The 54841-nt window shown below is 61.9% G+C and carries 55 protein-coding genes (2 of these 55 running past the window's edge); 28 read left to right on the top strand and 27 right to left on the bottom strand.

From position 1 onward, the window contains the following. Positions 1-1128 carry the 5' portion of an NAD(P)/FAD-dependent oxidoreductase gene (locus CCOS864_RS17530; protein ID WP_115087605.1) on the bottom strand. It extends 63 nt beyond the left edge of the window, so the window shows 1128 of its 1191 coding nt (coding positions 1-1128); the start codon lies at positions 1126-1128; its stop codon lies off the left edge, out of view. A gap of 270 nt (positions 1129-1398) precedes the next feature. Here CCOS864_RS17530 and CCOS864_RS17525 point away from each other — a divergent pair, with 270 nt between their 5' ends. Further along, entirely contained in the window at positions 1399-1818 is a 420-nt protein-coding gene (locus tag CCOS864_RS17525; protein WP_115087604.1) for an RDD family protein, read from the top strand. 1 nt (position 1819) lies between these two features. Here the strand turns inward: CCOS864_RS17525 and CCOS864_RS17520 are convergent, their stop codons facing one another. Beyond that, positions 1820-2215 carry a hypothetical protein gene (locus tag CCOS864_RS17520; protein ID WP_115087603.1) on the bottom strand — a complete coding sequence of 132 codons (396 nt, stop codon included), beginning with the start codon at positions 2213-2215 and terminating at the stop codon, positions 1820-1822. A 138-nt stretch (positions 2216-2353) separates the two neighbouring features. On the opposite strand from CCOS864_RS17520, the gene CCOS864_RS17515 reads away from it, so the two are divergent. Then, positions 2354-4183 carry an SLC13 family permease gene (locus CCOS864_RS17515; RefSeq protein WP_115087602.1) on the top strand — a complete coding sequence of 610 codons (1830 nt, stop codon included), beginning with the start codon at positions 2354-2356 and terminating at the stop codon, positions 4181-4183. Here the strand turns inward: CCOS864_RS17515 and CCOS864_RS17510 are convergent. Continuing rightward, positions 4155-4862, bottom strand: coding sequence for a DUF3313 domain-containing protein (locus CCOS864_RS17510; protein WP_115087601.1), 708 nt, complete (start codon positions 4860-4862; stop codon positions 4155-4157). The two genes, CCOS864_RS17515 and CCOS864_RS17510, sit on opposite strands and share 29 nt — an antisense overlap. Before the next feature lie 2 nt (positions 4863-4864). Beyond that, the gene (locus CCOS864_RS17505; RefSeq protein WP_115087600.1) at positions 4865-5176 is read right to left on the bottom strand and encodes a hypothetical protein; all 312 of its coding nucleotides are present in this window, start codon (positions 5174-5176) and stop codon (positions 4865-4867) included. A gap of 122 nt (positions 5177-5298) precedes the next feature. Between CCOS864_RS17505 and CCOS864_RS17500 the strand changes: the two genes are divergently transcribed. The 3 genes from CCOS864_RS17500 to CCOS864_RS17490 are packed head-to-tail and all read left to right on the top strand — an operon-like array spanning position 5299 to position 7801. Next, positions 5299-6051 (top strand): response regulator, encoded by a 753-nt coding sequence (locus CCOS864_RS17500; RefSeq protein WP_115087599.1) that lies wholly within the window; start codon positions 5299-5301, stop codon positions 6049-6051. After that, complete coding sequence (locus tag CCOS864_RS17495; protein WP_115087598.1) at positions 6048-7379, top strand: sensor histidine kinase; 1332 nt, start codon at positions 6048-6050, stop codon at positions 7377-7379. The genes CCOS864_RS17500 and CCOS864_RS17495 overlap by 4 nt, the downstream gene beginning before the upstream one ends. Further along, positions 7376-7801 carry a hypothetical protein gene (locus CCOS864_RS17490; RefSeq protein WP_115087597.1) on the top strand — a complete coding sequence of 142 codons (426 nt, stop codon included), beginning with the start codon at positions 7376-7378 and terminating at the stop codon, positions 7799-7801. Before CCOS864_RS17495 ends, CCOS864_RS17490 begins: the two co-directional genes overlap by 4 nt. 729 nt (positions 7802-8530) lie before the next feature. Here the strand turns inward: CCOS864_RS17490 and CCOS864_RS17485 are convergent. From CCOS864_RS17485 to CCOS864_RS17475, 3 genes are all read right to left on the bottom strand, one after another. Next, on the bottom strand, positions 8531-9796 hold the full coding sequence (locus tag CCOS864_RS17485; protein ID WP_115087596.1) for a DUF4303 domain-containing protein: 1266 nt from the start codon (positions 9794-9796) through the stop codon (positions 8531-8533). A 3-nt stretch (positions 9797-9799) separates the two neighbouring features. Then, entirely contained in the window at positions 9800-9985 is a 186-nt protein-coding gene (locus CCOS864_RS17480) for a hypothetical protein (RefSeq protein ID WP_134062860.1), read from the bottom strand. 84 nt (positions 9986-10069) lie between these two features. After that, positions 10070-11239 carry a PAS domain-containing sensor histidine kinase gene (locus CCOS864_RS17475; protein ID WP_115087594.1) on the bottom strand — a complete coding sequence of 390 codons (1170 nt, stop codon included), beginning with the start codon at positions 11237-11239 and terminating at the stop codon, positions 10070-10072. A gap of 250 nt (positions 11240-11489) precedes the next feature. Between CCOS864_RS17475 and CCOS864_RS17470 the strand changes: the two genes are divergently transcribed. Together CCOS864_RS17470 and CCOS864_RS17465 are read left to right on the top strand one after the other, a co-directional pair. After that, positions 11490-11735, top strand: coding sequence for a hypothetical protein (locus CCOS864_RS17470; protein ID WP_115087593.1), 246 nt, complete (start codon positions 11490-11492; stop codon positions 11733-11735). Between the two features lie 47 nt (positions 11736-11782). Beyond that, positions 11783-12199: a glycine zipper domain-containing protein gene (locus CCOS864_RS17465; RefSeq protein ID WP_115087592.1), complete on the top strand. Its 417-nt coding sequence runs from the start codon at positions 11783-11785 to the stop codon at positions 12197-12199. 126 nt (positions 12200-12325) lie between these two features. Here the strand turns inward: CCOS864_RS17465 and CCOS864_RS17460 are convergent, their stop codons facing one another. Continuing rightward, positions 12326-13054 (bottom strand): aspartate/glutamate racemase family protein, encoded by a 729-nt coding sequence (locus CCOS864_RS17460; RefSeq protein ID WP_115087591.1) that lies wholly within the window; start codon positions 13052-13054, stop codon positions 12326-12328. Positions 13055-13076: 22 nt separating this feature from the next. Beyond that, a complete protein-coding gene (locus CCOS864_RS17455) occupies positions 13077-14594 on the bottom strand; it encodes an NCS1 family nucleobase:cation symporter-1 (protein WP_115087590.1) in 1518 nt (505 codons plus the stop codon). 583 nt (positions 14595-15177) lie between these two features. On the opposite strand from CCOS864_RS17455, the gene CCOS864_RS17450 reads away from it, so the two are divergent. From CCOS864_RS17450 to CCOS864_RS17440, 3 genes are all read left to right on the top strand, one after another. Further along, positions 15178-15864, top strand: a complete 687-nt coding sequence (locus CCOS864_RS17450) for a GntR family transcriptional regulator (RefSeq protein ID WP_115087589.1) — start codon at positions 15178-15180, stop codon at positions 15862-15864. Between the two features lie 120 nt (positions 15865-15984). Further along, positions 15985-17184, top strand: coding sequence for an amidohydrolase family protein (locus tag CCOS864_RS17445; protein WP_115087588.1), 1200 nt, complete (start codon positions 15985-15987; stop codon positions 17182-17184). Between the two features lie 107 nt (positions 17185-17291). After that, entirely contained in the window at positions 17292-18128 is an 837-nt protein-coding gene (locus CCOS864_RS17440) for a bifunctional allantoicase/(S)-ureidoglycine aminohydrolase (RefSeq protein WP_010225345.1), read from the top strand. 71 nt (positions 18129-18199) lie between these two features. On the opposite strand, the gene CCOS864_RS17435 is transcribed toward CCOS864_RS17440, so the two are convergent. From CCOS864_RS17435 to CCOS864_RS17420, 4 genes are all read right to left on the bottom strand, one after another. Next, the gene (locus CCOS864_RS17435; protein ID WP_115087587.1) at positions 18200-19033 is read right to left on the bottom strand and encodes a 5'-nucleotidase, lipoprotein e(P4) family; all 834 of its coding nucleotides are present in this window, start codon (positions 19031-19033) and stop codon (positions 18200-18202) included. Between the two features lie 132 nt (positions 19034-19165). Continuing rightward, positions 19166-20218: an extracellular solute-binding protein gene (locus tag CCOS864_RS17430; RefSeq protein WP_244211937.1), complete on the bottom strand. Its 1053-nt coding sequence runs from the start codon at positions 20216-20218 to the stop codon at positions 19166-19168. A 41-nt stretch (positions 20219-20259) separates the two neighbouring features. Continuing rightward, positions 20260-21372, bottom strand: a complete 1113-nt coding sequence (aguA, locus tag CCOS864_RS17425) for an agmatine deiminase (RefSeq protein ID WP_115087585.1) — start codon at positions 21370-21372, stop codon at positions 20260-20262. A gap of 93 nt (positions 21373-21465) precedes the next feature. Further along, complete coding sequence (locus CCOS864_RS17420; protein ID WP_115087584.1) at positions 21466-22353, bottom strand: LysR substrate-binding domain-containing protein; 888 nt, start codon at positions 22351-22353, stop codon at positions 21466-21468. Between the two features lie 155 nt (positions 22354-22508). Between CCOS864_RS17420 and CCOS864_RS17415 the strand changes: the two genes are divergently transcribed. Then, positions 22509-23702: a GGDEF domain-containing protein gene (locus CCOS864_RS17415; protein ID WP_115087583.1), complete on the top strand. Its 1194-nt coding sequence runs from the start codon at positions 22509-22511 to the stop codon at positions 23700-23702. A 33-nt stretch (positions 23703-23735) separates the two neighbouring features. Here the strand turns inward: CCOS864_RS17415 and CCOS864_RS17410 are convergent, their stop codons facing one another. Then, positions 23736-24611: a LysR substrate-binding domain-containing protein gene (locus CCOS864_RS17410; RefSeq protein WP_115087582.1), complete on the bottom strand. Its 876-nt coding sequence runs from the start codon at positions 24609-24611 to the stop codon at positions 23736-23738. 83 nt (positions 24612-24694) lie between these two features. Between CCOS864_RS17410 and CCOS864_RS17405 the strand changes: the two genes are divergently transcribed. Beyond that, positions 24695-25372, top strand: coding sequence for an ankyrin repeat domain-containing protein (locus tag CCOS864_RS17405; protein ID WP_115087581.1), 678 nt, complete (start codon positions 24695-24697; stop codon positions 25370-25372). On the opposite strand, the gene CCOS864_RS17400 is transcribed toward CCOS864_RS17405, so the two are convergent. After that, entirely contained in the window at positions 25369-26229 is an 861-nt protein-coding gene (locus CCOS864_RS17400) for a LysR family transcriptional regulator (RefSeq protein ID WP_115087580.1), read from the bottom strand. The genes CCOS864_RS17405 and CCOS864_RS17400 overlap by 4 nt on opposite strands. A 328-nt stretch (positions 26230-26557) precedes the next feature. Here CCOS864_RS17400 and CCOS864_RS17395 point away from each other — a divergent pair, with 328 nt between their 5' ends. Further along, positions 26558-26848 (top strand): hypothetical protein, encoded by a 291-nt coding sequence (locus CCOS864_RS17395; protein WP_115087579.1) that lies wholly within the window; start codon positions 26558-26560, stop codon positions 26846-26848. A 615-nt stretch (positions 26849-27463) separates the two neighbouring features. Here CCOS864_RS17395 and CCOS864_RS17390 read toward each other — a convergent pair. Together CCOS864_RS17390 and CCOS864_RS17385 are read right to left on the bottom strand one after the other, a co-directional pair. Further along, the gene (locus tag CCOS864_RS17390; RefSeq protein ID WP_115087578.1) at positions 27464-28609 is read right to left on the bottom strand and encodes a serine hydrolase domain-containing protein; all 1146 of its coding nucleotides are present in this window, start codon (positions 28607-28609) and stop codon (positions 27464-27466) included. 141 nt (positions 28610-28750) lie between these two features. Next, positions 28751-29818 (bottom strand): fatty acid desaturase, encoded by a 1068-nt coding sequence (locus CCOS864_RS17385; protein WP_115087577.1) that lies wholly within the window; start codon positions 29816-29818, stop codon positions 28751-28753. A 318-nt stretch (positions 29819-30136) separates the two neighbouring features. Here CCOS864_RS17385 and CCOS864_RS17380 point away from each other — a divergent pair, with 318 nt between their 5' ends. The 4 genes from CCOS864_RS17380 to CCOS864_RS17360 all read left to right on the top strand — a co-directional run bounded on the left by CCOS864_RS17380 (position 30137) and on the right by CCOS864_RS17360 (position 33170). After that, on the top strand, positions 30137-30700 hold the full coding sequence (locus tag CCOS864_RS17380; RefSeq protein WP_115087576.1) for a recombinase family protein: 564 nt from the start codon (positions 30137-30139) through the stop codon (positions 30698-30700). A gap of 155 nt (positions 30701-30855) precedes the next feature. Continuing rightward, a complete protein-coding gene (locus CCOS864_RS17375; protein WP_115087575.1) occupies positions 30856-31731 on the top strand; it encodes a universal stress protein in 876 nt (291 codons plus the stop codon). Between the two features lie 246 nt (positions 31732-31977). Further along, positions 31978-32691 (top strand): tetratricopeptide repeat protein, encoded by a 714-nt coding sequence (locus CCOS864_RS17365; protein ID WP_115087574.1) that lies wholly within the window; start codon positions 31978-31980, stop codon positions 32689-32691. 65 nt (positions 32692-32756) lie between these two features. Then, positions 32757-33170, top strand: a complete 414-nt coding sequence (locus CCOS864_RS17360) for a GrpB family protein (RefSeq protein WP_208644386.1) — start codon at positions 32757-32759, stop codon at positions 33168-33170. Between the two features lie 188 nt (positions 33171-33358). Here CCOS864_RS17360 and CCOS864_RS17355 read toward each other — a convergent pair whose 3' ends face one another. From CCOS864_RS17355 to CCOS864_RS17345, 3 genes are all read right to left on the bottom strand, one after another. Continuing rightward, entirely contained in the window at positions 33359-34492 is a 1134-nt protein-coding gene (locus tag CCOS864_RS17355) for an aminotransferase class V-fold PLP-dependent enzyme (RefSeq protein WP_115087572.1), read from the bottom strand. Positions 34493-34754: 262 nt separating this feature from the next. Beyond that, a complete protein-coding gene (locus tag CCOS864_RS17350; RefSeq protein WP_115087571.1) occupies positions 34755-35933 on the bottom strand; it encodes a trans-sulfuration enzyme family protein in 1179 nt (392 codons plus the stop codon). After that, positions 35930-37312 carry a pyridoxal-phosphate dependent enzyme gene (locus CCOS864_RS17345; RefSeq protein WP_115087570.1) on the bottom strand — a complete coding sequence of 461 codons (1383 nt, stop codon included), beginning with the start codon at positions 37310-37312 and terminating at the stop codon, positions 35930-35932. Before CCOS864_RS17345 ends, CCOS864_RS17350 begins: the two co-directional genes overlap by 4 nt. 205 nt (positions 37313-37517) lie before the next feature. Between CCOS864_RS17345 and CCOS864_RS17340 the strand changes: the two genes are divergently transcribed. Next, the gene (locus tag CCOS864_RS17340) at positions 37518-39377 is read left to right on the top strand and encodes an ABC transporter ATP-binding protein (protein WP_115087569.1); all 1860 of its coding nucleotides are present in this window, start codon (positions 37518-37520) and stop codon (positions 39375-39377) included. Here CCOS864_RS17340 and CCOS864_RS17335 read toward each other — a convergent pair. After that, positions 39368-39847, bottom strand: coding sequence for a GNAT family N-acetyltransferase (locus CCOS864_RS17335; protein WP_115087568.1), 480 nt, complete (start codon positions 39845-39847; stop codon positions 39368-39370). The genes CCOS864_RS17340 and CCOS864_RS17335 overlap by 10 nt on opposite strands. 889 nt (positions 39848-40736) lie before the next feature. Between CCOS864_RS17335 and CCOS864_RS17330 the strand changes: the two genes are divergently transcribed. Together CCOS864_RS17330 and CCOS864_RS17325 are read left to right on the top strand one after the other, a co-directional pair. Next, entirely contained in the window at positions 40737-41075 is a 339-nt protein-coding gene (locus CCOS864_RS17330) for an FAD-dependent oxidoreductase (protein ID WP_115087567.1), read from the top strand. Between the two features lie 19 nt (positions 41076-41094). Next, positions 41095-42126, top strand: coding sequence for a flavin monoamine oxidase family protein (locus CCOS864_RS17325; protein WP_115087566.1), 1032 nt, complete (start codon positions 41095-41097; stop codon positions 42124-42126). 228 nt (positions 42127-42354) lie between these two features. On the opposite strand, the gene CCOS864_RS17320 is transcribed toward CCOS864_RS17325, so the two are convergent. Beyond that, positions 42355-43218 (bottom strand): OST-HTH/LOTUS domain-containing protein, encoded by an 864-nt coding sequence (locus CCOS864_RS17320; RefSeq protein ID WP_115087674.1) that lies wholly within the window; start codon positions 43216-43218, stop codon positions 42355-42357. Positions 43219-43469: 251 nt separating this feature from the next. On the opposite strand from CCOS864_RS17320, the gene CCOS864_RS17315 reads away from it, so the two are divergent. Next, positions 43470-44084, top strand: coding sequence for a DJ-1/PfpI family protein (locus tag CCOS864_RS17315; protein ID WP_115087565.1), 615 nt, complete (start codon positions 43470-43472; stop codon positions 44082-44084). On the opposite strand, the gene CCOS864_RS17310 is transcribed toward CCOS864_RS17315, so the two are convergent. Together CCOS864_RS17310 and CCOS864_RS17305 are read right to left on the bottom strand one after the other, a co-directional pair. Continuing rightward, positions 44008-44649 (bottom strand): hypothetical protein, encoded by a 642-nt coding sequence (locus CCOS864_RS17310; protein ID WP_115087564.1) that lies wholly within the window; start codon positions 44647-44649, stop codon positions 44008-44010. The two genes, CCOS864_RS17315 and CCOS864_RS17310, sit on opposite strands and share 77 nt — an antisense overlap. 120 nt (positions 44650-44769) lie before the next feature. Then, entirely contained in the window at positions 44770-45228 is a 459-nt protein-coding gene (locus tag CCOS864_RS17305; protein ID WP_115087563.1) for a hypothetical protein, read from the bottom strand. 251 nt (positions 45229-45479) lie between these two features. Here CCOS864_RS17305 and CCOS864_RS17295 point away from each other — a divergent pair, with 251 nt between their 5' ends. The 7 genes from CCOS864_RS17295 to CCOS864_RS17265 all read left to right on the top strand — a co-directional run bounded on the left by CCOS864_RS17295 (position 45480) and on the right by CCOS864_RS17265 (position 50956). Then, complete coding sequence (locus CCOS864_RS17295) at positions 45480-45908, top strand: MarR family winged helix-turn-helix transcriptional regulator (RefSeq protein WP_115087562.1); 429 nt, start codon at positions 45480-45482, stop codon at positions 45906-45908. Between the two features lie 103 nt (positions 45909-46011). Continuing rightward, positions 46012-46479, top strand: a complete 468-nt coding sequence (locus tag CCOS864_RS17290) for a multidrug/biocide efflux PACE transporter (protein WP_166675695.1) — start codon at positions 46012-46014, stop codon at positions 46477-46479. 51 nt (positions 46480-46530) lie between these two features. Continuing rightward, positions 46531-47214 carry a S24 family peptidase gene (locus tag CCOS864_RS17285; RefSeq protein ID WP_115087561.1) on the top strand — a complete coding sequence of 228 codons (684 nt, stop codon included), beginning with the start codon at positions 46531-46533 and terminating at the stop codon, positions 47212-47214. A gap of 113 nt (positions 47215-47327) precedes the next feature. Further along, the gene (locus CCOS864_RS17280; RefSeq protein ID WP_115087560.1) at positions 47328-47621 is read left to right on the top strand and encodes a helix-turn-helix domain-containing protein; all 294 of its coding nucleotides are present in this window, start codon (positions 47328-47330) and stop codon (positions 47619-47621) included. Positions 47622-47720: 99 nt separating this feature from the next. Beyond that, entirely contained in the window at positions 47721-49010 is a 1290-nt protein-coding gene (locus CCOS864_RS17275) for an NAD(P)/FAD-dependent oxidoreductase (protein ID WP_115087559.1), read from the top strand. Between the two features lie 12 nt (positions 49011-49022). Then, complete coding sequence (locus CCOS864_RS17270; RefSeq protein WP_115087558.1) at positions 49023-49580, top strand: helix-turn-helix domain-containing protein; 558 nt, start codon at positions 49023-49025, stop codon at positions 49578-49580. Between the two features lie 23 nt (positions 49581-49603). Further along, a complete protein-coding gene (locus CCOS864_RS17265; protein WP_115087557.1) occupies positions 49604-50956 on the top strand; it encodes a glutamine synthetase family protein in 1353 nt (450 codons plus the stop codon). 99 nt (positions 50957-51055) lie between these two features. Here CCOS864_RS17265 and CCOS864_RS17260 read toward each other — a convergent pair whose 3' ends face one another. The 3 genes from CCOS864_RS17260 to CCOS864_RS17250 form a co-directional block, all read right to left on the bottom strand. After that, on the bottom strand, positions 51056-52408 hold the full coding sequence (locus CCOS864_RS17260) for an MFS transporter (protein WP_244211936.1): 1353 nt from the start codon (positions 52406-52408) through the stop codon (positions 51056-51058). Between the two features lie 61 nt (positions 52409-52469). Beyond that, positions 52470-53678, bottom strand: a complete 1209-nt coding sequence (locus CCOS864_RS17255; protein ID WP_115087555.1) for an acyl-CoA dehydrogenase family protein — start codon at positions 53676-53678, stop codon at positions 52470-52472. Positions 53679-53704: 26 nt separating this feature from the next. Beyond that, on the bottom strand, positions 53705-54841 hold the 3' portion of the coding sequence (locus CCOS864_RS17250) for a dipeptide ABC transporter ATP-binding protein (protein WP_115087554.1). It continues 525 nt past the right edge of the window; only the last 1137 of its 1662 coding nucleotides appear in the window; the start codon falls outside the window, past its right edge; it ends in the stop codon at positions 53705-53707.

The following is a 54841-nucleotide window of genomic DNA, read 5'->3' as shown; positions in this document are numbered from 1 at the left end:
GCCCAGCTTGGTCGGCGGCGTCGGCAAGACGTCGTGACGGTAGTCGTAGCACAGCGGCATGCCCGCCCCCAGGCCCATCTGCGCCGCAGCCTGGACCTTGCCGTCGTACACCGCGCAGGTGCTGCCCAGGCGGATTTCGCCGGCGATATTGTTGGCGATCACCGGTGCCTGGTTGTGGCAGGCACCGCCGGCCTTGCTGATCGGCAGGTCGACGGTGTCGCCGATCACGTAGACGCCTTCCAGGCCGTAAACCTGCAGGGTTTCGTGGTTGGTCGGCAGCCAGCCTTCGTTGTTCGGCGCGCGGGAGGCCCCGCTTTGCAGCACGGCGTCCACCGCACGGATCGGCGGTGTGGCCATGAGAATGTCGAACGGCTGCGCGTCGCCTTCTTCGGAGTAGGCGATGCGTTGCTCGGGGTCGACCTTGCTCAGGGTGAAGCCGCGCTGAAAGCGGATGTTCTTTTGCTCGAAGATGCTCGGCAGGATCTCGCCGGTGGGCCGCTGCAGGAACAAGCAGTTGCGCAACAGCTGAGCGGTGGTCGGGTAGGTGTAGATGATCTCGACCTTGTCGCGCACCCCGCGCTGGCGCAGGTAGTCATCGAGCATCAGGGTGGTTTCCACCGGGGCGATGCCGCACTGGTGCGGCACGTTGGGGGTTTGCGGAAAGGACACGGTGATGAAGATCCGCCCCTTGTCGATGCTCGCCAGGCGCCGTGCCAGTTGCCGCGCCGCTTCGTACTGGTAGAAGTGATCGCCCGCCTGTTGCAGGCCCTCGATGCGCTCGGGGGCAGGCACGCAGCCGGTGGCGATTACCAGGAAGTCATAGCCGTAGCACCGGCCCGAGCGGGTGTGCAGGGCCTGTCCGGTAAAGTCGAAGCGGGTGACTTCCTGCACCTGGAAGTCGATTTCCGGGCGCAGCAATGACCGCTGCGGGCGCTTCAGCTCTTCCTGGAAGAACTGATTGAAGGCCACGTACATGAACGCGGGTTTGTAGTAGTGATCGGGGGAATTGGACAGCAGGGTAATGCGCACCTGCTCGCGGAGCACTTCCGGGTAGAGTTTGCTCACCAGTTGATTGGCCAGCATCGTACCGCCGACGCCGCCGCCCACAATGACAATATGCCTGGCCATTGAGTCGCATCCTTGCTGTGGAGCCAATGCCCATGGTTCAAGCACTGGCGACAATAAGCAAATACTCCTTGGCTATAAGTATTAATCCGTTGGCCCAAGAAGTGTGAGCGCATCAGGGGCTGCTCTGCAGCCCATCGCCGGCAACGCCGGCTCCCACAATGGGTTGGCATACATAGATCCCGTGGGAGCTGGCCTTGCCAATCCAGACCGTGCTTTACAGCGGCAAGAATGCGACCATCGCCCCACCTCGCAAGGATCAGCGCAACCACCATGCACGTCTCCCGCACCACCCTGATCATCCGCCGCATCGGCGCCTGGCTGCTCGATACCCTGCTCGCCCTCGGCGCCTGGTTCGCGCTGGCCGTGGTGGGCTATGGCCGCGGCGAAGACGGCATGCTGCTGATGCAGTTACTGTACTTCCCGCTGTTCGAGTACCTGATGCGCGGGCAAACACCGGGCAAGGTGGTGTTCCGGCTCACCGTGATCAACCGCGCCGGCCAGCCGCCGTGCCTGCTGCAGGCGCTGGTGCGCGGCATCTCCCGGCCGTTCGAGGCCGCCTTTGGCCTGATCGTCATCTGGCTGTGCGCCGAGTCGCGCCATTGCCAGCGGCCCGGCGACTGGCTGGCGCGCACCTATGTGATCGACAGCCGCGACCTCAAGGTGCTGCGCCAGCAATTGAACGAGGCCTGAGCTACAGCTCCTCGTCGGCCTCTGCAGCGTCCATCGCGCGCTTGTTGCCAAAGCCGATGGCCAGGCCGATAGCGCCGGCCAGGTACAGCCCGGCCAGGCACAGGATCACCGAGGGCTCGACGCCGAAGATCATCTGCGAGATACCCGCTATCACCAACACCAGCAGGCCGCCGAATACATTGGTGTCGATGTTGTGGTGATTGAGCAGGAACGTGCCCAGCAACGCCAGGGCCACCAGGCTGAAGCAGATGGCGATGTAGGAGTAGGCCTTGAAATCCCAGATCAGAAAGACATTGATCTTCGAGGTGTAGTCGATGATGTAGCCGATCAGCGTGATGCAGCCGATCAAACCGAATGCCAGGGCGGTGCCCTTCCAGTTGCTGGTGTTCGGGTCCAAAACATTCTTCCTTGATTGATCAAAAACGGCGGCAACTCTACCACCGATCAGCACTGATGCCGCACCCGCTGCAGCACATCAACAAACGCGCGACGAATTTCTGCCAGACTTGCAGTCTTCACCGATCAGGATGACTGCATGAATCACGAACTGCTCTGGGTACTCGGTCTGCTGTTCACCGCCGTGGCCCTGTTCATCGCCAACCGGCCACGCATGGACGTGGTCGCCCTGCTGGTGATCGTCGCCCTGCCGCTGCTGGGCATCATCAGTGTGCAGGAAGCCCTGGCCGGTTTCAGCGACCCCAACGTGGTGCTGATCGCCGCCCTGTTCGTGATCGGCGAAGGCCTGGTGCGCACCGGCATCGCCTACCGGATTGGCGAGTGGATGGCCGACCGCGCCGGCAACAGTGAAGCGCGGCTGATCGTGTTGCTGATGGTCTGCGTGGCCGGGCTGGGTTCGGTGATGAGTTCCACCGGGGTGGTGGCGATCTTCATTCCGGTGGTGCTGAGCATTGCCGCACGGATGAAGGTCTCGCCCAGCCGCCTGATGATGCCGCTGGCCTTCGCCGGGCTGATCAGCGGCATGCTCAGCCTGGTGGCAACGCCGCCCAACGTGGTGGTGCACAGCGAGCTGGTGCGTCATGGCGAAAGCGGTTTCAGCTTCTTCAGCTTTACCCCGTTCGGCCTGGTGGTGCTGTTGCTTGGCGTAGGCTACATGCTGCTGACCCGCCACTGGCTCGGCGGCGAGGTGCGCAAGGACGGCAGCGCGCAAACCCGGCGTACCCTGCTCGACCTGATCATCGACTACAAGCTCGCCGGCCGCGAACGGCGCCTGCGCGCCCGCCCGGGCTCGCCGTTGATCGGCCATAGCCTCAGCGAGCTGAAACTGCGCACCGAACACGGCGCCAGCGTGGTCGGCATCGAGCGCCAGCACAAGTTCACCACCCGCGTACTCAGCCCCGATTCGAGCACGACGGTGCACGAAGGCGATGTGCTGCTGCTTGACCTGTTCGCGCCCAAGGACGACCTGCGCAGCCTGTGCCAGAACATGCAGCTGGAGCCATTGCACTTCAAGGCCGCCTACTTCATCGACCAGTCACAGGAAGTGGGCATGGCCGAAGTGGCGGTGCCGCCTGGCTCGCAGCTGATCGGCAAGACCCTGCTGGAGCTGACCTTCCGCAGCCGCTGGGGTCTCAACGTGGTCGGCCTGCGCCGCGACCAGAACGCCATCGAAGAGCAATTGGTGGAAGAAAAACTCAAGCTCGGCGACACCTTGCTGGTGATCGGCACCTGGAAAGCCATTCGCCAGTTGCAGACCCAGCCACGGGACTTCCTGGTATTGAGCCTGCCGGCAGAAATCGACAATGTCGCCCCAGCGGGCAATCGCGCGCCCTACGCGCTGATCAGCCTGGCGGTGATGGTCGGCTTGATGGTCAGCGGCGTGGTACCCAACGTGATTGCCGCGCTGATCGGCTGCCTGCTGATGGGCGCCGGGCGCTGCATCGACATGAACAGCGCCTACCGGGCCATCCACTGGCAAAGCCTGGTGCTGATTGTCGGCATGCTGCCCTTCGCCCTGGCCCTGCAGAAAACCGGCGGCATCGCCCTGGCCGTGCACGGCCTGGTGCAGATGCTTGGCAGTGCCGGGCCCTATGTGATTCTCGCCAGCCTGTTCGCGATCACCGCGATCATCGGCCTGTTCATTTCCAACACGGCCACCGCGGTGCTGATGGCGCCGGTGGCAGTGACCACCGCCGAGCAGCTGGGTGCCTCGCCCTACCCCTTTGCGATGATCGTCGCCCTGGCGGCTTCGGCGGCGTTCATGACCCCGGTGTCGTCGCCGGTCAACACCCTGGTACTCGGCCCCGGCCAGTATCGCTTCGGCGATTTCGTCAAGGTCGGGGTGCCGTTCACCCTGCTGGTAATGGTGGTCAGCGTGGTCATGGTGCCGTGGTTTTTTGCCCTGTGACGGCGCTGCGTTTTTGCTCCTGGAGCGTCTCGGCGGCCACGCGCCAGTCCCGCGCCCAGGCATCGAGCACCACCTTGAGGTTGTCGGCGCTCATCACCTGATTGTCGTTCTCCAGCGGCAGGCCGGTACCCTTGCGCACCACCTCGGCGACCACCGCGCGGCTGCCGCCATCGAGGAACGCCGCCTCGGTGGCGATCACGCTGTCGAGGTCGCGGATCCCGACGGCACTGCTGACCCCGGCGGCCACCAAGGTCACCGGCAGGTATTCATAGAAGTGCAGCGCCTGGGTATGGGCGCCCACCGAGGTGATCGCCGGGCGCACGATCAAGGTGTGCGGGCCGGGCTGTTCGACCAGGTTGAGGACCTTGCCCAGTTCACGCTTGAGGGCCGTATCGTAATAGGTGGTCACCGCTTTGAGGGTGGTCTCGGGGATTCGCGTGCTGGCCTTGGGCATCGGGTAGAACTGGCTGGGGGCGATGTACACCTGGCTGTAGCGTTCCATGCGCAGCTTGGGGCTGACCCAGCGCAGCACGGTGTCGCCGGAGGCGGTCTTGTGTTCGCTCAACTGGTCATAATTGCGCAGAAAGCCCGAGTACTCCTTGGGGTTGACCTTGTTCTGGCTGCAACCGGCCAGCAGCAGCGAGGCACTCAAAAGCGGTACGATCAATTGCTTGCGCATGCTCAGCCTCCAAAGCCGTCGTTGGCCGGGCTTGGCGTGCTGGTGGAACGGTCCACGTGCAGCTCGCCCTGACTCATGATCCAGTGCACCAGTTCGCCCAGGGGGATCTTGTAGCTGTACTCCATCCACTGGTTGCTGGTGGGGCTGTAACGCTCGAAATAGTGGCTGAGGATCATGTGCCTGCCGTCGCTGGACAAGCCCAGGCGCGAGTCCTGGTAACTGAGCAGCGCATTGCGCCAGAGTTCCTGGGTACGCAGGTCGAGGGTCAGCGACTGGCTGCTGTCGAAGCCGTTGGTCGGGTGTGTGGCCGGCATCTGGAAAACTCCCTTGAGTGAACTGGCCATAGCGTGCCCCAGGGCTTTTGCTGGCTGATGTCCGCTTTGTGTCGGCGCTGCAGGAATGTTGCGAGATTGAAATAAATGACCAGCAGCGCAGAATGGTTTTAGATACGCACTTTTCACGGCCCGTGGACCACAACGTGAGCAGACTGCTGATCGTCGATGACGACATGGAAATTTGTGCCCTGCTGAAGAAGTTCTTTGTCCGCCACGGCTATGAAGTCGACCTGGCCGGCAACGGCGAGGCCATGTGGGCGGCCATCGAACAGCAGCGCCCGGACATCATCATCCTCGACCTGATGCTGCCCGGCGAAGGCGGCCTGAGCCTGTGCCAGAAGCTGCGGGCCAACACCGGTATCCCGATCATCATGCTCACCGCCATGGACGAGCTCAGCGACCGCATCGTCGGCCTGGAGCTGGGCGCCGACGACTACCTGGGCAAGCCCTTCGATGCCCGCGAACTGCTCGCCCGCCTGCGTGCGGTACAGCGCCGGGCCGGTGAGCAGCTGCGGCCGAGCCAGGAAGAAACCCGCCCGCTGATTCACTTCGACCACTGGCAACTGGACGTCACCCGGCGCGAACTGCGCACCCCCGAAGGGGTGATGGTGCCGCTGTCGGCCGGTGAGTTCGACCTGCTGCTGGTGTTCCTCGAACACCCGCAGCGCATCCTCACCCGCGAGCAACTGATTGACCTGGCCCGCGGCCAGGGCCACGAAGCCTTCGACCGCAGCATCGACGTGCAGGTCAGCCGCCTGCGGCGCAAGATCGAGCCCGACAGCAAGCGCCCGGAGCTGATCCGCACGGTGCGCAATGGCGGTTACCTGTTCAGCGCCAAGGTCAGCCGCTCGTGATCCGCCTCGACCTGCGCCGCGACAGCATCAGCCGGCGCATTGCCCTGACCATCATCGCGGCGATGCTGACCTCGGTAGCGCTCAATGTGCTGTTCGTGCAGATGGCCGGGGTCTGGGCGCGCCCGCCGTTGACCCAGACCGGCCTGCTCGAACAGATCGCCGTGACCACCCGTACCCTCGAAGCCGCGCCGCCCGAGCTGCGCCCGACGCTGGCACGGGCAGCCAGCAACCCGTTGCTGGAGGTGCAGTGGAGCCGCCAGCGCGCCGACCTGCAACTGCCCGGGCCAGGGGCACGGATTACCCTGGAGGAAGCCCCGCCGTTGCAGCGCCTGCTGGCCGACAGCCCGCGACAGCTGGAGGGCTTCCAGCCCAGCGACTGGCCGGCGGACAGCCCCGATGCCCATTACAAACTGGTCATGCAGATCAACGACGGCAGCTGGCTGGCTTTCACCCCGCCGTACCGCAGCTGGGGCCTGAGTTCGGCCATGCGCTTTACCATCATCGGCGTGCTGGCGCTGGTTGCCGCGCTGCTGGTGGCCTGGGTCGGCACCCGTCAGCTGGCTGGCCCGCTGCAGCGCTTCGCTCGTGCGGCGCGGCGCTTTGGCAGTGATTTTCGTGCGCCGCCCATTGGCCTTGAAGGCCCGCATGAATGGCGCCAGGCGATCACTGCCTTCAACACCATGCAGGCGCAGATCCAGCATTTTGTGGCCGAGCGCACGCAGATGCTCGCGGCCATTTCCCACGATTTGCGCGCCCCCTTGACGCGCATGCGCCTGCGCGGCGAGTTCATCGACGACCCGGAGCAACAACGCAAGCTGTTCCGTGACGTCGATGAAATGCAGAGCATGATCACCGCCGCACTGGGCTTCTTCCGTGACGAAACCCGGCTGGAGGAAACCACCCCGTTCGACCTTGCCGAACTGCTGCAAACCCTGGTCGACGACTATCGCGATCAGCAGATCAATGTAGCCTTCGAAGGACCGGCCAACCTGGTCTTCAACGGTCGGCCCCTGGGATTGAAACGCGCCGTGACCAACCTGCTGGAGAATGCCCTGAAGTATGCACGCGAGCCTGAGGTACAGTTGAGCAGCAGCGCCCACAACATCGTTATCGAAATCAGTGACCGCGGCCCGGGAATTCCCGAAGCGTCGCTGGACCAGGTGTTCATGCCGTTCTTTCGCCTGGAGTCCTCGCGCAACCGCGATACCGGTGGTGTTGGCCTGGGGCTGTCGTCGGCGCGCTCGGCGGTTCGCGAACAGGGGGGTGAGCTGCTGCTGAGCAACCGCCAGGGCGGCGGCCTGGTGGCGCGTATCGAGTTGCCACGGTGATCAAATGGCGCCCGCGACGGCTTGAGCCACGAGACCTGGGGCTGGCCCTCTACCTGCTCAGCCTGGTGCTACCCGCAGTGCACAGCGAGGAGCACAACTGGCTGCACGAGGTCTACAGCCAAACCACCAACTCCGGCTTTCTGGCCTCCATTCTGGGCTTGCCGGTCATGCTGTTCGGCTACTTCGCCTGGCTGGCGAACCCATTGTTCCTGGCGGCGTACCGGACCCGCAGCGCCAGACGCAGGCTGATCTATGCCCTGCTGGCCTTGCTGGCCGGGTTGTCGGTGCAGTGGCAATTGGTGAGTTTGTATGACGAGGACGGTCAGTTCACCGTTACCGGATACACCTATGGGTATTACGTCTGGTTGCTGTCCTTTGTATGGTTGGGTATTTGCGGCGCCAGGCGAGCAGGCGCCAGCTGATGAGTCGACTGGGCGGGCCTCATCGCTGGCAAGCCAGCTCCCACAGTGATCTGTGTACGCCGGACTTGTGGGAGCTGGCCTTGCCAGGGATCGTAATCCAGACGTCAGCTGATGTGCTGGCTGTATCGGCCTCATCGCTGGCAAAGCCAGCTCCCACAATAGATCTGCATGCACCGAACCTGTGGGAGCTGGACTTGCCAGCGATCGAGCGCGAAGCGGTCGTAAACCAGACACCACCTTATGTGCCAGCTGCACTGGCCTCATCGCTGGCAAAGCCAGCTCCCACAATAGATCTGCATGCACCGAACTTGTGGGAGCTGGACTTGCCAGCGATCAAGCGCGAAGCGGTCGCAACCCAGACACCACCTTATGTGCCGGCTGCACTGGCCTCATCGCTGGCAAAGCCAGCTCCCACAATAGATCTGCATGCACCGAACCTGTGGGAGCTGGACTTGCCAGCGATCGAGCGCGAAGCGGTCGTAAACCAGACACCACCTTATGTGCCGGCTGCACTGGCCTCATCGCTGGCAAAGCCAGCTCCCACAATAGATCTGCATGCACCGAACCTGTGGGAGCTGGACTTGCCAGCGATCGAGCGCGAAGCGGTCGCAACCCAGACACCACCTTGTGTGCCGCCTGCACTGGCCTCATCGCTGGCAAAGCCAGCTCCCACAGTGGAGCTGTGTCCGCTGGACCAGTGGCTGCCAAGACAAAGGCAGGTTGCTCGCCTCAGCGTTGCAGCGACTCAAGGGTCAAGCCAGCCAGGTAGGCCACCTTCGGGTCAGCATCATTGAGGCATTCGCGTAGCGCGGCCAGGGCCTGTGCCAGTTTGCGCTTGCCCAGCCGACGGTTGTCGAGCACGCAGGCGGCATGGCGGCGAATGGCGACATGCTCAGACGCCAGGCCGCGCACTGCTTCCTCGATGTCGCCGTTGCTGAGGGTGCAAAAACTGGAGCCCGGTTTGATCGTCTCCTCGGCGTCCGCTGCGCACTGCGGATAACGCTGCAACAGGGTTTCAAGCGGACGGTAATCCAGTACCCCTGGCTGCGCACCCTGATCGCGAAACGCCCTGAGACTGGCGCAGCAGCCAACCACCGAAAAGCCCGCCAGCTGGGTATCTGCCGCCTGCGCCAGCAACCAGTCAAAATCGCCCAGATAACCCAACGCGTTGGCACTCCACCTGCGCGTGCTCGGCTCTGTGCCGTTGACCACTTGCAGACGCAACGCTTCGATTGCCGCCGCCTCGGCCACCCCGGCAAGGCCCAGGATCATCGCCGCCCGCCAGCGCTCCGGGCCCTTCTGCAGCAGGTGCACCAACGCAGCCGTTGCACTGGCGCCACGGGCAATCAGCCAGCGGCTGGCCTCCTCGCCGTCAATAGGCTGAGGACGCGAGAGGCAGCTCAGGTAGTAGTTCACCTGCTGGTCGTCTGCCAGCGCGGCAACGCGCCGGCGCTCCTGCTCGGTGGCATCCTGCTCGGGGAAATGGTGCAGGAACTGACGTGGCGACAGGCTTCTGGCCGCCAGCTCCGGCCCGCCGTATTCATCATGGAAAAACACAATGAAGTCCTTGGCCACCCGTGGATCTTTAGCGTAAATGCGGTTCAGGGCCTTGGCGGCGCGCGCCACCGTCCTCAGAAAGCGCTGCTCGGTCGCCGCCCAGGCATCCGGCCCGGCACGATTGGCATAAGCTTGCAGCGGCGCCTCCAGGGCACTGAGGGCAGCGTTGGCGTAATCGTCCAGCAACCAGTCCCAACGCCAGTCCGCCGGGTTCCACTGCACGCCCCAGAAGCCTTCCTGCTTGCGCCGGGGATGATCCTCATCCAGCGCCGCCAGGCTGTTGGCCGCAAACGACGGCAGGTCGATGACCCGTTCCTCTTCACGGTAGCTGGCATGAAAGGCCGCGCCATACAGCGGCCCGACACCGTCGTCGAGCAGCGCCTCAAGGGTGGCCCGTGCCGAGTCGACCAGGCTGTTTTCCAGGGTTTTCCAGTCCATGCTTCAGCGCACCACCCGCGCCGCTCGTTGCGGGCGCAGAAAATAGCCCATGAAAAACGCGATCATCACCAGCATCGCGCCCAGGTCGGTGTTGCCGCCAGGCCCGACGAACTGGAACAGCCCGGTGCCCATGACAATGCCAGAGGTGATGCACAGGACAAACCACACGGCTTTCTTGAGAAACTTCACGATCGACATCCCTGCCCGAAAAAACAAAAGCCCGACCGAGGTCAGGCTTGAAGGCGGCCAACTTGGCCCAGATGCGGGCGCCTGTCAACTTCGCGGAAACGTCACGGTAAAGGTGGTGCCCGCCTGCGCGGATGAACTGACCACCACCTCGCCACCATGGGCACGGACGATCTCGCGCACGATGAACAGCCCCAGGCCGACGCTGCGCAGCTCGGCATTGTCATGGCTGCCGCGGATCATCGGCTCGAACAGGTTATCCAGCAGCTCCGGCGGAATCGGCGTGCCGTGGTTGTGCACCGACAGCACCACCCGGTCGTCCTCGAAGCTCGAACTGACACTGACCTCGCTGCCCGGCGCGCCGTAGGCCATGGCGTTGGCCACCAGGTTGCCGACCAACTGGTAGAGCCGATCACTGTCGGCGATGAACTCGCCGTCACCCAGCGCCTGATGAATCAGCCGATGGCCGGGAAACACCAGGCGTAGTTCTTCCAGGCACTGGCCGATCAGCGCGTGCAGGCGCACGGGCTGCACGCTCACGGCGATACCGCGCCCGACCTGCACCAGGGTGAAATCGAGCAAATCAGCCACCAACCGTTGCGCCCGGTCCGCCGAATGGGTGATATGGCCCAGCACCTGGGTCTGCTTGGCATCCAGCAGGCCACGCCCGAGCAGGTCTGCTGCCATCTTGATCGCCGCCAGGGGGTTGCGCAGGTCGTGGCTGACGATGCCGACCATTTGCTCGGCAAACAACGCGCGGTTCTCGGTCGCGGCATGAATGACGCGCAACTTGCCCTGGGCGATGTCCAGGGCACGCCGGGTTTTCAGGTGTTTGGCCAGGTGCTGTTCGGCAAGCATGCGCGCGTTGAGCAGCGCCCGCTCGTAGCGCGGGCGGCCTTCGGCCCTGAACAGCGCCAGTTCATGAAAGACGCCACTGTCGTGCTCGCAACTGATGGCGCTGAGCATCATCGGCAAGGTGTAGCCATCATGGTGCATCAGGTCGAATTTGACATCGACCACCGAGCCCTGGATTTGCAGCAGCGGCAGCCAGTAGGCCTGGTGAAAGGTGCGCGCATCCAGGCTCATCAGGCTTTGAATGGGGCGGCCCAGCAGTTCGTCGCGGTGATAGCCGATCCAGCGGCAGAAGGTCAGGTTGACCCGCTCGATCTGACCGTTTTCGGCGGTCAGCAATAAACCGCAATCAGCATCGTCGAAGAGGATCTGCGACGCAGGAAGCGGCTCATTCTCTGCAGGCATGGCGGCACCGACCCGGGGCAGGATGTGGTAGGCAAGACGGGTAAATCGAAAAAATTATAGACCCTGCCCGCCCTTAACGACGGCTTAACCGGCCAGGTTTTATCCTGAGCGTCCTCCCTTCAGAACGTTTGGCCCACTCCGGTGGGCCTTTTTTGTTGCCGCAAATTACAACGCCCATCCGGAAACAAAATCCCGGAAACACAGTCTGAGCTAATACCTTCCCTACCGCTCTGCGGATCAAGGACCCTCAGTGCTGAAACAGCTGACGCAAATCGCCGTGATCGCCAGCGTACTGGCCGCCTCTGGCTGCTACTACCACGATTACGACCGCGACGATTACCGCCGTGGCGACCGTGACCATCGTTACTCCCGCGACTGGGATGACCGCGACGATCACGACCATCGCAAGTACAAGCGCTACCGCGATGACGACCGCTACCGCAACTACGACCACGACCGCCGTCGCGACCGTGACGACGATGATGATGACGATTGATTTACCCTGCTGCTCCCCTAACCCCCGTATTTCTTGAGGCTAACAACATGCGTATCTCATTACCTGCATTGACGCTGGGTATCCTGCTCTCCCAGGGCGCCATGGCTGCCGGGGATGGTACTGCCGCCATTGGCGGTGGCCTCGGCGGGGCGTTGGGTAACGTGGTCGGTCAGCAGATCGGCGGCAGCACTGGTGCAGCCATTGGCGCGGGTGTTGGCGGCGCAGCTGGCAGCGCCGTCGGTGCGCGCAAGGGCAACCGTACCGAGGCCGCGATTGGCGGCGGCCTGGGGTCGGCGGGTGGCTCGGTGATCGGCAACCAGCTCGGCGGTCGTACCGGCTCGACCATCGGCGCCGGCCTGGGTGGCGCGGCCGGTGGTGCCCTGGGCAACAACATCGCCGACGATAACCGTCACGATTCCGGTGGGCATAAACACAAGCACAAGCGTAAGCACAAACACCGCTGAATGAAAAAGCCGACCGCTGCGCGGTCGATCGCTGGCAAGGCCAGCTCCCACAGAGTCCCCATGACGCCAGCCTCTGTGGGAGCCGGCCTTGCCGGCGATAAGGCCGCCGCGGACGGCAAAGTCAATTCACCCCAACAACGCCCGAGGCCACCCCAGAATCTGCTTCTGCCGCGGCGGCGCATAAGTGCGCACCTTCGACGTACTCAACTTCAAGCGCACCAACGACTCCGCCAACGCCACCGCCGCCGTCACCCCGTCCACCACCGGCACCCCGGTGCGCGCCTGGATCCGTTCCTCCAGCCCGACCATGCCGCCACAGCCCAGGCAAATGACCTCGGCCTTGTCGAACTGCACGGCCTCCTCGGCTTCACGCACCACTGACTCGATGGCCCGCTCCGGGTCTTCTTCCAGCTCCAGCACCGCCAGGCCACTGGCACGCACCGAAGCGCAACGGCTGTCCAGCCCGGCCAGTTTCAGGCGGTCTTCGATCAGCGGCACGGTGCGATCCAGGGTGGTCACCACCGAATAGCGATGGCCCAGCAACATGGCGAGGCTGGCCGCCGCCTCGGTGATGTCCACCACCGGCACATTGAGCAACTCCTGCAAGCCTTCGCGCCCGTGCTCGCCGTACCCGGCCTGGATCACCGCATCGAACGGCTGGTCATAACTGAGCACCCGCTCCATCACCGCCACTGCCGCCAGGTAACTCTCGAAATTACCCTCCACCGATTCTGCGCCAAAGCGCGGGGTCAGGCCGACGATCTCGGTGCCTGGCGAAGCCACGCTGCGCGCCTGGCGGGCGATGGCGTCGGTGATCGACACCGTGGTGTTGACGTTTACGACCAAAATTCTCATTGCGGTATTCCTTGTGCAGAGCTCAGTGCTGGGCGCTGTCGACGGCAAAGTGCTCGCCGGAACAGTCCACGTAGTGTTTGTTGCGATCGGAGATCAGGTAGTACACGCCGCCGGCAATGGCGGCGCCGAAGAACCAGGAGAACGGCGTCAGGGCGCTGAAGGCCGGCACCAGCGACAGCACCACGGCGGCAATGGCCGAGGGCACCAGGGCGGCCACCGCCTTGTAGTTGACCCCGCGGGTGTAGTGGTAGGTGCCGCTGGCCGCTTCGCTGTAGAGGTCGGGCACATGCACCTGGGCTTTGCGGATCAACCAGTAGTCGACCATGATGATCCCGTACAGCGGCCCCAGCAGCGCGCCCAGGCCGGAGAGGAAGTAAACGATCACCAGCGGGCTGTTGTAGAGGTTCCAGGGCAGGATCAGCACCGCCAGGGTGGCGCTGATCAATCCTGCGCGGCGAAAGTTCAGGCGGCTCGGCGCCAGGCTCGACAACACGAACGCAGGCGCAACGAAATTGGCCATGATGTTCACCGCCACGGTGACGATCAGAAAGGCCAGGCAACCGAGCACCAGGAAGGTCTTGTCGGGGATCGCGGCAACGATCTGGGTCGGGCTGTCGATCACCCGGCCATCGATGCTGAACTGCGCCCCGGCCAGCACGAAGCTGATCACCGCAAACACCAGGATATTCACCGGCAGGCCCCAGAAGTTACCGATGCGGATGGTCTTGCGGCACGGCGCCGAACGGGCGAAGTCGCAGAAGTTGAGGATCAGCGTGCCGTAGATCGCCAGCCACAGCGCGCCACCGGCAAACACCTGGGTCCACATCGCCCACCCGGTCAGCGGTTCGCCGACCGACCAGGCCAGCTGGCCGTCGACCCGCAGGTACATCCACACCGCCAGGATCAGCACGGTGGAAAGAATCACCGGCCCGGCGAAAGATTCGTACTTGCGCACCATCTCCATGCCGAAGGTGAGGATCACCAGCTGCACCAGCCAGATGGCGATAAAACTCGCCCAGCCGAGGCTGGACAGGCCGAGGATCGCGTCATGGTCGAAGCGTGCCAGGTCGGGCGACACCGCCACCAGCAGCACCCGCAACACCACCGAGGCCAGGTAGGTCTGGATGCCGAACCAGGCGATGGCGATCACCGCGCGGATGATGGCCGGCAACTGCGCACCGTAGATGCCGAAACTCATGCGGCTGATCACCGGGAACGGCACCCCGGTTTTCTGCCCCATGTAGCCCGAGAGGTTCATGAAGAAGTACACCAGCACGGCACCGATGCTCAACGCCGCGAGCATCTGCCAGCCGGACAGGCCGAGGGCGAACAGGCCCATGGCGAAGGAATAGTTGGCGATGTTGTGCACATCGTTGGTCCACAAGGCAAAAATGCTGTAACCGCCCCAGCGCCGGCCTTCAGCCTTGGTCGGCGCAAGGTCGGCGTTGTGCAGCCGGGGGCTCAGGGCCCCCTGCTCGACCGGCGCGGCCTGCGGTGGCAGGTAGGAGGTTTGCAGCGGGTTGGAAGTATCCAATTGCATGTTCCCCGGGCTCCTTCTGCAGCGCCTGAATGCAGGTGCTGCAGCGAATTATTGTTGGATTTGAAGAGTGGGACCGCAGTGTTGGCGCTGCCCTGCGCCGATGCATACAAATATTGCATACAATTTTTGTCTAACGATTTTCGACGAACAATATGTGTGCCAGATGGCAGGTAGCGGCGAACCTGCCGGCCGCGTTGCAGGCAGTTATCCATTTGATTTTTATCTGGTAATTTTTTTCTGCGGGGTTGCTGAAAGGCTGATTAAGCTGACCAACTGGTCAAACGCCAGGGGGAGAAAATTGAGAAATCAGGTAACGAGACAGGAAACATGTATCCACTTGAACGCTACTCAAGTACACACAACCAGCAATATATGTACCCACTCAACACTGTAGGAGCGGGCTTGACCCGCGATGAAGCCAGTACATTCAGCACATCAGGTTTTGCCTGAACCAATCGCCGGCAAGGCCGGCTCCCACAGGATTGGGTGCAAGCAGCTCCCACAGGTTCATCTGCCACACAGTGGTGCACAGCAGCCCACATTTACGGCATGCTTATAAGGTCAAGGCATATCGGAGCTGGTAATGACGGAAAAACACCCCGCATCGACGGTAGAGCGCGTCTACCAAGGGGTTCACGAGGCCATCAGAAAACGCACCCTGCGCCCCGGCATGAAGCTGGGCGAGTCGTCGTTGGCCGAGCTGTTCAAGGTCAGCCGCACCTCGGTGCGCGCAGCGCTCAAGCAACTGGAAGCCGACGGCCTGGTGTCCACCGAACTGAACAAAGGCGCCTGGGTATCACTGCCCAGCGACGATGACATCCGCTCGGTGTTCGAAACCCGTCGGCTGATCGAAATCGGCATCGTCACCGAGCTCTGCCGACGCGCCGACCCCGACATCCTCGCACCGCTGCACCAGCATGTTGCCGAAGAAGAAGCCGCCGCCGACGCTGGCGACCATGGGCGCTACGTCAACCTGCTCGGCGAGTTCCACCTGCGCCTGGCCGAAGTGCTCGACAACCCGGTGCTGCTCGACTGGTTCCGCAAGCTGATCGAACGTGGCTCGCTGTACGCCTCGACCCTGGATGACGAGCGCCATGAGGCCTGCCGCGGCAACGAGCACCTGCGCCTGCTGGGCTTCATCGAAGCCGGTGACCAGGCCGCGGCCATCGAGCTGGTGTGCACTCACCTGCGCGGCATCGAAGAGGCGATTCTCAAGGCCACGCAAACGCTCAAGGCCGACTATCACCCGCTCAAGCACCTGCTGGGCTGAATCAGCGCCAGGCCAGGGTTCGCATTCAGAAATCCACTGCAACCGATTCCAATATTTAATTTGTGGATAGGTACAGTCTTTCTATAGGGTGTGAATCAGTAGTAGGCAAAGGGCTGTGAAATGATCGATCGTGTATTCGTCAACGCTGTTGCTGCCGATGGCAGCCTGCTCAACCTCGCGGTTGCCGACGGGCGCATTGTCAGCCTGGGCCGCGAACGTCCGGCCAGCGCAGGCGCCGAGGTCATCGACCTGGCAGGACACCTGGTGCTGCCCGGTTTGGTTGACGGTCACATCCATCTGGACAAGAGCTTTGTCGGCGACCGCTGGCACCCGCATCAAGCGGTCAGCAGCCTGCGTGAACGCCTGGCCATCGAAAAGCGTGAACTGGCCGCTGCCCCGCCGATGCTCGAGCGTGCCGAGGCACTGATCCGCCAGGCGGTGTCGTTCGGCACCGTGGCCATGCGCAGCCATGTCGACGTCGACGCCACCACCGGCCTGCGCAACCTGCAAGCGGTGCTGGAGGCGCGCGAGAAATGGCGCGGCATCGTCGATATCGAGCTGGTGGCGTTCCCGCAAGCCGGTGTGATGTCCTGCCCAGGCACCGCCGATGTGCTCAATGCGGCGATCCGTGAAGGCGCCGACGTGATTGGCGGTATCGACCCCACCACCCTCGACGGCGACGCCGACGGTCAGCTTGATGTGGTCTTCGGCATTGCCGAGCGCCATGCTGTAAAGATTGATATCCACCTGCACGAGCCCGGCCTGCAAGGCATCGAACAGTTGCAACGGATCGCCGCCCGTACCCGCGCCGCCGGCCTCAATGGCCGGGTCGCGGTCAGCCATGCCTATGCCCTGGGCCAGGTCGACGACGAGGTAGTGGCGCGCACCGCCGCCACTCTTGCCGACGCCGGGGTGGCAATCATGACCAACGCCCCGGGCGATCATGGCTTCCCGCCGATTTTGCGCCTGCGCGCCGCCGGGGTGAACGTGTTCGCCGGCAACGACAATATCCGCGATGCCTGGTGGCCCTACGGCAACGCCGACATGCTCCAGCGCGCCATGCTGATCGGCTACCGCTCGGGCTTCTACAGTGATGAAGAATTGAATGTGGCACTGACCATGGCCACCACGGCCGGCGCAGCAGTGCTGGGCAAAAGCGACTACGGTCTGAAGGTCGGCAACGAGGCGACCTTTATCGTGCTCAAGGCCGACAACGGTGCCGCCGCAGTCGCCGCCGCGCCGGCCGAGCGGCGCCTGGTACGCCGCGGCCAGCTGATTGCACCCGCGCCGGCGCTGCACTTCGAGGTGCGCAGCGGCTGACCCAACACATTTCTGCCGGCTTGCGCCGCAGAGAAAGACAATCGCCCAGGGCAACACCCGGGCGATGCAACACAAAACCCCAGAACAACAACGACAGAAGGTGTTCCATGTCGAAGTCCAATTACTACGCTCCCCACGGCGGCCATCCGGCGCAGACCGAACTGCTGACCGACCGTGCCATGTTCACCGAGGCCTACGCGGTCATCCCCAAAGGCGTGATGCGTGACATCGTCACCAGTCACCTGCCGTTCTGGGACAAGATGCGCATGTGGGTCATCGCCCGCCCGCTGACCGGTTTCTCCGAGACCTTCTCGCAGTACATCGTCGAAGTGGCGCCGGAAGGCGGCAGCGAGCGTCCTGAACTGGACAAGAACGCCGAAGCGGTACTGTTCGTGGTCGAAGGCGAAATCGACATCACCCTGCAGGGCAAGCCATACACCCTGAAAGAAGGCGGCTACGCCTTCATTCCACCGGCCGCCGAGTGGAGCCTGCGCAACAACAGCGCCAAGAACGTCACCTTCCACTGGATCCGCAAGCACTACCAGGTGGTTGAAGGCCTGGCCCTGCCGGAAGCGTTCGTCACCAACGAAAAAGACATCGCGCCGATCCCGATGCCGGGCACCGATGGCGCCTGGGTCACCACCCGCTTCGTCGACATGGCCGACATGCGTCACGACATGCACGTCAACATCGTCACCTTCCAGCCGGGCGGCGTGATTCCGTTCGCTGAAACCCACGTCATGGAACACGGCCTGTACGTGCTCGAAGGTAAAGCCGTTTACCGCCTGAACCAGGACTGGGTCGAGGTGGAAGCCGGCGACTTCATGTGGCTGCGCGCCTTCTGCCCGCAAGCTTGCTACTCCGGCGGCCCGGGCCCGTTCCGCTACCTGCTGTACAAAGATGTAAACCGTCACATGAACCTGGTGCTCAACCCACAGCGCTAAGTTTCACGGTTGCATGAAAAATCCCGCAGGCCACACGGCCTGCGGGATTTTTTGTTTATGGCTTCGGTGAATCAGCTGGCCGGTTTCCAGGCGCCCTGCTCTGCTGCCTCGCGGAATTTCGCCCGGTTGGCCGGAGTATCGGCGGGCTCCGACTCGCCAAAAATCGCCTTGAGCCAATGGCCGTCGGTGGGGTTGGGGAAGATGATGTACTGGCCGCCGAACTTGCTGCGGCTGGCGTCCACCAGCTGGGCACGCTGGCCGACGTTGTCGACATAGAAGCTGCGCTCGAAATCGTTGAGGTTGTCACCGAGCATCAGCAGCACGTTGTACTGCTCGGCGATCTTGTGCTGGGCCGGCTCCTTGTTCGAGCTTTCGCGCAGGATGGTCACGTGGGCTTCGTCGGCGTACGGCACCTTGAGCGCGCGCAGGTTGTTGAGCGCGTACTCGTAGGTCTTGTCGCCCTGGTCGCGGCTCGAGACGTAGAAGATCTCCACGCCACGGGACTTGGCATACTCAAGAAACTCCAGCGCCCCCGGGGTCAGGGTCGGGCCATTGGCGGCGACCCAGCGGTCCCACACCGCATCATCGAAAAACTCCTTGTCCTGGCCGATCAGAAAGCCCCAGTAGGTGTTGCTGCTGAGGATGGTGTCGTCGATATCGCTGATGATCGCAGGTTTCTTGTCGCCGGGTTTCTGGTTGGCCAGGGCCTGGTCCAGACGCGCCTTGGCGACGTTGAAACCCTGGTAGTACAGCGCGCGGAATTCCGCCGCGGTCTGGCGCCATGCCACCGCATCGACCAGCAGGTTGGAGCGCACGGCGGCTTCGGGGTTGGCGGTCTGCGCATGGACCAGGGGCGTGGCCAGCAACAGCAAGGCCAGGGAGATCGCGTTCTTGAGCTGAGGCATTCGGGGCGTTCCTTGTGATCTCCCGCTCTTGGGCGGCGGGAGTGGGCTACTCATACCGCACGCCGGCAAGTGCCACAATCGCCGCGACGCGCGGGCGCAACAATGTGGCGCACCCGCGCATCTTGGCGTGCTTCAGGTCCCCGATTTGAGCCGGCTGAAGGCGCGGGTCAGCTCGCGGTTGAAGGCTTTGCTGTTGTCGTTCTTGCTGTACAGGCGCGCCCGCACCTCGGCGGGCGGATAGGTGCCGGGAGCGTTGCGTATCGCCGGATCGACCAGGGCATCGGCCGCAGTGATGGCATTGGCGTACTGGATATTGTCGGTGATCGGCGCGATCACCTCCGGGCGCATCAGGTAGTCCATCAAGGCCAGGGCAGCTTCCGAGTGCGGCGCGTCCTTGGGGATCACCAGGGCATCGAGCCAGATCAGCGTGCCCTCGCGGGGGATGCTGAAGGTCAGGTCGATGGCCTTGTTGGCCTGGCGCGCCTGGTTTTGGGCGATGGCGACGTTGCCGTTCCACGACATCGCCAGGCAGGTCTCTCCATTGGCCAGGTCGTTGATGTTGCGGTCGTTGTCGAAGTAGCGGATGTACGGCCGCACCTTCTGCAACAGGGCCTCGGCCTGGCGCAGGTCCTCGACGCGCTGCTGGTTGATGTCCAGGCCCAGGTAGCGCATGGCGGCGGCGAACACCTCGTTGGGGTCGTTGAGCAGGCTCACTCCGCAGCTGGCAAACTTCGATACCACCTGCGGATCAAACAGCATCGCCCAGCTGTCGGTCGGCGCCTCGGGCAGGCGCGCCGCCAAAGCCTGCTGCTGGTAACCGAAGCCGGTGGTGCCCCAGGCATAGGTGCCGGCATAGCGATTGCCCGGGTCGTACACCGCCATGTGCTGGCGGAACTCCTCGCCGATGCCGGCCAGGTGCGGCAGGCGGGCTTTGTCCAGCGGCTGCAGGGCGCCGCTGCTGATCGCCCGCGACAGGTGCTGGCCGGCGGTCAGCACCAGGTCGTAGCCGCTGCGCCCGGTCAGCAGTTTGGTCTCCACGGTTTCCAGCGAGTCGAAGTGGTCGGCCACCACGCGGATACCGGTGCTTTTTTCGAAGTTGCTCAGGGTATCCGGGGCCAGGTACTCGCCCCAGATGTACAGGTTGACCGTCGGCTGCTCATTGCTGGCAGCCAGCGCCTGCGTCATACCGCACGCCAGCGCTACGGCCAGGCCACAGGCGCGCAGGCTCATGAGATTTTTGCTCCGGCGTATTGCGGCATGGTGATGCAGGCAACGTTGCCACCGCCGAGCAGAATCTCCCGCGAGTTGTCGATACCGATGATGCGATGGCCAGGGAACAACTCGGCCAGGGTCGCCTGGGCCACCTGGTCGTTACGGTCGCCAAACAGCGGCACGACGATCGCCGAGTTGCCGGCGTAGTAGTTGATGTACGACGCGCAGATCCTGGTCCCGGCCTGGCGCAGGTGGGTGCCGTCAACCTGGTCGAGGCCGGCGGCTTCTTCGGCGGTCCATTCCAGTACATCCGGCTGCGGCAGCTTGTGCACCTTGAGCTCGCGGCCGCGGCTGTCGCGGGTGCTGCGCAGGATGTCGTAGGCCTCCTGGTAGATTTCCCACTGCGGGTCGTCACGGTTGTCGGTCCATTGCAGCACCACTTCGCCGGGGCGTACGAAGCAGGCCAGGTCGTCGACGTGGCCGTCGGTTTCGTCGAACTTGCAGCCGCGCGGCAGCCAGATCACCTGCTCGGCGCCGAGGTAATCCTCCAGGCGGCGGGTCACTTCAGCCTTGCCCAGGTGGGCGTTGCGGTTGCGGTTGAGCAGGCACTGTTCGGTGGTCAGCAGGCTGCCCTGGCCGTCGCTCTGGATTCCGCCGAGTTCGGCGATCAGCGGCGCACGGTAGCGGTCGAGGTTCTCGATTTCGAGGATCTTCTGGGCGATCTGGTCGTCCTTGTCCCAGGGGTAGTACAGACCGCCATCCAGCCCGCCGTAGGCGTTGAACTCGAAGTCGACGCCGCGCACTTCGCCGCGGGCATCGTTGACCACGAACACCGCGCCGCTGTCGCGGAACCAGGTGTCGTTGCAGGTCATTTCCACCACCCGCACCTGCGGCGGCAGCAGGCGCCGGGCGTTGGCGTACTGGGCGGCGGAGGCGCAGACGGTGACCGGCTCGCTGGAGGCGATGGCGCTGACGATCTCGACCCAGACTTTCTGCGCAGGCTTTGCGCCGTTGCGCCAGACGTCCGGGCGCTCCGGCCAGCCCAGCCAGCAACCGGCCTTGTGCTCGAATTCGCCGGGCAGGCGGAAACCATCGGCCTTGGGAGTGGTGGTAAGTGAACGCGCCATGAGCAACCTCTGCGGTGGGTGGGGATAGCTGCACGCTACGCCGCCCGGGCCGAGGCTTCCAACGATGAAATCTAAGCGATTGATGAATTCAATTCACGGTTCGGCGATCTGAGTGGTGAACCATTCTATGAAATCGGCCACCGCGCCGCGCTCCAGGCGCAGGCGTTCGCACACCAGCGCGTATTGCCCCAGCGCGGTGACGCTGGCGTTGAACGGCCGCACCAGGCGGCCACTGACCAGGTCGGCCTGGCAGGTCAGGTTGTCGCCCATGGCCACGCCCTGCCCCAAGGCCGCCGCCTCAAGGGCCAAAGCTGCATGAGGGAAGTACAGCTGGCGCCCGGGCTGGGCATCCTCGGCGTGGGTGGCGAGCCAGGCGGTCCAGGTCTTGCCGTCCTGGTCGTCGTGCAGCAGGCAGTGGCGCACCAGGTCGCGCGGGCGCTTGAGGCCGCCGAGGTTGAACAGCCCGGGGCTGCACACCGGAAAGAACTGCAACAGCGGCAAGGGCCGGACGAAGTGGGTGCTGGCATCCACCGAACTGGTGCCATAGGTGATCGCCAGGTCGATATCGGCGGCCGGCGCCCCGGCATCGATCGGCTGCTCGTGCAGGTGCAGGGTGATATGCGGGTAGCGGCTGCTGAAATCGGCCAGGCGCGCCACCAGCCAATTTTGCGCAAGCTCGGCGGTCACGGCCAGGCGCAGCACCGCCTGGGAGGCCGGGTCGCGCAGCTCGTCGCAGGCCTTGCCGATCAGCTCGAAGGCCTGCTGCAAATGCTGGAGCAGGCGCCCCGCCTCGCTGGTCAGGCGCACCTGGCGGCCTTCGCGGACGAACAGCGCAACGCCCAGTTGCTCTTCGAGCTGGCGAATCTGATGGCTTACGGCGCTGTCGGTGACGCACAGCTCGGCGGCGGCGCGGCCGAAATGACCGTGGCGGGCGGCGCACTCGAAGGTGCGCAAGGCGGTCAGCGAAGGCAGTCTGGGCATGGGTGGTCCGCCGATTGAGGATCGGCCAGCAGCATAACCGAAGCCTGTCCTGAAGGCAGCGAACGGCTGGCAAAGTGGCACCTGCTCGGCTAGCATGCCGCTGAAAACCGGCGCTGGCCGGTTGGCCACCCGGCCATGAGCGGAGAGCGATACCCTTGCTGCTGAGCATCCCGACCCTGTTGCTGGTGGCCATTTTCATCTTTGCCCTGATGGGCCTGCTGACCCTGCATGCCTGGAGCCGCGGCGTACGCGAGCGGACCCTCGGCTACCTGGGCAGCATGCTCCTGCTCGCCGCCTGCGGCGTGACCCTGATCAGCCTGCGCGGCCTGACCCCCGACTTTATCGCCCTGGTGCTGGGCAACATTGTCCTGCTGCTCGGCGCGGCGCTGAACTGGACCGCCATGCGTGTGTTTACCGGCCGCCCGCCGCACCTGCCGGGGATCCTGGCCGGCGCACTGTTCTGGTCGCTGTGGGGGCTGATGCCGGGTTTCTACGACGACCTGGGCCTGCGGGTGACGGTGTATTCGATGCTGGCGGCGACGTATGGCGGCCTGTCGATCTTTGAACTGTGGCGCAGCCGCCAGCAGCTTGAAGTCTCCTACCTGCCAGCGCTGCTGCTGATGCTGGTGCACACCGGTTTCTACTGCGTGCGTACCGTTGCCGACCATGGCGTGTCGCTGGACCAGGCGATCACCAGCAACGGCCGCGGCACCGGTTTCTTCTCGTTCATGCTCTTTGAGTCGATGCTCTACGCCATCGGCATCGCCTACGTGACCCTGGCCATGGTCCGCGAGCGCACCGAGCTGAAATTCAAGGCCGCCGCCTATGCCGACCCGTTGACCGGCGTCGGCAACCGCCGCGCCTTCATGTCCCGTGGCGAAAAGCTGTTGGCCGACTGCGCCCGCCGTGGCGAGCCGGTGGCTTTGCTGCTGTGCGACCTCGATCACTTCAAGCGCCTCAACGATACCCACGGCCACCAGACCGGCGACCAGGCGCTGATCGCCTTCGCCCAGATCACCCGCAACAGCGTGCGTCAGGAGGATGTCTTCGCCCGTATCGGCGGTGAAGAGTTCGCCTGCCTGCTGGCCAATACCGACGCGCAGACGGCGCAGCAGGTAGCGCAACGCATCTGTGAAAGCTTCTACGCGCTACCGATGCTGGAACCGGGATTCCTCAGCGTCAGCATCGGCATCGTCGGCGCCAGCGGCCCTGGCGAACACGACCTTTCGCGCTTGCTGTCCAAGGCCGACAACGCCCTGTATGCCGCCAAGCACCAGGGCCGTAATCGCGTGCACCTGTACCAGCCTGCTAGATGGCTGCAGAGCGAGCAGCCTGCAGGTACGCTGTAGCGATGCTACAGGTACAGCAGAGCGACGCTGCTGTTACTCGCTCGCCAGGGTACGCGCCAGCTCCGCGGCCAGTTCCTTGACCATGGCGTCGGCGGTCGGCCGATGAATGATCGCCACCTCCATGGCATCGATCGACGGCAGGCCGTGGGCCGAGGTCAGCTGCAAATGCTCGGCGGTGACCGCGCGCAGCGGCAGCAGGCTGATGCCCATGCCGTTGGCCACCGCCGCCTGCAGGCCGCTGAGGCTGGAGCTGGTGAAACTGATGCGCCAGCGGCGGCCCATGCGCTCGATGGCGCCGATCATGTCGTCGCGGTACAGGCCGCGTGGCGGGAAGGTCACCAGCGGCACCGGGTCCTGGTCGAAGGCGGGGTTTTTCGCGCTGTCGATCCATTGCAGCTTCTCCGGCCAGCAGGCCACCGCCTCACGGCTGTTGCGTCGCTGCTTGAGCAGGATCAGGTCGAGCTCGCCGTTGTCGTAACTGGCGCTGAGGTCGCGGCACAGGCCACTGGTGACCTCCAGCTTGACCTGCGGATGCTTGCGGTTGAAGGTCGAGAGCAGATGGGTGGTGCGCCCGGCGGCAAAGTCTTCCGGCACGCCCAGGCGCACGGTCACCGCCACCGTCGCGCCCGACATCGCCTCGAGCATTTCATCGTTGTAGGCCAGCATCTGCCTGGCGTAGCCGAGCAGCGTCTGCCCGGCGTCAGTGGGCAGCACGTCGCGGTTGCCGCGCTCGAGCAGCTTGTGCCCGACCATCTCCTCCAGCCGGCGGACCTTCTGGCTGACCGTCGACTGGGTCGAGTGCAGGCGCGCCGCCGCCGTGGTAAAGCTGCCGCAGTCGCTGACCATCACCACCGCCCGCAACAGGTCGAGGTCGAACAGCGGCCTATTCGATTTTTCACTGACAGACATGCTTTTATTTAACTTCTAAATAAGGAGCCCGACTTTTAACATGGCCCGACCTTGCGAGCAATCGCCCACCAGGAGGTACTGCCATGCTCCTTGAACGCCTGTCCACTCACCTTGCCGTGGTATTTGCCATGCTCACCTCGCTGACCGCCAGCGCCGACGGCGGCACCCTCGAAAGCCAACTGCGCAGCGCAGCCGAACAAGGCCAGGCCGCACAGGTGCGCAGCCTGCTCGACCAGGGCGCGAACCGTGAAGCCCGCGACAAAATGGGTCGCACCCCACTGTTGCTGGCCACCCACAACAACCAGGTCGAAGCCGCCAAGGTACTGATCGACGCCGGTGCCGACGTCAACGCCAAGGACTCCATCGAAGACAGCCCCTACCTGTACGCCGGTGCCCGTGGCCACAACGACATCCTCACACTGACCCTGGCCCACGGCGCCGACCTCACCAGCACCAACCGCTACGGCGGCACCGCGCTGATACCGGCAGCCGAACGCGGCCACGTCGACACCGTGCGCCTGCTGATCGCCGCAGGTGTGGCGGTTGATCACGTCAACAAACTGCACTGGACCGCCCTGCTCGAGGCCATCATCCTCGGCGACGGCGGCCAGCGGCATGTCGAGATCGTGCGCGAGCTGATCAAGGCCGGGGCGGATGTGAACCTGGCCGATGGTGAAGGCGTGACGCCGCTGCAGCATGCGCGGCAGCGGGGTTACAAGGAAATGCAGGTGCTGTTGGAACGGGCCGGCGCCCGCGCCTAGCTGCTTTCCAGCAACCGATCGAGCAACCACAACCCCGCCGGCCCCGGCGGGGTCAGCTTCGACCAGGCCACATCCACCGCGATTGGCCGCGGCCAGCCGCGCAGCTTCAGCTCGGTGAGCTGGCCATGGCCGTACTGCCTGACCAGACCGTGGGGCAACTCGGCCCAGCCAAAGCCCTCCTCGGTCATCTCCAGCAGCATCAGATAATCCGGCGCCGACCACACCCGCCCCTGGGGTTTGTTCACACTGTCGGTGTAGGTATTCAAGTACAACTGCCGATGCCCGACCAAGTGCGCCTGAGTCGGCTGCGCAAGCTGCGCCAGCGGGTGACTGCTCGCCACAAAAATCCCCATCTGCGCCTGCGCCGCCAGCCGCGTAGCGGCCACATCCGGCGGGTAGCCGGGTTGCGCGGCGAGCATGCCCAAGTGTGCGCGGCCGCTCTGCAGCAGGTTCAGCACATCGCCGGCCTCGGCGATCATGCATTCCAGCTCGATGTCCTGATAGCGCTGCTCGAACAACTGCATCACCCGGTTGTCCGGGTTGAGCTGGTGCATGTCGGAAAACACGATGGTCAGCCGCGGCTCGACCTTGTCCGCCAGGCGGATGCTCAGCTGGTCCAGGCGTTCGCTGGCGGCGAGGATCTCCTGTACATGGCCGAGCACCTTGCGGCCGGCTTCGGTGAGTATGGGTTGACGGGCCTGGCGGTCGAACAAGGTGACGCCGAGGTCGGCTTCGAGGTTGGCGATTGCGGCGCTGATGGTGGATTGGCTTTTGCGCAGTTTGCGGGCAGCGGCGGAGAAGGAGCCTAGGGCGGCGGCTTCTACGAAGGCTTGGAGGGCTTCTGGGGAGTAGCGCATGAAGGGATATCGGTTTTTTCGATGGTATTTTATTTTAATGCAAGGGGAAAACCGATGGCAATGGAGGTAAGGCGCGGATGTCTGTCAGCGCAATACTTGTCCCTCAAACTGAGTAATGGGCTAACGGGTTGCGTGGCTTCTCGGTTGGCCGATATCTGGCTATCGCAAAAGGCAGCTATCGGCCAGAAGCAGCCGGTGGTCGTTGCGTTTCGTTTGTCGTTGGCGTGTGGCTAAGCTTAATAAACCGGGGCGAATTGAAACTTGGCTGAAAGCGGCCATCAGTGGACCTGGAAATTAGCATCGAGGCGGCGCCCCAAAGGAGACGAACATGTATGCGGTTATCAGAACCTACCTAGGTGCTGGAGCGAAGCAGCTTTTCGAGCTTTTGGAAGAGCGCAAAGCCGACGTCGAAGCTACCCTGCGGACAGTGCCAGGGCTGGTCAGCTACACGCTTCTGAATACGGGTGATGGCGGTACGTCGGTGACTGTCTGCACGGACAAAGTCGGCAGCGATGCGAGCTTGAAAGTTGCACGTGACTGGATTCAGAAAAATGCGCTAGATATTCACGCGGAACCGCCGATCGTAACGGAAGGTCCGGTCATTGTGCAGATCAAATAGCGGGCCCTTGCGCTTGATCTCGCGACACTCTCGCTGTCGCAGGCTTGGTATGTCTGCTTCGTAGTGGCGTGATCGTCCGCAAACCATAAAATTGGGTTTAGCCTGTCTCAATAGGCTGCAATCGGCCAGAAGCGGCCTTCAGACGGTGGTAGCGGGCTTGTCCCGCGATAGGCTCATGGCAGCATGACAGTCAATTTTCAGAGTCAGAATCGCGGGGCAAGCCCGCTCCCACCTGGACGCCATACACCGGCAGCTTTGGGTCGAAAGCAGCCATCCGAATGCATCCGCTTTCGCCCAAGATCAGCTCCTGGTACTCACCTCCTCAACGCCGACGATTTGCCCCACAACGCACCGGCACAAGATCGATTGCAATCACAGGACAAGCCAGCCCCCACGGAAGCTTGATACACCCCCGCTTCAAGTTGATGGCCAACTCCATCGTAACCCTCCAAGTCCATATCCCTTGCTCTACCCACCCACCACGTTACTCTCCCACCATTGCTGCAAATTGTGCGCGGGGCGCCTTCGTCCGCGCCGGTGAGTGATCGCCTGCGATTGTCCTGGGCCGCCGATGCGGCCCGCTCATGCACCCACCCTGCATGAAGGATTACTCGCTCAAAGCGCCGCATAGACAAGCGATGACAGCAGGCCAGGACGGGGGTCAATCATCGTATGGCTGCCCGAGGTCGTGGTGACAAAACCAAAGCTCACGTGCCTTTCGGGATCGGCGAAACTTATCGGACCGCCAAGGCCGATATGCCCAAAGGTGTCTGGGCCCATTGCGTGGGAAGCCGTCGGGTCGACTTGCTGTTCCAGCATGCAGCCTAATCCATAACGCATGGGCCGCATCCATACCCGGTCCATGCCATGACTGTGCTCTCGAGTGAACTCACTGAGCAGTTCGCGACCGATAAAGTTTCCCGCCAGCAATGCACTATAGAAACCGGCCAGGCCGTGAGCCGTGCCATGTCCACACACAGCCGGTTGCCGATAGGCCCACCAGCGAGGGTCGCTGGTTCGTCTGGGCACCATTCCGGGGTTGGTGAAGGCGAATGTCGCGATATGCGCTGGCTCGCTTTTTAGCACTGTGCGCAGCGCTTGCGAGTAAGGATCACCGACTCGCCCGATGGCACTGTCGAAACGCGCGATACGATGAAAGTGTTTTTCGTCCACACCGAGGTGAACGTCGAGGTCATGGGGGTCCAGAATCTTTTCGTGGATAAAGGCACAGGGGTCTCGTCCGTCTACCCGACGAATCAACTCACCGAGAATCCAGCCAAAGGTAGTGGTGCCGTACCCCAGGTCTGTTCCCGGCTCCCACCAGAGCGGCTCGGCTTCCAGTACCCGCAGCATATGCTCCCAGTCATACATCATGGCGTTATGGTCGGGTGCTCGCAGCGCCGGCAGGCCCGCGGTGTGGTTCATCACCTGACGCAAGGTGACCTTGGCTTTGCCGTTCTGGGCGAACTCAGGCCAGTAACGGGCCACCGGCGCATCCAGCTCCAGCTTGCCCTCCTCGACCAACATCAGAACGGCCACCGCGACATAGGGTTTTACAACGCAAAAAGTGTTGGCCAGCGTATCCCGCGTCCAAGGCCTGGTGCCCTCTTGATCCGCCATACCGGCCCACAGGTCGACAACCATCTCTCCGCCTACCTGCACGCAGAGCCCGGCGCCACGCTCCTGCGGATCGTCAAACATGTCCTCGAAGGCCTGCTTGACCGCTTCGAACGGCTTCGCACACATCCCTTGCGCTTTCATACCTAAGACTCCTCGTATTTGCAGTGCAGCCCTTGCTACTTGCCTAACTTGACCGTTAGCAAGCCTGCCAGGCGACAAGAAAGATCCCGCCGCCTGGCAGACCGGGCTCCACCTATCAACAGATCATGTTTATCGGGGAATTCACCCCCGCGAGCGAGTTTGAGAGTGCCCCATGGAAAAACGGTTCGCTCGTTTGTAGGTACCGAAGTCATTGAACCTGACACCGGCCTCCGCCATGACTTTATGCGCATAAGGTGCGGTCATCTGACGAAGATAGAACGGGTCTCTCACAACGAAGTGGTGAATACTGTGAGTGCTACCGAAGTTGAAACAAAACAGCTGAAACGGCCACAACCACCAAGCGTTCATTACCTGGGTTTGCTGCAACGCATTACGCGGGGCAACATCGCCGTAATAGTGCATATTGGAACTTATAAAAAACAGGCAGAACTGCCGTATCATGTTTGGAGCGATAAGTATAACCACTGCGCTATTGACGACATCCATTAACGCCAATGTCGCAGCACTACTGTGGACCTCCGCCCCGATGATTGATCCAAAGCCCACATACAGATGGTAGCCGAGGAACACATACCAGCACCCCCAATACAAAAGCCCGAACGGTGTATTGAGCCGAATGATCTTGCCTAACAATCTTACCTTTTGCCGCCATCCCGGCGCAAAAACCGCGTTTAGAAAACCAAATACAAACCCATCCATCAGTTTCAACAACCGCAGTATTCCCCAGGGGTTGCCACTGGTCGTGATCCATGCCTCGACATCCGTATCAGTTCCGGACTCCTTATGGTGATGAAAATGCAGATTGCGCCTTAGCCAGGGGCTGGGCATTCCCGGCCGAGCCAGCCAGCAAAAAAACATCATGGCATTATGGGCCAGCGGCTGTTTTCTGAAATACAGGCGATGAATCAAGTCATGTTCGATTTCATGAATGAACGATGTCAGCAGCGCATTGATCAAAATGCACATCCATGCGGGGATATAGCCCGTTAGGTAGAGCCCTCCGGTGACGACCATCCCTGCCAGGGAAAACACCATGACACTCGCACCCAGCGCATTCTGATGCTGCAAGATCGGATAGCGCTTGCGTAGGTAGTTTCCGTGCTCGGTAATGCTCCGGGTGACAGTAGCAATCTTTTCCTGATCGGTATTTGGGTGATCCGTTTCGATGGTTTTTTCCATGACCTTCATCACTGCATCCTCTGCGTGCGCCGGATAATTACCAGCCTCATCAAGCGGGTTAAATCAATTGCTTGAGCTATCAAACAGCAGGCATTCAAATTCACTGCATGAATGCATGCGCGTTATTCAATAAACACGAAATCGACTGCTTGCCGAAAAATTTGTTAGACTCATTCCAAGCTTCAAAATGATAAGACAAGCCAAATTCTTTGCAACTGTGTATTTTGGGTGGACTCAGTGTTACAGGCATGTGTAAGAATTTATTGATTTAGTTACAGTTTGTACAAGTCTGGAACGACGGTGTACAAGTATTGCCAAGGAGGCACCATGAGATTGCATCGCATCAAATATTTCCGGCTCTCTCTACAAGAACCCGAGGACAGCGTAGAGAAATCAACCCGCCATGATGTATTTGACGCCGTGTTTTTCGATGAAACTGCAGACGATGCCGCGAATCGCGCAGGCCTTGAAAAGCTAATTCGCTACATACAGTGCGGGGATACTGTGGTAGTGGACAGCATGGCATCGCTCAGTTCCAGTACCGAGCAGCTGTGCACCCTCATTCGCCGGCTGATTGAAAAGCAGGTAACCCTGGAGTTCTTGAACGAAAACCTGATTTTCCGCCATGACTGTCTTGAAGTTGTGGAGCCCATCATTGCAGTAATGGAGGCGCTGGCAGAGTTCGAGCGCGCTGCAGCGAGGGAAAAACAGGCGACAGGCATTGCTGCCGCAAAGATCCGTGGGTTATACAAAGGTCGCAAGAAAAAACTGTCTGACAATCAGGTTGTAAGTTTAATTGACCGCGCCCGCGCTGGAGAAAGTAAATCTAAATTGGCGCGTGATTTTGATATCAGTCGGCAGACGCTTTATCGGTACTTGAGATCAACATAGGGGGCTCTTCAGGCACCTGCCTCGCCTCCCCCACTCCTTTGACCCAAATCAAGCCGCCAGGCCTGGTTCGCGAGACGATGGCGGCAAGCAAGGAATGGATCGAAACCGGCCAACGCCATCGATCCCTGTGCACAGCATTGCATAAGGAGCCCCACATGAGCCCGTTGAACCACGTACTGGTAGCCACCGACCTGTCCACTTCTGCCCGCAACGCGGCAGAGCGCGCTGCACTCTTGAGCAAGGCGCAACAGGCAGCGCTGGACCTGCTCTACGTTGCCAATCCAGCGCCCTACGAGCGCTTGAAGCAGGTGCTGGTGCCTGATGAAGACTTGTTGAATCGCGTGCTGGAGACCGCCGGAGAGAAAGTGCACGCACTGGCAGCCATGCTGTTCCAGCGCTATGACATCGCCCCTGGCGTACAGGTCGCGCCCGGCTCGGTGGTCAGCGAAATCACCCGTGTGGTACAGGACAAACGCAGCAACCTGCTGGTGTGTGGGGCGAAGGGCCAGAGTGTGGCGCGCCGTCTGCTGCTGGGCTCGACCGTACAACGAATGCTCAACCGCATGCTCTGCCCGATGCTGGTGGTCAAGCAGGCACCTCGCGACACCTACCGTACCGTGCTGGTTCCGGTGGATTTCTCGCCTTCATCGCTGCGCGCCATCGAGCTGGTAAAAGCGGTTGCCCCGCAGGCCGAGATCATCCTGCTGCATGTGTACGAAGCGCCCTTCGAAAGCAGCATGCGCTTCGCTCACATCGACCAGGACACCCTCACTCACTACCGCAATGTCATCCGCAAAGATGCCGTGCAACAGCTCGCGGCCCTGAGCGAAGCCGCCGGGGTGAGCGATGCGCGGCAAGTCGTGGTGCACGGCGACCCTGCCTGGCGGATCGTCGAGCAGGAGCAGGAGCTGGACTGCGATCTGATCGTGATCGGCAAGCAGGGGGACAGCGCGCTGGAAGAGCTGTTGATCGGCAGCGTCACCAAGCATGTGCTCAACGAATCGCAGTGTGATGTGCTGGTGTCGCTGTAGGGTGCCTTAGTGGCGAGGACGCTGAACGAGTGTCCTCGCCCCACTGCTAATCCACAATGAACAACTTCGCCCCAGTGGTGGTGAATGAGCGATGCCCCTCGGCATTGTTACCCACCCGCTGGCCGCTGCCGCGGGAACTTCAGGGTACTGGCCAGGTCAATTGGGGCCCTGCATCGGAAGTACCGAGCAGCGCTGTGGTCTGTTTTACGGCAGTGCCGTCCGAGATCAGTCGAGTCCGCCCCCCTGATGCCAACCAAGAGTTTTCTGCCGGGTCTCATCCTGGTGTTCAGCGCCGTCGCGTCGCTTTGTTCGGTTGCTGCTGAGCGAAGTGCGGCAGCGCAAAGTAACAGCGCATCAACCGCCCTGATCGAAACCGCCTCGCGGCAGTATGAGAACGGCCAGCCGGACCAAGCCGCTGCCACGCTGGAGCGAGCCCTGCAAATCCAGCCGAACAATCCGGCGACGCTGCATTACCTCGGTGTGTTGCGTCTTCAGCAAGGGCAGTACCAGCAGGCTGAAACCTTGGCGGCGCGCTCGAACATGCGAGTTGGTCGCAACGTCGAGTTACGCAACCGCAACTTCCAATTGATCCAGGCGGCGCAGCAGGCCCGGTCTTCGGGCACCCTACCCAACGCCAAAGCGGACCTGGCCGCAGTACAGAAGAGGCAGGAAGTGGAGACTCAAGGGCACGACGCCGGCAACATCGCTCGTGCAAAGGCAGACCGGGTATCGGATTTACCGACGGTTGACAGGCCTCGGCCCGAAGGGAAACTCCAAACGGCTTCCGTCGAGCCAGAGTCTGGGTACGATGAGGTTGAAGTTCCCCGCGGCCATTTACCGCCTCCGGGTAAATGCCGAATCTGGTTTCCGGATCGCCCGCCAGGGCACCAGCCCGCACCCGGCAAATGCAAGAAGCTGCGATATCGGGTTCCGCCAGGGGCCTTCTTGGTGCACGGTTGAGCCCAAGGCAACGCCATCGGTCCCTGTGCGCAGCATTGCATTAGGCAACTTTACGGGGGTCGTCTGTGAAGATTGAAAAAATGAACCGGTATTGGCGGGACGCCAATCAGATCACAACGTTCGAAGCAGGCGATCCGGACGAAAACCCATGGGTTATGGGCCAGCCGAAAAGCGATCCTATTGAAGTGCAAGCCTACGACCCCACCTGGGCGGAGCTGTTTCAGGCATTGAGGGCAGACATCGCCACCGCGCTGGCGGGGAAAACGCTGGCCATCGAATATGTTCGCCACGTGCTTTTCCGCGATTGGCTCCGCACGCATCCGCAAGACCGGACGCTATACGCTGAAGCCAAGATTCAAGCGAAGGATGGGGCCGATACATTCCAGGCATACAACATGAGAAAGCAAACCGTAGTCAGGGAAATCTACACCAGAATATTCGAATCCCATGGCCTGTTGAAAACGCGAAGTCCAGGATGAATGACCTAATGTCCGCTTGTGGCCGGTAGCGGTCATTGTCAGCCGCCGCTATAACCCGCCAGCTGCCCTCCGTGAAGGGCAGCTATAGGTCGACCCCGGTCATACAGCGCCAAGGGCCGGCAGTGCCCAGAACAGGATACCTTCCTGGATTTCACAAGCCCGGTAGGTGCTGCAGGCAAGATGAGGGCTTAGTCCACCATCACTTCGTCCAGTGCCTGCTCGAGGGTGCTGACCGTGCGCTCGATATTGTGCAGCTTTTCGAGGCCGAACAGACCGATGCGGAAGGTCTGGAAGTCGGCCGGCTCGTCGCATTGCAACGGCACTCCGGCGGCGATCTGCAGGCCGTGGTCGGCAAATTTCTTGCCGCTCTTGATGTCGGCATCATCGGTGTAGCTCACCACTACGCCAGGGGCCTGAAAGCCGTCTGCGGCCACGCTTTTGATGCCTTTGCCGGTCAACATTGCGCGCACCCGATCGCCCAGCGCCTGTTGTTCGCCGCGGACCTTGTTGAAACCGTAGGCTTGCATCTCTTTCATCACGTCGTTAAAGCGCGCGAGGGAATCGCTGGGCATGGTCGCATGGTAGGCATGCCCGCCCTGTTCGTAGGCCTGCATGATCTGAAGCCACTTTTTCAGGTCGCAGGCAAAGCTGCTGCTATGCGTCTGCTCGATGCGCTCGAGGGCCAAGGCACTGAACATCACCAGGGCGCAGCAAGGGGAGGCGCTCCAGCCTTTCTGCGGCGCGCTGATCAGCAGATCGACTGCGCACTTGTGCATATCAACCCAAATCGTGCCTGAGGCGATGCAGTCCAGCACGAACAGGCCACCCACCGCATGTACGGCGTCGCCGACGGCCCGCAGGTAGTCGTCGGGCAGGATAATCCCTGATGAGGTTTCAACGTGGGGGGCGAAGACAATCTGCGGCCTCGAAGCCTGAATGGCTGCCAGCACTTCGTCCAGAGGGGGTGGTGCGTAGGCAGCCTGGCGGCCCGTGTCGACCGGTCGGGCTTTCAGCACCGTGGTGGCCGCCGGGATGTTGCCCATCTCAAGGATCTGGCTCCAGCGATAACTGAACCAGCCGTTGCGTATCACCAGGCATTGCTGGTCGGTGGCAAACTGTCGCGCTACCGCTTCCATGCCGAATGTGCCGCTGCCCGGCACTACCGCAACAGCCTGGGCGTTGTAGACCTGTTTCAGGGTGCTGGAAATGTTCTTCATCACGCCTTGAAATTGCTGCGACATGTGGTTGAGCGAGCGGTCGGTGTAGACCACCGAGTACTCGACCAGCCCCTCAGGATCAATACTGGGATATAGCTTTGACATGCGGTCACTCCTTTGGCAGAGATGTCAGTGGTATCGACCCTGCCCTAAGCGTTGGCAAATGACAAGATTGCTCGGGACTGATTGCGACTTCTGTCGAACGGCAGTTACCGACCCAGAGCTGCCGGTGTACGGCGTCCAGGTGGGAGCGGGCTTGCCCCGCGATTCTGACTCTGAAAATTGTCTGTCATGCTGACATGACCCTATCGCGGGACAAGCCCGCTCCCACCGTCTGAAGGCCGCTTAGCAGCTATCCCCCCACCGCTCAAATCCGCGCCAACGCCTGAGCCAGATCACCCCGCAGGTCCTCGACATCCTCGACACCCACCGACAAACGCACCAACGCATCACCGATGCCCAGTTGCGCGCGGTTCTCTGCCGGGATGCTGGCGTGGGTCATGATCGCCGGGTGTTCGATCAGGCTTTCGACCCCGCCCAGGCTCTCGGCCAGGGCGAAGATCTGCACCGCTTCGAGGAAGCGTTTGGCGCCAGCCAGGTCGCTGTTCAGGTCAAGGGAAATCATCCCGCCGAAGCCGCGCATCTGCCGCCGCGCCAGTTCGTGCTGCGGGTGCGAGGCCAGACCCGGATAGTAGACCCGCGCCACCTGCGGCTGACGCTCAAGCCATTGCGCCAGCTCCAGGGCATTGCTGCAGTGACGCTCCATGCGCAGGGCCAGGGTCTTCACCCCGCGCAGGGTGAGGAACGCGTCGAACGGCCCGGCGATAGCGCCCACCGAGTTCTGCAAAAAGCCCAGGCGCTCGGCCAGTTCCGGGTTCTGCCCGACCACGGCGATGCCGCCGATCACATCGGAGTGGCCGTTGAGGTATTTGGTGGTCGAGTGCAGGACGATATCGAAGCCCAGCTCCAGCGGGCGCTGGACCCACGGGCTGGCAAAGGTGTTGTCGGCCACGCAGAGAATGCCGCGCTCGCGACAGATGCGCGCGACCGCGGCGAGGTCGGTCAGGCGCAGCAAGGGGTTGCTCGGGGTCTCGACCCAGACCATCCGCGTGTCTGCCTGCAGCGCCGCTTCAAATGCCGCCAGGTCAGCCAGGTCGACGAAGCTGAAGCGATGCCCAGCGCTGCGCCGGCGCACCCGTTCGAACAGGCGGAAGGTGCCGCCATACAGGTCATTGCCCGAGACGATGTGCGCGCCGGCGTCGAGCAGCTCGAGCACGTTGGCGATCGCCGCCAGCCCGGAGGCGAAGGCGAAGGCCTGGGTGCCGCCCTCAAGATCCGCCACGCAGCGCTCCAGAGCCCAGCGCGTGGGGTTGTGCGAGCGGCCGTAGTCGAGGCCCTTGTGCACCCCGGGGCTCTGCTGCAAATAGGTGGAGTTGGCGTAGATCGGCGGCATCAGTGCCCCGGTGGATGGGTCCGGCGCCTGTCCGGCATGGATCACCCGGGTGGCGAAGGCGCGTGGCGCGCCGCTTTCATCGTGCTGACTCATGGTAGGGACCTGCGTAAGTGATTGAGCAAATCGACGCGGGTAATCACGCCGTGAAACCCCGCAGCGTCTTCAATAATCGCCACCAGCCCACGGTCGAGCTCGGCCTGCAGTTCAGCCAGGCTGGCGCTGGGGGCCAGGGTTTCCAGCTTGAGCTTGTCGGTCATCGCGCTGGCCACGGTCATGTGAAAGTGCGAAGCGTCCTGGTGCACGCCGAGCAGAATGTCGGACTCATCGATCACCCCGACCAGATTCTGGCCATTGACCAGCACCGGCAGTTGCGACACATCGGCCAGGCGCATGCGCTGAAAGGCGGTGAGCAATGTGTCGTCGGGGCCGACGCTGATCACCCGGCCATCCTCGAAGCGCCGCGCAATCAGGTCGCGCAAGTCGCCATAGCGTTTGCGCGCCAGCAGGCCCTGGTCGGTCATCCACTGGTCGTTGTAGACCTTCGACAGGTAGCGGGTGCCGGTGTCGCAGACAAAGCTGACGACCCGCTTCGGCTCGGTTTGTTCGCGGCAGTAGCGCAGCGCCGCCGCCAGTAATGTGCCGGTCGAAGAGCCGCCGAGAATGCCCTCGGCGCGCAGCAGTTGACGGGCATGATCGAAGCTCTCTTCGTCGCTGATGGAGTAGGCCTGGCGCACACTGGAAAGGTCGGCAATCGACGGAATGAAGTCTTCGCCGATGCCCTCCACCGCCCAGGAGCCGGGGGTGCCGAGGGTGCCGCTACGGCTGTACTCGGCGACCACCGAGCCGACCGGGTCGGCCAGCACCATCACCAGGTTCGGCTGCAGGCGGCGAAAGAAGCGGGTCAGCCCGGTCAGCGTGCCGGCCGAGCCGACGCCGACGACGATGGCATCGACATCATGCTGGGTCTGCGCCCAGATCTCCGGCGCGGTGCTGCATTCGTGGGCCAACGGGTTGGCCGGGTTGTTGAACTGATCGGCGAAGAACGCGTCGGGAATCTCCTGCGCCAGCCGCGCGGCAACATCCTGGTAGTAGTCGGGATGGCCCTTGCCAACGTCAGAGCGGGTGATGTGCACTTCGGCGCCCATGGCCTTGAGGTGCAGGACCTTCTCGGTGGACATCTTGTCGGGCACCACCAGCACCACCCGGTAACCCTTGGCGCGGCCGACCAGGGCCAGGCCCAGGCCGGTGTTGCCGGCGGTGGCTTCGACGATGGTGCCGCCGGGGCGCAGGCGGCCATCGCGCTCGGCGGCGTCGATCATCGCCAGGCCGATGCGATCCTTGATCGAACCGCCGGGGTTTTGCGATTCGAGCTTGAGGAACAGTGTGCACGGGCCGGTATCGAAGCGGCTGACACGCACCAGCGGCGTATTGCCGATCAGTTCGAGCACGGCCGGGCGGGAGTCGTTCGGCATGGGGTCACCTCGCTGCGCAGGTAAAGCCTCGCATGGACCATAGGCCCGGATTGCTCGACCCGCAACCGTGCGCAGCCAGCCGGTAGATTTAGCGAGCCAGCGCGTTGTTTGAAAGTCCGCCAGGCAGAAAACGCCCCATGGCAAATCCCTCAAAGCCACCGTTCGGTGGCAGAATCTCCAGAATTTGATCGTTGTGGAGACCACCATGCTTCGTGCGTTTGAACGAAGGCTCGACCCCTTTCCTCCTGACGAGGTACCGCCACCGCCCGAGGGCCTGGCTCGCTTCCTGTGGGCCTGCACACGGGGCGCGCGCGGCTATATTCTTGCGTTTGCACTGTTGAGTGCTGGCGTGTCGATCTACGAAGCCTGGCTGTTTGCTTTCCTCGGTCAGGTCGTGGATCTGCTCTCGACCTGGCAGGCAGGTGGTGATGCGGCGGCGCAGGAAAGCCGCGTGTTGTGGGGCATGGGCATCGTCATGCTGGCCAGCGTCGGGCTGGTGGCATTGCGGACCATGGTGCAGCACCAGATATTGGCGATAAACCTGCCGTTGCGACTGCGCTGGGACTTCCACCGCTTGATGCTGCGGCAAAGCCTTTCGTTCTTTTCCGATGAGTTTTCCGGCCGGGTCACCACCAAGGTCATGCAGACGGCGCTGGCCGTGCGCGATCTGCTGTTCACCCTGATCGAGATCCTCCCCGGGATAGGTGTGTATTTCATTGCGATCATCGCCCTGGCGGGCGGTTTCGCGCTGAAACTGATGCTGCCTTTCGTTGCCTGGGTCGTGTTGTTCGGCCTGGCCATGCTGTACTTCGTGCCCCGCCTGGGCAAAGTCGGCCAGGAACAGGCCAATGCGCGGTCGATGATGACCGGGCGTATCTCGGACGCCTACACCAACATCACCACGGTGAAGCTGTTCTCCCACTCCAATCGTGAAGCGCACTTCGCCCGTGCAGCGATGGAGGACTTCAAGCAAACCGGCTTTCGCCAGATGCGCCTGGTCAGCCAGTTCGAGATCGTCAACCAGGCCCTGGTGGTGATGTTGATCATGGCAGCAGGCGGTTATGCCCTGTGGCTGTGGCACCAGGGTGAGGTCGGCGCCGGTGCCGTGGCGGCAATCACCGCCATGGCGTTGCGTATCAATGGCATGTCGCACTGGATCATGTGGCAAATGACTTCGCTGTTCGAGAGCATCGGCACCGTGCAGGATGGCATGGCCACCCTCACCCGCGGCCCCAAGGTGAAGGATGCGCCGGATGCAGGTGTGCTGGTGACCTCCGGCGGCGCGGTCACCTTCGACAATGTGAGCTTCAACTACAATGGCGAACGCCAGGTGCTCGATGGCCTGAGCCTGAATATTCGCCCGGGTGAAAAGATCGGCCTGGTAGGCCGCTCCGGCGCGGGCAAATCCACGCTCATCAACTTGCTGCTGCGCTTCTATGATGTCGACAGCGGGCAGATCCGCATTGACGGGCAAGACATTGCACAGGTGACGCAAGACAGCCTGCGCAGCGCCATCGGCATGGTCACCCAGGATACTTCACTGCTGCACCGCTCCATTCGCGACAACATCGCCTACGGCCGACCCGATGCGAGCGACGCCCAGGTCCGCAGTGCCGCGGCCAGTGCCCAGGCCGATGAGTTCATCAGCCAACTGAGCGACCGGCAAGGCCATAGCGGCTACGACACCCTGGTGGGCGAGCGTGGCATCAAGCTTTCCGGCGGCCAGCGCCAGCGCGTCGCGATTGCCCGCGTGATGCTCAAGAACGCCCCGATCCTGCTCCTTGACGAGGCTACCAGCGCGCTGGACTCCGAAGTCGAAGTGGCCATTCAGGAAAGCCTCGATGAAATGATGCAGGGCAAAACCGTGATTGCCATCGCCCATCGGCTGTCGACGATTGCGGCAATGGACCGGCTTATTGTCATGGATGACGGCCGCATCATCGAACAAGGTACCCACGCAGAACTGCTCGCCAAAAACGGCATCTATGCGCAGCTGTGGCACCACCAGAGTGGCGGTTTTCTGGGTGAGGATCGGGGGGTGGCCGAGGTTATGGATCAAGTGTGAGCGTGGACGGCATCCAACGGCATTCTGTACTCGATAACACCAGGCTTTTCGGCTATCCAGTCGTATAGCCTTTGCGCGGTGTGGTTAGTCTCCTGGGTGTGCCAGTAAAGCCGGTCGCAGTTTTTCTCGCGGGCTTGCCCTTGCACGTATTCGATCAGTTGTTTGCCGATCATCTGGCCGCGTACGCTTGGGCAAACGTACAAGTCCTCCAGGTAGCAGAAGTCATTGCGGCCCCAGGTGGAGCGGTGAAAGACGAAGTGGACGAAACCGTAGATCTGCTCCCCAATCGAGGCGACCGCACAGTACACAGGCTCGCTGCTGTCGAAGAAGCGGGCCCAGGTTAACTGGGTGGTCTGCATGCCCACATCGACCTTGTAGAACTCTTGGTACTTGGCCCAGAACTCGCACCACTTGGCGAAGTCCTTCTGCGCTACTGGGCGAACCGATAAAACCTGTTGTAGTGCTGTCATGATCAATCCTTAATGACGGTAGAAACGGCAACGTGAACCTGTCGAAAGCGCACGGTACGGCGCCGCCCCAAGTGGTATCAGCTCACTTGGTGATTGATTTATATCGCGCCAATGGTCTGGGTTGCCCATCCAGTTTTTGAAAATAAGCCAGACCACTTGCCTATCTCCACAGACAGCGGTGTTCGCACGCGCAGCCACTTCGGTGATTGAAGCCAACGGCCAGGCAACTGGACGCCACGATGGGCATCAAGTTATTTTGCCCATGCTACCCCAGCCGAAAAAGGCGAAGTGAACAATATATTTGGCTCCAACGGGCATGACGTGGATGGTTCTCATGTTGATATTTCAACTATTTCGATTGGACAACCGCTGCGTTTTTTACCGCCAGGGGTATTTACATCGCTGCCCCTTCAACACATAAGAGCGGCGGAACACCTCAGCATTATTAGAAAACCGAAGAAGCACTAGAGCAGTGCGGCTTCGCGATTCACCACAACCAAACAGAGAGCATGCAAATTCATTGTAACTTTAAAGGGTAGGCTGGGGCATTCGGCTCTTGCGCAAAATCATCAACCACCCTCTGTGATTGAGACAAGCTTAAAATCGTACCACCCTCCTCTTTTTAGAACCCCAGAATCTTCGCCTGCCATCTCCGGAGCTCCGGCAGGAGCTAATACGCCAAAGCTGATCATGTTGTGTGCACGTGATTAATTTTTGCAAAAATCTAGACATCTGGAACACGCAGAACATTGTAAACATTTGTTATCGTTTGTTATCGTTTGTTATCGTTTGTTGTACTTTGTTGTACTTTGTTGCTGCATTATTTACAAGAATACCAGCAAAATTTATACTTTCTTATCGCTAATCTCCTTACCAAAAGGATGCACCCATGCTGCCACCTCATAAATTGCTCAAAGGTTCATTTGAGCCAGCTGGACAGCCTTTTGTGACGCCCGTCTCAGATCCTGTCAAGCGCGTCATCGTAATTGGAGCTGGGTATTCGGGTATTGCAGCAGCCAATGCCCTCAGAACATATGGAATCGAAGTAGTTGTCCTGGAGGGCCAGGCAAATATTGGTGGGCGCACTCAAACTGTGTCTTTAGCGGGTGCACATGCAGAAGCCGGTGGTGGGTGGATTCATGCGCCGATCGGCAATCCTTTATCCGAGCTGGCAGACTTTCTTTCTCTAGCACGCCAAGCTTTCCCACTGAGTGGGGTTTTTTTCTAACCTAAAACTAGTTAGCCATATGGACAGAGCGCTTGATAAGTTTGAGCGCGACCGGATAATGGCGCTAGTAGATGTCATTGAGGAAGAACTGATAGAGTCTGCATCTCTATACGCACCGTCGCAAACCATTGCTGAACTGATTGATTCGAGACTGCAGGAGATCCCCGACAAAGACCTACGCGAATGGGTTAATTTCGTTCTAACTACGGGCTTTGAGGCTGATCTGGCATGCTCTGCAAGTGATATTTCCGTGATCAACTATACGGGCGATGCAGGTTATCAGGGGGGAGACGACTGTATCATTGACGGCTATAGCGCGATGCTCAATCTATTGGCAAAAGGCGGCCAAATTCACTGTAATTCAGTGGTCAGCGAGATTGTGCAAACACCGACGGAAATTACGGTACGCTGTACCAATGGTCATATCGAACACGGCTCCCACGTTCTTCTCAGCGTTCCGCTGGGGGTTTTGAAGGCGGGCTCAATAACGTTTTCCCCAGCACTATCAACGCAGAAGCGTTTTGCCATTGAGCGACTAGGCTTTGGTGCGTTCGAAAAGCTAATCTTTCAGTTTGAAAATGCTTTCTGGCGAACTGTGGACAATGACGTTAGCGGGATATTGATCAAGGGCCATCCCGTTTTTCCGTATTGGCTCGATGTGTCTGCCAGTTCCGGTCGCCCCACGTTAGCTGCGCACGTATCTGGTCCACAAGCATTGGCGCTTGCTAAGCTGGATGATGATGTCGCATTCGATATGGCGATGTCGGCGCTTTCAAGTGCGTGTGGCGGTGTCCCCACAGTACCAGTGGAATGGCATCGAACTAACTGGGTGACTGATCCTTTTAGTCGTGGTGCTTACACACACCTCCCTCCCTCGATTTCCCTGCAGGAAATACACAACCTCAGCCAACCTGAAGGACGTTTACTTTTTGCTGGTGAAGCAACCTCTACGGAGCGCTTTGGCTATGTTGATGGAGCTTACGTCTCTGGACTTCGGGAAGCGCGAAGATTGACCGGTGGTCGACCCGTGAAAATCTCGATCAGTGCGTGACAAGCCCAATACAATGATCGAATACCCACGTTTCCGGCTTCGGCCGGTCAGTGCGAGAAGCTGAAGGAGTTCAAATCCCTACCCACGCCTCACACAAGGCCGCGCCGCAATGATCGTATCCAACCAAAGCTGCCCTTCTCGGAGAGCAGCAATCGGCCAATTCCGGCCTTGAGCGACCGTCGGCTTTGGGTTGTGGATTCAACCGGTCGATGCTACACACTAGACCATTCAACTTATCTTGCTGCGATACCAGACGGCAGTAGGTTTATTATCAGCTTGGGATTTTCGTATTTCGAACTGCCGTGACTCGTGCAGGGCATGCCTCCAGCTACTGCAACCGTAGCGCTTGGGCATCTGCTCTGGATAGGTACCGCCAATCCAGCGGATGGCTGCTTCCAGTCGAGTCCAGCCACCTTCGGCAAGCTTGGTTTCGGCTTCACGTAAACAGCGGCATATCCCACTGCCAGGCCAATCGACTGAGCCATCCACCCGGATACCGTCGAACACATCTTCCAATGATTGGCTCTGTATAAACGACGCTATTTTAGCTCGTGCCTCAAACAGGGTTTTGACCCAACATTGCAGATTCAGACAATGCCGATTGATGGTTTCGTAGCTTTCCTCCAGAAAACCATCCGCCGCCTGGCAACCTGATTCAGACCAGAGATCGAAACGCTCAATGAAGTGGTGAACCAGTTTATTGCGCAGGTCAACCAGCTCCTTGAGGTCGGCCTTCATTGCCTCATGGTGCTCGGCTGTCATTTCCAACCGGTATCCATGCCTGAGCCAGATCTGGTCACCGATATTGGCTTGTATCTGTGACTCTTCTTCATTTGGGAGCGGCGGGGTCAGAAAGCTTTCGGTCAATATCCCCATCAACGTACCCATCGTCTTATTTTGGGCACATGCGATCTTTTGCTCACGGATAATAGGCAGCCGATCCGCGGGACCGCTCAGCTCGACATGCGCGACAATGGCTTTCAGCTGCCGTTCGTATTGTTGCAAGCGCAACAGACAGCGTCCGAGCTTGCGCTGCACTATATGTTGAATAGCAGGTACATCATCCGAGGGCATGGTAGTGACTTCATCCATGATTAACGACTCAGGCATAAGTGGTAGGGCTGGAGCGATTCACTGCAATACGCTTGCCCTGCCAGAAGGGCTTGCAACGCGTAAATCGGACGCTTTTCAAACTCAGTGTAGGTTGAGTCAATCCACTCGGTCTTTTTCAACAGAATCGGTCGAATGCGGCCGCTCACGACCCACCGCAATCAACCCGAATCCGTCTTGATGTCTGTTTGATGTAACCGTACGCTAGCAACATTCATGGAGGATTCTGGCTGATGGCACGCGTGGGTTTGATACTGACACCAGGTTTTGCGGACTGGGAATATGCATTCATTGCTGGAACTGGGTCCCCGTTTTACGGGATCGACGTCAGGTTTTTCGCTTCTACTCCAGGGCAGTTCCACTCGCAGGGCGGATTGGCTGTAACGGTCGATAGCAGTTTGCAACAATGCCTGGACTGGAAACCGGACGTTGTTGTGGTCATTGGAGGAATGGCCTGGGAACGTGCAGAAGCACCAGATATTCGGGACTTTCTTCATGCCAGTCGCTCAAGTGGAGCGTCAATTGCCGGCATCTGCGGCGGAACGCTGGCACTTGCGAGGGCCGGACTTCTCGACACGGTTCCTCATACCTCGAACAGCGCTGACTTCTTGCAACAGAATGCCCCGGGTTATGACGGGCGCGCGCTTTATCGAAGCAGTCCAGTCGCGGTGATTGCCGACCGCATCATCACTGCTCCAGGCCCTGCACCCGTTAGCTTCACCTGCGCCGTGTTCGAAGGTGCCGGGCTGTCTTCGGAGCTCATTGCTCAGTTCAGGTCGATGTTGGCAGCGGAACATGAGCCTTGCCCGTGCGCCGATCCAGGGCCTCCATGTCCGCTGGCAGGCTGAAGCGCAAATTACCTTGATCACTGCGCACCTGAGTGCCTTGTGGATAGTGAACAGAGCCGAAGTCGACGGCACGGTTCAAGTAGCCATCCCACATCAGCACATCACCGTCAGGCCCGGTCACGCGCATGCGCAGCCAGCGCAGTTCCATCCCCAGCAGGTGGACCGGTGTATCTTCGGACCTCGCCTCCCATCCTCTCTCGGTGGAAAACACCGTCACCGGCCCCGGCCCCGGCCCCGGCCCCGGCCCCGGCCAGACGATGCCGCCCAAGCGGGTGCCTGGCGCCAGCATGCATTCTTTCAGGCTCCACTCGGAAAACTTGAAATGGGCACCGAACGGAAAGTTGAACTCGACCTTGCCTGCCTCACATTTCCAGCCTTCAAGGTCGTGGGTGGACACGGTCTCGACCGTCGCGTTGCCATGGCTTTGCCACAGTTCTAGACGACGCACGCGCATCCCCATGATAAGGAAAGCCACCAGGCAGGCAATCAGCAGCCAGAGGAAAACCTCGGAGAAAATCAAGATCATGTAGCCGACCGCCATGGCCAGCGGATCGACAGGAATCATGGACGTCCTTGTAAACCTGGAAACTGACCGCGCAGAGTAATCCAGTCTACGGCGCTCTCCCAACTCGGCATGATGCCCCACGACGCCAAAATCTGTCTTCCGACGGTGGGAGCTCCGAGCTTACTGGCCGTGAGGCATAGCCCGCGGCAAGCGGCCGCTTAGGCGCAAGCCATCGCGCACGTTCAGCCCCATCAATGCAAGGTTGGTTGCCCCGGCGACGAGCTCGATGACCTGTACGACGTAGAAACGCGTGTCGAAGCTTCCTGCCGACGCCCATAAGTTGAGTGCAATTGCGCAGGGCACAAGCACCAACAGGCCATTGGCGGAGATGAATGGCATGCGTTTCTTCTTCGCGCTCACCAGGCGCCCTGGTCGAGCCCGACTCAGCAGCATGCCGCTTGCCCCGGCCAGTGCCATCATCGGCACCAGCAGCCAAAGTCCCGGGCTCACGATCAAGTGCTTGAGCTGAGCTATCGAACGCTGGGTTCCCAGGATTTCGACAAGAAGGGTCGATAGAAAGAAAGTAGCGATGCACAGCAGTGCCAGCATGCTGGCTGTCAGGTGGAGTCGTTTGAGCATGTATCGAATACCGTCAGTTAATTGGGCACGGGTTGACCAGTACCGCCGGAGATTCGCTGCACTGGAGCTGCTGCCTGCGGATGGGTGCGACTGGATCAAGTGGATGAATAGAAAGCATGGAGACTTCCAGTCTTGTAAACATGGTGACAACCTGACACCACGCGCCCAACCCTACAAAATTGACATCATCATGTCAATGTGAAAAAGTTCGCGCCATGAACAAGCCAAACCACACCCCCGCTGGACGCGCCATGACCGATCTGGTCCTTGAGCTCTTTCGAGCAAGTGCGCGAATGCTCACCGCAGGCGATCGCCTCGTTGCCGAGACAGGTCTCACGAGCGCCCGTTGGCAGCTGCTTGGAACGATCGTCAATGCCGATCGAGCGCAGCCTGTCTCATGGATTGCCCGCGACATGGGCGCGAACCGCCAGAACGTTCAGCGGATCGTCAACGATCTCGTCAAGGATGGAATGCTGGAATTTCAGCCGAACCCTCACCATCGCAGGGCGCAGCTGGTTGTGCTTACTGACGCTGGAAAACAAGCATTCAATCTTGCAATGAAGCTGCAAGCGCCTTGGATCAACGAGCTTTCGCAGGGTTTGAAGGTCGAAGACATCCAGACGACCTACCAGGTGCTACACCAGCTGCGCAGTCAGCTTGAAGACGAGCAAAGGGACTAACCTGGCAACACCACACCATCGCTTTTTTCGATGGAACCTATTTTCCACATAAGCAAAAAAGCGATGAAAATGACCTCACCGAAACACACCTTCAGGTGAAGTCATGAAACTGCAAGCCACCCAAAAATCCTTCGCTGAACGCATCGTCCACGCCGTCGGCTTTGAAGTCATCGCCGTGCTGATCTGCGCGCCGATCGGCGCCTGGCTGCTCGACCGCTCGATGCTGGAAATGGGCGCGCTGGCGGTGATGCTGTCGACCGTGGCGATGATCTGGAACATGCTCTACAACGCGGCATTCGACCGCCTCTGGCCCGTCAGCCGGGTAGCGCGTACGGTCAAGGTCCGCGCCCTGCACGCCGGCGGCTTTGAAACCGGTTTCGTGCTGATCGGCGTGCCGATTGCCGCGCTGATGCTCGATGTGTCGCTGGTGCAGGCGTTCCTGCTGGAGATCGGCTTCTTCGCCTTCATGCTGCCCTACACCATGGCCTACAACTGGGGCTATGACCTGCTGCGTCAGCGCCTGATGAGCGCACCGGTCAGCGCGGTACAGGCACAACAAACACGCGGGTAAAGTTGTGCCGGGCTCTTTAGCATCGAGCTAAATAGTGGCATTCTGCACCCCATGGACATCTACGCAATTCGCAAGAGCAATCTGCTGCAATTGATCGGTACCCAGCGCAAGGCCAGTTGTGCCGAGCGCTGGGGCATGAGCCCGGCGCACCTGAGCCAGATTCTCTCGACCCGCACGGAAAAAAACCTCGGTGATGAAGTCGCCCGGCGCATCGAGCAGGCCGAGCACTTGCCCGCGGGCTGGATGGATGTGCTGCAAGGCGAAGCTGGCGTACCTGCCAGCAGCGGCACGGCGCTGAGCAGCGAGTTCGTCAGCATCGCCCACTTCGACATCCGCGGCTCCATGGGCAACGGCAACACGCCGCCAGCCCACGTCGAGGTGATCCGTGAGCTGACCGTGCACCTGGACTGGCTGCGCGGCCAGGGCATCAGCTTTTCCGGCGCGCACAACCTGGCAATCATCAGCGGCGATGGCGACAGCATGGCCGGCACGTTCAACGACGGCGACGCGTTGCTGGTCGACCGCGGCATCAACGAGGTGCGCAGCGATGCCATCTACGTCTTCAGCCTCGACGGCGACCTGTTCGTCAAACGCCTGCAGCGCCTGATCGATGGCACCTTGCGGATGATTTCCGACAACCCGCTGTACCCGCCGGTGCTGATCGAGGGTGCGGCGCTGGAAAAACTGCACATTCATGGCCGCGTGCTACTAGTTTGGAACGCGCGAAGAGTATGATGGCAAAACAACCGACCGCTCTGGTCGGTTAATGAACACTAGACAACAGCAGTAGGATGTAGCGATTCCAGCAACGGATTGCTCGACCGAATCCGTGTGACTGAGATCGAATCATGAGCGGTAATCTGTGGGTGTGGGAAGAAGAAGAGCTGCTGGCCCTGCGCAAGGCATTTGCCGCACTCAAGGCCGGGCAGCGCCAGGCCGACCGGGTCTCCCAGCGGCGTATGGCCGCGGAGCTCGGGGTCAGTGTGACCACCCTCAATGCCTACATGACCGGCAAGCGCGCGCTGGACATGAAGTTCGCGCTGATGTTCGAGCGCCTCACCGGTATCCCCACGCGCAGCTACAGCCCACGCCTGGCTGACGAAATCGAAAGCACCCGGCACCATCACAAACCTGCGGTCTAGAGCCGCCGGGCTGATTGCATCCGGGCTTCGCTTGGCCCTGTGAAATTTATCTGGTAGTTTTTCATGAAAAAATACCAATAAAAATTCATGAGGTCCGTCGTGTTCAAGCAATCCGCCCAGCATGTCGCCAGCTATTACGCCCAGACCTACCCCGCCCCTATCCCTCTGCGCCCTACCCTGCAGGAACGCCTGGATACCGAGGTGCTGATCATCGGCGCCGGTTTCAGCGGCCTGCACACCGCCCTGCGCCTGGCTCTGGCCGGCAAGCGGGTGATTTTGGTGGAAGCCAGCCGGGTGGCCTGGGCGGCGTCCGGGCGTAACGGCGGTCAGGCGTTGCTGGGCTGGTCGTGCGACATGGCGCCACTGGAGAAATCCCTTGGTCAGGAACGCGCACGGCGCCTGTGGGACAGCATGCGCTGGGCCGCCAGTGAGATGCGCGAGCTGCCCGAACGCCACGGCTTTGAGGTCGACTACCGGCGCGGCAGCTTATGGGCCGCAGTCCTGCCCCGGCGCGTGGCCATGCTCCATGCGGCCCGGCACGAGGCCGAAATGAAATGGGGCTATGACCCGCTACGGGTAATCGAGCGCGACGAGTTGCCCGAGTGGATCGGCAGCCCGCGCTACCAGGCTGCGCTGTATGACGCCGAAGGTGCCCACCTCAACCCGCTGAAGCTGGCCCAGGGCCTGGCCAGCGCCATCGAAGCGGCCGGCGGGCGGATCTTCGAACAGAGCCGGGTGCTCAGCTACCGCGATACCCCGGCAGGCTTTGTCGCCCGTACCGACCAGGGCGAGATCCGCAGTGATGTGCTGGTGCTGGCCTGCAACGCCTACATCGACCAGCTCGACCGCCCGCTGTCACAACGCCTGCTGCCGGTGGGTTCCTATCAGGTGGCCACCGCGCCCCTGGACCCGGCCCTGGCCCGTTCGCTGCTGCCACAGAACAGTTGCGTGATCGACAACCAGTTCGTCCCCGACTACTTCCGCCTGACCCCGGACCAGCGCCTGCTGTTCGGCGGCGGTTGCACCTACCTGGGCGGTATCCCCAAGGACGTTGCCGCTGCCACCCGCCCGGTCTTGGAACGAGCCTTCCCGCAGTTGCAAGGCGTGCAGATCGACTATGCCTGGGGCGGCCATATCGACTGCAGCCTGCGCCGCACCCCGGACATCGGCCGCCAGGGCCAGCGCTACTGGCTGCAGGGCTTCTCCGGCCATGGCGTACTGCCAACCCTGGCCGGCGCCCGGGCGGTCAGCGACGCCATTCTGGGCGACAACCATTTGCTGGACCTGTACCAGGCCATCGACAACGGCCGCTTCCCTGGCGGCGACCTGCTCGCTGCCCCGCTGGAAGCGGCAGCCAAGGCCTGGTACCGCCTGCGCGACACTATTTGAGAGGGCCCACCCATGGACATGCAGGAAGAAATCGAAAGCCTGGCGATCCTCATCCGCGACCTGCGCAAGCATCGCAACCTGACCCTCGGCGAGCTGGCCGACCGCATCGACCGCTCGGTGGGTTTCCTGTCCCAGGTCGAGCGTGGCCTGTCGCGCCCGACCGTGGCCGACCTTACCGCCATCAGCGAAACCCTGTGCGTGCCCACCACCTACTTCTACAACCTGAGCAAGCCGCGCGAAGTGGACTGGGTCACCCGCCCCGGTGAGCGGCGCACCCTGTACTACGCCGCCGGGATTACCGACGTGCTGGTCTCGCCCAAGCTCAACGGTGGCTTTTCGATGCTCGAAAGCCACCTGGCGCCGGGCGCCAGCAGCGGTGACGGGCACCTGGACGACAGCTCCGAGCAAGGTGGTTTTGTGCTCGAAGGCGAATTGAGCATCTGGCTCGATGACGCTGAGATGCCGGTCACCCTGCAGGCCAACGACAGCTTCCAGCTGCCACCGCACAGCCAGTTCCGCTACGCCAACCTGACCGAACACACTACCCGGGTGCTCTGGGTATTCCGTTGAAACCAAGCGCAGGATCGCACGTGATGACAACAATAAAAGACTGCCCTGATCTGCTTAGTGAAGTACGCGCATTTCGCGCCGAGCATCCTCAGGTGCGTTATGTCGACCTGATCAGCCTGGACATCCCCGGGCATTTTTATGGCAAGCGCTACCCGATCGACATGCTCGAAAAAGTCGCTGCCGGCAGTGCCCTGAAACTGCCGCAGAACTGCGTTTTGCTGGGTGTCCAGGGCGGCCTGCACCCGATTGGCGACTACTGCTTCAACGACGGTGACCCCGATGCGCCACGGCGGCTGATTCCCGGCACCCTCAAGCCGGTGCGCTGGGAGAACCAGCCGCTGGGGCAAATGCTGATCAGCTCCGACGGCACCGCCGCACCGATCGAGTTCGAGCCCCGCGAAGTGCTGGCCCGGGTGCTGCAGCGCCTGGAGCGTCGCGGCATTCGCCCGGTGGTGGCCTTCGAGCTGGAGTTCTACCTGTTCGACCGCACGCTGAAAGACGGCCTACCGCAGTTCCCCCGCGACCCGTTCAGCGGTGATCCGGACGACCAGCCAAACATGCACATCGAACGCCTGTCGCGTTACTCCGACGTGCTGCGAGAGATGGTCGAAGCCGCCAACGAGCAAGGCGTGGACGCCAACGTGATCACCGCAGAACTGGGCCCCGGGCAGTTCGAGATCAACTTCGGCCACTGTGACGACGGCCTGCGCGCCGCCGACTGGGCCGCACTGTTCTGCCGCAGCACGCGTGGCGTGGCGCTCAAGCACGGCATGCGCGCCAGTTTCATGAGCAAACCCTACCTGGACGCGCCGGGCAGCGGCATGCACGTGCATGTCAGCCTCTACGACCAGCAGGGCAACAACCTGCTGGCCGCCGATGCCCAGCGCCCGCTGCGCCATGCCGTGGCCGGTTGCCTGGAACTGCTGCCGCAGTGCATGCCGATCTTCGCGGCCAACCACAATGCCATGCGTCGCTATGGTGCCATGGTCAACGCGGCGAGCCGTGCCAGCTGGGGCTTTGAAGACCGCGACGCGTGCATCCGCATCCCCGAATCGGACCCGCGCAACCTGCGCATCGAACACCGCCTGGCCGGCGCCGATGCCAACCCGTACCTGGTGCTGGCGGCGATTCTCAGTGGCATGGAGCATGGCCTGGAGGCCGGCCAGGAGCCGATTGCACCGCTCAACGACGACCGCAGCAGCGGCATCGATTTTCCCAAGGACATGCTGGCGGCGGTGGCGGCCATGCGTCATCACCCGGTGGTCAATGAGCGGCTGGGCAGTGAGTTCGTCATGGTCTATTGCGAGAACAAGCGGCAGGACCACCTGGCGTTCATGCATGAGGTGAGTGCGCGGGAGTATCGCTGGTTTCTCTAGGCTGTACCGGCCCTATCGCGGGGCAAGCCCGCTCCCACAGGATTGATGCAAGACCTGTGGGAGCGGGCTTGCCCCGCGATCGCAATCCGGGCGACAAGATCAGCGGTAGATCTCACTTCCCGCATCCGGCGCCAGCGTGCGGAACACCAGCGCCGAGGCCATGCATGCCAGCGCACTCACGCCAATCACCAGGGCAATGTCCGCCACCCCCACCTGCTGCGCGCCCTTCACGCTCATCAACAGACTCAGCAGCGAAGCCGCCATCCCTACCGACAAGCTCATGGTCAACTGCACCGTCGCCGCCGACAGGCTGCTGGCCCGGCTGTGCAACTCGGCCGGCACATCGGCATAGGTCAAGCCGCCCATGGCACTGAACTGCAAGGAGCGGATCAGGCCGCTGGCGAACAGGATCAACACCACCAGCCAGTACGGCGTGTCGAGGTTGAAACTGGCGCAGGCGCCCAGGCTCAAGCCGGTCAACAACGCATTGAAGCTCAAGGTGCGGCGAAAGCCGAAGCGGCGCACGATGCGCACCGCCAGCAGCTTGACCACAAAGGCACCAACGCCGCCGGTAAAGGTCAGCAAGCCGGCCTGCAAGGGGCTCAGGCCAAAGCACAGCTGAAACAGCAAGACCATCAAGAACGGCTGCGCCGCCGTCCCCAGGCGGAACAGGTTGCCGCCCCAGAAGCTCAGGGCAAAACTGCGCACGCGCAAGGGTGCAAAGTCCAGCAGCGGCTGAGCGCAGCGCCGGGCATGACGCACATACAGCAGCGCTGCCAGCCCCCCGAGCAGCAGCAACAGCACCACCCAACGCCGCGCCAGCAAGCCGTGGCCCAGGGCTTCAGAACCGAACACCAGTGACGCCAAGGCCACACTGGCCAGCAGCAAGCCTCGCACATCCAGGCGTTGCTGACTGTCGCCGGGATAATCGGGGATATAGCGCAGCACCAGGTAAACCCCAAGCAGGCCGATGGGCAAGTTGACCAGGAAGATCCATTGCCATGACAGCAGGGTCACCAGCAAACCACCCAGGGGTGGGCCGAGCATTGGCCCCACCAGCGGCGGGATGGTCAGGTAGGACATGTTGCGCAGCAGGTGCTCACGCGGCGACCAGCGCAGCAGGATCATCAACCCCACCGGCACCATCATCGCCCCCGCTGCGCCCTGGCACAGGCGCGCCAGGCACAGCTGCAGCAGCGAGCCCGCCAGGGCGCAGGCCAGTGACGACAGGGTAAACAGGACGATGGCCAGGACGAACAGCCGCCGTGACCCATAGCGGTCCGCCGCCCAGCCACTGACCGGCACCGCCAGCGCGGCCGCAAGCATGTACAGCGACACCACCAGGTTCATGCGCACACTCGGGGCGCCGAACTCGCTGGCCATCTGCGGCAAGGCGGTCATGACCACGGTGGAATCGATCAGCTCCATCAGCAGCGCACAGCCGATGATCATCGGTACCCGCCGTGAGTGCCGGGTGCTGTGGCTCAGCAATGGCGCCTGCACGCTGCCCAAGTCAGAACAACCCCGAGGTCGGTGGTGGCGTGCCGGTCAGCTGCCAAGCGCCCACCGCCGCGGCTTTCCAGTGCCGTGGGTTGTGGTTGGCGACCGTGCGCGCATTGCGCCAGTGACGGTCGAGGTTGTGGCTTCGACCGGTGGTCGAGGCGCCGCCGACGTCGAACAGCAGTTCGGCGGCCTTGAGCGCCGATTCGGCGGCGATGTACTGCGCCTGGGCGACGTCGATGGCGGCCTGGTCGACCTGCTGCGGGTCGAGGCCCGCGGCCCAGGCACGGTCGATGGACGCGGCGGCGCGCAATACCACAGCCTCGGCGGTAAAGGCGCGGGCGGCGATTTCACCGACGCTGAGCTGCACGTAGGGGTCATCCACCGAACGCGTGGCGCTGCTGTGCTTGATCGGCCGTGCGTGCTCGCGGGCAAACCGGGTGGCATCGTCCAGAGCGTTACGGGCGATACCGGCCTGCACCGTGGCCAGAAACAGCTGCAGGAACGGCGTGACGATGGTGCGCTTGCCCTCCTCCACGGTGCGCGTGCGGATCTCGTCGGCGTACACCAGCACATCGTTCAGGCGCGTAGTGCCGCTGGCGGTCAGGCGCTGGCCCATGGCGTCGAAATCGTCGAGCAGCTCCAGGCCCTGGCGCTCGCGCGGCAGCACGAACGACACCGGCTGATCGTTTTCGTCCAGGGCCACGGCGCTGACCCAGTCGGCGTACAGCGAACCGGTGCTGTAGTACTTGCTGCCGCTGGCGCGGTAATGCTCGCCGTCACGCACGATGCGCGCACTGATCGCGCCATTGGCGCCGCCCACTTCCCAACCGGCGTTACCCAGCACCGCGCCTTGCAGGTAGCGGGCGAACCAGCGCTGGCGCTCGGCCTCGGCGCCGTCAGCGGTTGAAGACAACAGCCCCTCGATGAAGCCAAAGCCCGGACGCAACGCCTGGGCGACGTTGGAGTCCACCGAGGCGATGCGCAGCAGCAGGCCGATCACATCGCTGACACTACCACCCGGGCCGCCATAGGCCTCGGGAATGCGGCAGGTGTAGAGCCCGGCCTGGGCAATCTGGCGCACCGCTTCATAGGGCAGCTGGCGCTCGCGCTCACGTTGCGCGGCACCAGCGGCAATCAGCGGCAGGAGGTTCTCGGTATTGCCCTTGAGGTCGTCGAGGTTGCGGCGATCAAACTGGGGGACTGCAGATAAACCAGGCATGGACTTTCCTTGTGCGGATCAGGCGATCAGATCGCCAGGCGGAGAAATTCGAAACTGACCTTGCGGCCGCTTTCCAGGTGCGGAATGGCGTCGAGCAAGGCACGGGTATAGGGGTGTTGCGGGCGGTCGAAGACATCGCGCACGGCGCCGCTTTCCACCGCCACGCCGTCTTTCATCACCAGCACCTGGTCGCTGACATGGTTGATCACCCCGAGGTCGTGGGAGATGAACAGGCAGGCCAGGCCCAGGCGCTGCTTGAGGTCGTCGAGCAGCTCGAGGATCTGCGCCTGCACCGACACATCCAGCGCCGACACCGGCTCGTCGCACACCAGGATCTGCGGCTGCGCGGCCAGGGCACGGGCGATGGCGATGCGCTGCCGCTGGCCGCCAGACAGCTCGAGCGGGCGCCGTTCCAGCAGGCTTTCGTCGAGGCGCACCAGCTTCAGCAGTTCGACGGCCTGCGGGCGCCACTGCCCGCGCAGGTGCCCGGCCACTTGCAGCGCCTCGAACAACACCCGCTGCACGGTGTAGCGCGGGTCGAAGGAACTCAGCGGGTCCTGGAACACCACCTGGATACTGCGGCGCAACTGGCGTTTCTCCTGGTCATCGAGTTGCAACCAGGGCCGGCCCTTGATCTGGATCTCACCGCTGTCGGGGGTTTCCAGGCCGAGGATCATCCTGGTGAGGGTGGTCTTGCCCGAGCCCGACTCGCCGACGATGCCCAAGGTGCGGCCCTTGTGCAGTTGCAGCGAGACCTTGTCGACCACGGTGCGCAAGTTGCCGTCCGGGCCCTTGAAGGCCTTGCTCAGTTGCTGCACCTGCAGCAGCGGCGCGCTGGTTTCCACCACGGGCGGCGCCACGGCGGCCAGCTTTGGTGCCTGGGGCCGGCGAAAATGCACGGCGGCGCCGGCCTTGAGCAGGTACTGGGTGTAGGGGTGCTGCGGGTCTTGCAGCACCGCCTCGACACTGCCCTGCTCGACGATCACGCCGTTGTGCATCACCGCCACCCGGTTGGCCAGGCGCGAAACCACCGCCAGGTCATGGCTGACGATCAGCATCGCCGTGCTGTCGCCGCGCAGGGATTCGAGCAGGCTCAATACCTGGGCCTGCACCGTGGCATCCAGCGCCGTGGTCGGCTCGTCGGCAATCAACAGGCGCGGGTT

The organism is Pseudomonas wadenswilerensis (genome assembly GCF_900497695.1).
Classification (GTDB): Bacteria; Pseudomonadota; Gammaproteobacteria; order Pseudomonadales; family Pseudomonadaceae; genus Aquipseudomonas; species Aquipseudomonas wadenswilerensis.
The sequence above is the reverse complement of the archived record's forward strand: the minus strand, read 5'-3'. Positions and strand labels throughout refer to the sequence as shown.

What these genes read in the sequence shown, in the direction of transcription:
- CCOS864_RS17525 (WP_115087604.1), top strand. Translation starts at nt 1,399, where the DNA reads ATGCACGTCTCCCGCACCACCCTGATCATCCGCCGCATCGGCGCCTGG.
- CCOS864_RS17515 (WP_115087602.1), top strand. Translation starts at nt 2,354, where the DNA reads ATGAATCACGAACTGCTCTGGGTACTCGGTCTGCTGTTCACCGCCGTG.
- CCOS864_RS17510 (WP_115087601.1), bottom strand. Translation starts at nt 4,862, where the DNA reads ATGCGCAAGCAATTGATCGTACCGCTTTTGAGTGCCTCGCTGCTGCTG.
- CCOS864_RS17505 (WP_115087600.1), bottom strand. Translation starts at nt 5,176, where the DNA reads ATGCCGGCCACACACCCGACCAACGGCTTCGACAGCAGCCAGTCGCTG.
- CCOS864_RS17500 (WP_115087599.1), top strand. Translation starts at nt 5,299, where the DNA reads ATGGTTTTAGATACGCACTTTTCACGGCCCGTGGACCACAACGTGAGC.
- CCOS864_RS17485 (WP_115087596.1), bottom strand. Translation starts at nt 9,796, where the DNA reads ATGGACTGGAAAACCCTGGAAAACAGCCTGGTCGACTCGGCACGGGCC.
- CCOS864_RS17475 (WP_115087594.1), bottom strand. Translation starts at nt 11,239, where the DNA reads ATGCCTGCAGAGAATGAGCCGCTTCCTGCGTCGCAGATCCTCTTCGAC.
- CCOS864_RS17465 (WP_115087592.1), top strand. Translation starts at nt 11,783, where the DNA reads ATGCGTATCTCATTACCTGCATTGACGCTGGGTATCCTGCTCTCCCAG.
- CCOS864_RS17460 (WP_115087591.1), bottom strand. Translation starts at nt 13,054, where the DNA reads ATGAGAATTTTGGTCGTAAACGTCAACACCACGGTGTCGATCACCGAC.
- CCOS864_RS17455 (WP_115087590.1), bottom strand. Translation starts at nt 14,594, where the DNA reads ATGCAATTGGATACTTCCAACCCGCTGCAAACCTCCTACCTGCCACCG.
- CCOS864_RS17450 (WP_115087589.1), top strand. Translation starts at nt 15,178, where the DNA reads ATGACGGAAAAACACCCCGCATCGACGGTAGAGCGCGTCTACCAAGGG.
- CCOS864_RS17445 (WP_115087588.1), top strand. Translation starts at nt 15,985, where the DNA reads ATGATCGATCGTGTATTCGTCAACGCTGTTGCTGCCGATGGCAGCCTG.
- CCOS864_RS17440 (WP_010225345.1), top strand. Translation starts at nt 17,292, where the DNA reads ATGTCGAAGTCCAATTACTACGCTCCCCACGGCGGCCATCCGGCGCAG.
- CCOS864_RS17435 (WP_115087587.1), bottom strand. Translation starts at nt 19,033, where the DNA reads ATGCCTCAGCTCAAGAACGCGATCTCCCTGGCCTTGCTGTTGCTGGCC.
- CCOS864_RS17430 (WP_244211937.1), bottom strand. Translation starts at nt 20,218, where the DNA reads ATGACGCAGGCGCTGGCTGCCAGCAATGAGCAGCCGACGGTCAACCTG.
- aguA (WP_115087585.1), bottom strand. Translation starts at nt 21,372, where the DNA reads ATGGCGCGTTCACTTACCACCACTCCCAAGGCCGATGGTTTCCGCCTG.
- CCOS864_RS17420 (WP_115087584.1), bottom strand. Translation starts at nt 22,353, where the DNA reads ATGCCCAGACTGCCTTCGCTGACCGCCTTGCGCACCTTCGAGTGCGCC.
- CCOS864_RS17410 (WP_115087582.1), bottom strand. Translation starts at nt 24,611, where the DNA reads ATGTCTGTCAGTGAAAAATCGAATAGGCCGCTGTTCGACCTCGACCTG.
- CCOS864_RS17405 (WP_115087581.1), top strand. Translation starts at nt 24,695, where the DNA reads ATGCTCCTTGAACGCCTGTCCACTCACCTTGCCGTGGTATTTGCCATG.
- CCOS864_RS17400 (WP_115087580.1), bottom strand. Translation starts at nt 26,229, where the DNA reads ATGCGCTACTCCCCAGAAGCCCTCCAAGCCTTCGTAGAAGCCGCCGCC.
- CCOS864_RS17395 (WP_115087579.1), top strand. Translation starts at nt 26,558, where the DNA reads ATGTATGCGGTTATCAGAACCTACCTAGGTGCTGGAGCGAAGCAGCTT.
- CCOS864_RS17390 (WP_115087578.1), bottom strand. Translation starts at nt 28,609, where the DNA reads ATGAAAGCGCAAGGGATGTGTGCGAAGCCGTTCGAAGCGGTCAAGCAG.
- CCOS864_RS17385 (WP_115087577.1), bottom strand. Translation starts at nt 29,818, where the DNA reads ATGAAGGTCATGGAAAAAACCATCGAAACGGATCACCCAAATACCGAT.
- CCOS864_RS17380 (WP_115087576.1), top strand. Translation starts at nt 30,137, where the DNA reads ATGAGATTGCATCGCATCAAATATTTCCGGCTCTCTCTACAAGAACCC.
- CCOS864_RS17375 (WP_115087575.1), top strand. Translation starts at nt 30,856, where the DNA reads ATGAGCCCGTTGAACCACGTACTGGTAGCCACCGACCTGTCCACTTCT.
- CCOS864_RS17365 (WP_115087574.1), top strand. Translation starts at nt 31,978, where the DNA reads ATGCCAACCAAGAGTTTTCTGCCGGGTCTCATCCTGGTGTTCAGCGCC.
- CCOS864_RS17355 (WP_115087572.1), bottom strand. Translation starts at nt 34,492, where the DNA reads ATGTCAAAGCTATATCCCAGTATTGATCCTGAGGGGCTGGTCGAGTAC.
- CCOS864_RS17350 (WP_115087571.1), bottom strand. Translation starts at nt 35,933, where the DNA reads ATGAGTCAGCACGATGAAAGCGGCGCGCCACGCGCCTTCGCCACCCGG.
- CCOS864_RS17345 (WP_115087570.1), bottom strand. Translation starts at nt 37,312, where the DNA reads ATGCCGAACGACTCCCGCCCGGCCGTGCTCGAACTGATCGGCAATACG.
- CCOS864_RS17340 (WP_115087569.1), top strand. Translation starts at nt 37,518, where the DNA reads ATGCTTCGTGCGTTTGAACGAAGGCTCGACCCCTTTCCTCCTGACGAG.
- CCOS864_RS17335 (WP_115087568.1), bottom strand. Translation starts at nt 39,847, where the DNA reads ATGACAGCACTACAACAGGTTTTATCGGTTCGCCCAGTAGCGCAGAAG.
- CCOS864_RS17330 (WP_115087567.1), top strand. Translation starts at nt 40,737, where the DNA reads ATGCTGCCACCTCATAAATTGCTCAAAGGTTCATTTGAGCCAGCTGGA.
- CCOS864_RS17325 (WP_115087566.1), top strand. Translation starts at nt 41,095, where the DNA reads ATGGACAGAGCGCTTGATAAGTTTGAGCGCGACCGGATAATGGCGCTA.
- CCOS864_RS17320 (WP_115087674.1), bottom strand. Translation starts at nt 43,218, where the DNA reads ATGGATGAAGTCACTACCATGCCCTCGGATGATGTACCTGCTATTCAA.
- CCOS864_RS17315 (WP_115087565.1), top strand. Translation starts at nt 43,470, where the DNA reads ATGGCACGCGTGGGTTTGATACTGACACCAGGTTTTGCGGACTGGGAA.
- CCOS864_RS17310 (WP_115087564.1), bottom strand. Translation starts at nt 44,649, where the DNA reads ATGATTCCTGTCGATCCGCTGGCCATGGCGGTCGGCTACATGATCTTG.
- CCOS864_RS17305 (WP_115087563.1), bottom strand. Translation starts at nt 45,228, where the DNA reads ATGCTCAAACGACTCCACCTGACAGCCAGCATGCTGGCACTGCTGTGC.
- CCOS864_RS17295 (WP_115087562.1), top strand. Translation starts at nt 45,480, where the DNA reads ATGACCGATCTGGTCCTTGAGCTCTTTCGAGCAAGTGCGCGAATGCTC.
- CCOS864_RS17290 (WP_166675695.1), top strand. Translation starts at nt 46,012, where the DNA reads ATGAAACTGCAAGCCACCCAAAAATCCTTCGCTGAACGCATCGTCCAC.
- CCOS864_RS17285 (WP_115087561.1), top strand. Translation starts at nt 46,531, where the DNA reads ATGGACATCTACGCAATTCGCAAGAGCAATCTGCTGCAATTGATCGGT.
- CCOS864_RS17280 (WP_115087560.1), top strand. Translation starts at nt 47,328, where the DNA reads ATGAGCGGTAATCTGTGGGTGTGGGAAGAAGAAGAGCTGCTGGCCCTG.
- CCOS864_RS17270 (WP_115087558.1), top strand. Translation starts at nt 49,023, where the DNA reads ATGGACATGCAGGAAGAAATCGAAAGCCTGGCGATCCTCATCCGCGAC.
- CCOS864_RS17265 (WP_115087557.1), top strand. Translation starts at nt 49,604, where the DNA reads ATGACAACAATAAAAGACTGCCCTGATCTGCTTAGTGAAGTACGCGCA.
- CCOS864_RS17260 (WP_244211936.1), bottom strand. Translation starts at nt 52,408, where the DNA reads ATGATCATCGGCTGTGCGCTGCTGATGGAGCTGATCGATTCCACCGTG.
- CCOS864_RS17255 (WP_115087555.1), bottom strand. Translation starts at nt 53,678, where the DNA reads ATGCCTGGTTTATCTGCAGTCCCCCAGTTTGATCGCCGCAACCTCGAC.